Below are 57,514 nucleotides of genomic sequence, written 5' to 3' on the forward strand. Positions count from 1 at the left end.
TCGCGATCCGAGCGGCCTTTTCGCAAGTGTCGCCTACTTCTTCTTGCTCCCGGCGTCCTCAGTGGACAGCGCGGCGACGAAGGCTTCCTGCGGGACCTCGACCCGGCCGACGGTCTTCATTCGCTTCTTGCCTTCCTTCTGCTTTTCCAGCAGCTTGCGCTTACGCGAGATGTCACCGCCGTAACACTTCGCGAGCACGTCCTTGCGGATCGCGCGGATGGTCTCGCGGGCGATGATCCTCGACCCGACGGCCGCCTGGATCGGGACCTCGAACTGCTGCCGCGGGATCAGCTCGCGCAGCCGCGTCGCCATCCGGTTGCCGTAGCCGTACGCGGCGTCCTTGTGCACGATCGCCGAGAACGCGTCGACGGTCTCACCCTGAAGCAGGATGTCGACCTTGACCAGGTCGGCGACCTGGTCGCCGCCCTCTTCGTAGTCAAGGGACGCGTAGCCGCGCGTACGCGACTTCAGCGTGTCGAAGAAGTCGAAGATGATCTCCGCGAGCGGGATGTTGTAGCGCAGTTCGACGCGGTCCTCGGAGAGGTAATCCATCCCCAGCAGCGTGCCGCGCTTGGCCTGGCACAGCTCCATGATCGTGCCGACGAACTCCGACGGCGCCAGGATGCTCACCTTCGAAACCGGCTCGTGGACCTCGGAGATCTTCATCCCGGACGGCCAGTCCGACGGGTTCGTCACCACGACCTCGCTCTTGTCTTCGAGCACGACGTTGTAGATGACGTTCGGCGCGGTGGAAATCAGGTCGAGGCCGAATTCGCGCTCGAGCCGGTCCCGGGTGATCTCCAGGTGTAGCAGGCCGAGGAAGCCGCAGCGGAATCCGAACCCGAGCGCCACGGAGGTTTCCGGCTCGTAGGCGAGCGCGGCGTCGTTGAGCTGGAGCTTGTCCAGTGCTTCACGCAGCTCGGGATAGTCCGAACCGTCGACCGGGTACAGGCCCGAGTAGACCATCGGCTTCGGTTCGCGGTAGCCCGCGAGCGGCTCCTCGGCGCCCTTGCGCTCGGAGGTGACGGTGTCACCGACCTTCGACTGCCGGACGTCCTTCACCCCGGTGATGAGGTAACCCACCTCACCGACGCCCAGCCCCTTGCTGGCCTTGGGCTCCGGCGAGATGATTCCGACCTCGAGGAGTTCGTGGGTGGCGCCGGTGGACATCATCTTGATCCGCTCGCGCGGCGTGATCTTGCCGTCGACGACCCTGATGTAGGTCACGACGCCCCGGTAGGTGTCGTACACCGAGTCGAAGATCATCGCTCGGGCGGGCGCGTCCGCGTCGCCGACCGGCGGCGGGACCTGCTTCACGCACTCGTCGAGCAGTTCGGTCACGCCCATGCCGGTCTTCGCCGACACGCGGAGCACGTCCGAGGGCTCGCAGCCGATGATGTGCGCCAGCTCGGCCGCATACTTGTCCGGATCGGCCGACGGCAGGTCGATCTTGTTCAGCACCGGGATGATGTGCAGGTTCTTCTCGAGCGCCAGGTAGAGGTTCGCCAGCGTCTGCGCCTCGATCCCCTGTGCGGCGTCGACCAGCAGGATCGCTCCTTCACAGGCCTCCAAGGCCCGGGAAACCTCGTAGGTGAAGTCCACGTGACCGGGGGTGTCGATCAGGTGCAGGACATGGTCCTGGCCGTCGACCTTCCAGGGCAGGCGCACGTTCTGCGCCTTGATGGTGATCCCGCGTTCCCGTTCGATGTCCATGCGGTCGAGGTACTGAGCGCGCATGGCCCGCTCCTCGACCACGCCGGTGAGCTGCAGCATCCGGTCGGCCAGGGTCGACTTGCCGTGGTCGATGTGCGCGATGATGCAGAAGTTCCGGATGAGCTCCGGGGGCGTGAAGGTCGTGTCGGCGAACGTCGTCAACGGGTTTCCTCGCGAAGGTCGGGGTGTGCCACCTCTATGTTCCCATGCCGCTCCGGGTGCGAGTGGGGGTCATCCCCGATGCGGCCCGTGATGAGCTGTGGTGCCCTCGAAGCATGAGCACTTCACTGTCCCGGATACTCGACCGAACGTTCGGCCATCCCCGGGGACTGCTCGGCCGGTTCGGCGGCCGAGCGATGGAGCACGGCAACGCCGCCACCGAACTTCGCGTCGTCGAGCTGGCGTCGATCGAGTCGGGCGAAACCGCCCTGGTCGTGGGCCCTGGCCCGGGCGTCGGGCTCCAGGCCACGGCCGAACGCGCGGGCCGCGCGATCGGCGTCGACCCCTCCCCGGAGATGCTCACCCGCTCGCGCCGCCGCTGTGGCGACGAGGTGGAGCTGCGCCACGGCACCGCGGACTCGACAGGTCAGCCGGGCGAGAGCGTCGACGTGGTCCTGAGCGTCAACAACGTGCAGTTGTGGGAAGACCGGGCGGCCGGGTTCGCCGAATTGTTCCGCGTCTTGCGGCCCGGCGGGCGGCTACTGCTGTCGGCGCACGAGAAGTGGCTGCCGGTGTCCCGGCACGAGCTGGCCGACGAAGTGACCGCCGCCGGCTTCACCGACCTGCAGACCTGGACCTGGGAACCGCCGGGTTTCGGTGCCTCGCTCGCCGCTCAGCTGCGCGCGATCAAGCCGCCGGCCTAGCGCGGATCAGTGCGCAACGGGTGCTCACGCGGCACCTCGACCAGCACGATCCTGGTGCCGTCCGGGTCGGCGATCCACGCTTCGTCCAGACCCCAGGGTTCACGCCGCGCCCCGCGGACAGGCTCCAAACCCTTCTCCGCGAGTTCCTCGAGCGCCGCGGGCAGATCCCGTACTTGGAGCCACAACGCGACGTCCGGGGTCGGGCCGGTTTTCCCGGTGCCGACGATCTCGATCGACCCGTTCCCGGCGAAGAACACCGTCCCGCCGGGGAACTCCTTGTCGATGGCCAGGCCCAGGGTGTCCCGATAGAACGCCGTCGACACGTCGAGGTCCTTCGGGTGGATCAGCACCCTGCTGCTCAGCACGTCCATGGCTCAATCCCTACCGGATGGGTTCAGGCCATCGCAATCGCGGTGATCCCCGCCAGCACCACCACCGACCCGGCCAGCCTGCGGACGGCGTTCGCCTCCCCCAGGACCAGCCAGGCGGCGAGGCCACCCAGGACGATGCTCAGCTCCCTCGCCGGTGCGACGAGGCTCACCGGAGCGATCTGGAGGGCGTAGAGCACCAGCAGGTAGGCGGCCGGCGAGAGCACACCGACGACGAACACCTCACGCTTGTGTTCGCGCCAGAGCCACGAGATCTCTTCGCGGTCCCTCAGCGCGTACGGCGTCATGAGGAGGCTCTGCACGATCGCGCCGGTTCCGAAGTAGACGATCGGCGGGACCGCGAGGCCCGTGACCGAATGGGCGTCCCAAAGTGTGTAGGCGGCGATCGTGAGCCCGGTCAGCAGTCCGTAGACCAGGCCTTTGCGGCGAGCGACACGATCGGCGGCGTCGGCATGCGCCGATGCCCGGCCGGTCCCGATCACCAGCACTCCGGCGACCACGAGGAACGCGCCCACCAGGCCGAGCACCCCCGGCCGCTCGCCGAGCAGTACGACGGCCGCGAGCACCGAGATCAGCGGCCCGGTACCGCGGGCGACGGGATAGACGACGGAAAGGTCGCCGACGGCGTAGCCCCGCTGGAGGACGATCCCGTAGGTGACGTGGAACACCGCCGTGACCACCGCGGCGAGCAGCCAGGTCCACTGTGGACGTTGCGGCTCCACGGCCAGCGAGACGGCCATGACGGGGACGAGCAGGATCGCGGAGAGGCTGTAGTAAGCCCAGACGAACCGGGCTCCGCCACGACGGATCCGCTTGGCCGCGAGGTTCCAGCCCGCGTGGATGACTGCGGCGATGACGACGAAGGACAGGGCGGTGGCGTTCACGACGGACCTTTCACGTTTCCGCGCACGCGGAAAACACCGGTCCTCCAGGCTTTTGTCCCGTCAGATGAACGGCGGCGCTTCCGGCCCCGCCGATGGTGCCGCTCGGACCTGTCCCGTCTGCCCTGATTGTGTGTTTCGCTGAACGGGCAGGCGGCGGAACCCTAGGCACTACGCTCCGCACCGTACCGCAAGCACCCGTCCCGAGGTGGCCGCGAGCCACCCCTGGACGGCTGTTAAGCTTGTCTTTCACCGTCGTGCGGCATTCCGTCATGGAGGAAACCCGCGCGCTCTCACGAGCAGCAGGGCCGGTCACAGCGCGGCGGTGAAACCACCGAGAGATTCAAGAGGAGCGCCCCCGTGGCCAACATCAAGTCGCAGATCAAGCGCATCACCACCAACGAGAAGGCGCGTCAGCGCAACCAGGCGATCCGGTCCTCGGTGAAGACCGCGATCCGCAAGTTCCGCGAGGCCGCCGACGCCGGCGACAAGGCCAAGGCCCTGGAGCTGCAGAAGGACGCGGCCAAGAAGCTGGACAAGGCCGTGACCAAGGGCGTTCTCCACGCCAACCAGGCCGCCAACAAGAAGTCCGCGCTGGCGAAGCGCGCGAACTCTCTCTGATCGGCTTTCGAAGGGCCCCGGCGACGCGGGTCGCCTATCTGGGTGACGCCGCCGAGGGCGNCTCCCCGATGGTGCGCTCCAGTTGCCGGTGTACCTGTCCGAGGGTGACGTCACCGGGCCAATGCATGTCGCCGGGGCCCTTCGCCGTGTTCAGCGGCTTGCGCCGTGGGCGGCGACGACCTCCAGGACGGCGCGCTCCAGCGCGTACTCCGGGTTGGCCGCGACCCCTTTGACCTCGGCGTTGAGCCGGGCGACCACCCGCATCGCGGTGGCGAGCCCACCCTGGCCCCAGCCGCGGGCCTGCCCCTGGGCCTTGCGCACCTTCCACGGCGGCATCCCCAGCTCACCCGCCATCTGGTTCGGGTTCCCGCGACCGGCACCGGACACCCGCGCGATCGTCCGGACGGCGTCGGCGAGGGCGTCCGCGACCAGCACATGCGGTACGCCCAGCTGCATCGCCCAGCGCAGCGACTCCAGCGCCGCCGCCTTGTCGCCGGCGACGGCCTTCTCCGCGACGGCGAACCCGTTCACGTCCGCACGGCCCCGGTGGTAGCGCCGGACCGCCTGCTCGTCGACCGTTCCGCCGGCGTCCGCGACCAGCTGGGTCGCCGCCGACGACAGTTCACGCAGATCCGAGCCGACCGCGTCGATCAGCGCGAGTACGGCAGCACCGTCGATCTTCCCGCCGACCCGGCGGACCTCGTTGCGGACAAAGGATTCCCGCTCAGCGGGCTTGGTCAGCTTCGGGCACTCGACAACCTCCGCACCGGCCTTCTTCAGTGCGGCGGGGAGCCCCTTCGCGGCCTTGCTCCGACCACCTCCGCTGTGCACGACGACGAGCACGATGCCGTCGGCGGGGGCCTTGACGTAGGCCATCACCCCGTCGGCTAGCTCCTGCGAAATGTCGTGCGCGGACTCGAGGACGATCACCCGGCCTTCGGCGAACAGGGAGGGGCTGACCATCTCCGCGAGGGCCGGGACTGTGAGGTCCGACACCCGGATCCGGGTGAGATCCGCCGTCGGATCGGCCGCTTTGGCCGCGTCCGAGGCGCTGCGGACCGCGCGTTCGATCAGCAGCTCTTCCTCACCGAGAACCAGGACCAGCGGCGATGGGGTGGAAGCTTGCGTCGTCACGGTGACGATCCTGCCACTCCTCCTCTCGTGTGCTTTGTCCGGTGATGTGTTGCGGGCACGGTGGCCTCAGCCGAGCCTCATGTCGTACGGTGTTGGCGAGGCGACGCGATCATGCGCGTGCCGACAATCGAATACCGCTCATCCAGAGGGGCAGAGGGAACGGCCCGATGAAGCCCCGGCAACCGGCGTCAGCCTGTCATCCCGCGATCGCGGGGTAGCTGACGAACACGGTGCCAATTCCGGCCCGCCCACGGCGGGGCAGATGAGGAAAGGAACCTCGCGATGACCGCAACCCTCGGCACGACCTCCACCACCAAGACCCCGGATCTCGGACCGGCCGTCGAACTGGTGTCGAAGGAAGAGGGACACCGGCAGCCGCTCGCTCCCGAATTCGTTTCCGCCGAGGATTTCTCGCCGCTCGAAGTCGCCTACGACTTCGGCCGCGTGCGCCGCGAGGACATCGAAGCCGGACCGAAGAACATCTGGCGCTACAAGAAACTCCTTCCCGTTCCCTCGAACGTCGAAGAGATCCCCAACACCGAACCCGGCGCCACCCGGCTCATCCAGGCCGACAGGCTCGCGAAAGCCTTGGGTGTCAAGAAGGTCTGGGTCAAGGACGACACCGGCAACCCCACCCACTCCTTCAAGGACCGCGTGGTCGCCGTCGCTTTGGCGGCCGCGCGCGAGTTCGGGTTCGATGTGCTCGCCTGTCCCTCGACCGGCAACCTGGCCAACGCCGTGGCCGCCGCGGCGGCCCGTGCCGGCTGGCGATCGGTCGTGCTGATCCCGAAGACCCTGGAACGCGCCAAGATCCTCACCACCGCCGTGTACGACGGTGACTTGATCGCGGTCGACGGCAACTACGACGACGTGAACCGGCTCGCCACCCAGCTCGCCGCCGAGCAGGAGAGCTGGGCGTTCGTCAACGTGAACGTCCGGCCCTACTACTCGGAAGGCTCCAAGACGCTGGCCTTCGAGGTCGCCGAACAGCTCGGCTGGCGGCTTCCCTCCCAGATCGTGGTGCCGATCGCCTCCGGTTCCCAGCTCACCAAGGTGGACAAGGGTTTCCGCGAGTTCGGGCAGCTCGGCCTCGTCGACGAGACGCCGTACAAGGTGTTCGGCGCGCAGGCCACCGGCTGCTCCCCCGTCTCGGCGGCCTTCCGCGCGGGGCACGACGTCGTCCAACCGGTCAAGCCGGACACGATCGCCCGGTCGCTGGCGATCGGGAATCCGGCCGACGGCCCCTACGTCCTCGATGTGGTCAACCGCACCGGTGGCGCGATCGAAGACGTCACCGACGAAGAGGTCGTCGAGGGCATCCGGCTGCTCGCCCGCACCGAAGGCATCTTCACCGAGACCGCCGGCGGCGTCACCGTGGCGACGGCCAAGAAGCTCATCGAGACCGGCAAGCTCAACCCGGACGAGGAGATCGTCCTGCTGATCACCGGTGACGGCCTCAAGACCCTCGACGCCGTCGAGGACAAGATCGGCCCCAAGGCCACCGTCAGCGCCTCGGCCGACGCGGTGCGCGAGGCTCTGGGCATCTGAGTTCCCGTCGGCCCGCCTCAAGTACGAGGCGGGCCGCGGGGCTCACCCCGGCGTACCAGGGCGAGACCTCGCGCGTCGGCGAGGACCGCGGTGTCGCCGTCCGTGTCCGTCCTGGCGACCGACGCGCCGACGGCGACCAGATTGTCCAAAGTGGACTTGTTCGGATGCCCGTAGGTGTTTCCGGCGCCGACGCTCACCAACGCCGCCCGCGGCGCGACGGCGTTGAGGAAATCCGGTGCCGTGTAACGGCTTCCGTGGTGCGGGACCTTCAGGATCTCGGCACGCAGTTCTGCCCCCTCGGCCATCAGGTCGGCCTGCGCGGCAAGCTCGATGTCGCCCGTCAGGAGCACCCGGCCCGCCGGGGTCCCGGCGCGCAGGACGACGGAACCGTTGTTGATCACTGTGCCGTCCTGTTCGCGAACCGATCGACCGGTGACATACCGCGGCCCCAGTACGTCCAGTGACAACCCCGGCCAGTCCAGCCGTTGCCCGATCTCCAGCTCCAGCAAGGGAATTCCGCGGCGCGCGGTCTCGTCCGCGACCTGCTGCCACGCCCAGGCGGGAGCCCGGCCGGGGCCGACGGCGACTGCCCCGACCGACCTGCCCTCGAAGACGGATTCGAGGCCGCCGATGTGGTCGGCGTGCAGATGACTCAGCACGATCAGCGGAACCCGGTCGACGCCGAGCCTGCTCAGGCATTCGTCGACCGGCCCCGGTTCCGGCCCGGTGTCGACCAGGACCGCCCGCCCTTGCTCGCCGGTGGCGAGGACGACGGCATCGCCCTGCCCGACGTCGCAGGCGACGGCACTCCACGACGCCGGCGGCCACGCCGGAGCCAGCACTCGCACCGGAACGAAGACCAGCAGCCCGGCGGCCAGCGCGACCGCCAGGAGGATCCTGGCGTGCCGCAGCCGGATGGCGACGAGCAGGACGACAAGCAGTCCGGCCGCCAGAAGCCCGCCCCACCAGCCGTCCGGCCAGTCCATGACCGCTCCCGGTGCGCGGGCGCCGTGGCGGGCCACGGTGATGAGCCAGCTCGCCTCGGGTTCGGTCAGGCGGACCAGCAGCCTTCCCGCCGACGGCCACCACGGGCCGACGACGGTGGCGAGCACACCGAACACGGTGGCCGGGGCGACCACCGGCGCGGCGAGCACGTTGGTCACCACCGAGACGAGACTGACCGATCCCGCCATGCCCGCGATGACCGGCGTCGTCACCACGAACGCGGCCAGCGGGATGGTCAGCCCCTCGGCGTAGCCTGCCGGAACACCGCGTCCGACCAGCCATTCCGCCCACCTCGGCGCCAGCAGCACCAGGCCGGCCGTGGCCAGCACCGAAAGCGCGAATCCGAAGTCGGCGGCCATCGCGGGGTCGGCCACTACGAGCCCGGCCACCGCGAACGCCAGCGCGGGCAACGCCGAACCCCGGCGCCCCAGTGCCAGCGCCAGCAGCCCGACCGCCCCCATCACCCCGGCGCGGAGCACGCTGGGCGCGGGCCCGGCGAGGACCACGAACCCGGCGAGCCCCGCGGCGGCCGCGGCGGCGGAGGTCCGCGGCCCGACCCGGAGCATCCTCAGCAGGAGAAGGATCGAGCCGCAGACGATCGCCACGTTCCCACCGCTCACGGCCATCAGGTGGGACATGCCGGAGTCCGTGAACTCGCGTTCGACCCTCGGGGACAGTGTGCTCGTGTCCCCCACGACCAGCCCGGGCACGAGACCGGCCTGCTCCTCCGGGAGGACGGCGCACAGCTCCCGGAGCCCGGCGCGCAGCGATTCCGCGGCTCGCTGCCACCAAGGCGCTGGCCCGAGGGCCGACGGCGGACCTCGCACCGAGAGAACCGCGACCGTCAGTTCAGCCCCCTTCGACGGCGCGAGCCGCCCTGAGGCGGTGACCTGCTGCCCGGGCAACAGGGTCGTCCACCCCTCGGCGGGAGCGAGCAGGAGGATCCGGCCGGCCGAATCCACCACGCGCTCACCCGTCACCGCGGTGTCCACCGTCGCGGCGATGACCACCAGGCGGGTGCCTGCCCGGCGATCGGCGTATCCGGCACCGCGGACCGGACGTGGCCGCTCGGTGACCACCACCCTCGTGGTGACGTCACTCCCCCGTGCGGCGGCGGCACGGAGGTCGTCGTGCTCGGCGGCCCGGATCCGCAGCGCCACCGGACCGGCGGTGAGCACGCCGAGGACCGCCAGGGCACCCAGGCCCGCCACCCACCGGGACGCCGTCCGGCGGGCACGGACACCGGCGGCGATCGCGAGCACCACGGCGGCCGCACCGCAGAGCATCGTGATCCACCAGCCGCCCAACAGCCCGGAAAGAGTGCCGAGCCAGGCAGTCATCGCGGCCGGTATCAACCGCAAGTCCTGCCCTCGCCACGACGCGGTGTCCACTTCGGACGGATCGGCGGACGGGTTCATCCGACGGACACCACTTCCCGGAGCTTTCGATATTTGGATTCGCCGATCCCTTCTACGTCACGGAGTTGCTCGACGCTGGTGAACCCGCCGTGCCCGGACCGCCAGTCGACGATGCGTTTCGCCATCACCTCGCCGACCCCGGGCAGGGTGTCGAGTTGCTCGGCCGTGGCCGAGTTCAGGTCGAGCTTCCCCGGCGGTGCCGCCGTTCCGGCCGCGGCCGGAACGGGGACGCCGACGCCCACCTGCTCGCCGTCGGTGAGCCGCCGGGCCAGATTCACTCCGGTCAGATCCGTTCCGGGCTGTGCCCCACCGGCCGCCGTGAGGGCATCGGCGACCCGTGCGCCCGGAGGGACCGTGACCAGGCCGGGTTTGAGGACCCGGCCGACGACGCTGACCACCAGAGGCGCCTTCCCCGCCGCGGCGGGGACGTCTCCGGCGGCCTTCGCCGACGGCAGGGGAGGCGGGGTCTCCGCCCCCGGCCGGTGTCCGAACAAGGCGATCGCGCCGGTCACGATCACGGCCACCGCGATCAGCACGGCCACCACGACGAACCACCGCCGGTTCACCGGGATCCCGTCCGCCGTGAACCGGGTGGGCACCCAGCGGCGTACGAGCCTGCCCGCGGGCGGGCCCTGGGTGGGCGACGACAGCTGCGCTGCCAGCCACGCCAGCCTGGCGTTGACGGAGGGTCCCGATGGACGGGCGGTTTGGTCGAACACGTGACCGACGCTACGGAGCGGGAGCGGCGGGCGGCAGTGGTGAATCCCGAGGCTGTGGACAAGTGGGGGGTTGTGGACAACCAGGGCACGGCCGAGACCGGATCACCGGTTTCCGTCGGGGTCGTATGCGACGCTGGACGGTTTCCTCAGCCCGCTCGCTGGATCACGACGCCGAGCACGCCGGGGCCGGTGTGGGCCCCGATGACGGCGCCGATCTCCGAGACCACGCACCCGTCCGGGCAGTTGATGGATTCCTCGAGCCGGTTGGCCAGTTCGACGGCGCGCTCGGGCGAAGCGAGATGGTGGACGGCGATGTCGGCGAGCCCGCCTTCGGCCGCTTTCACGGCGAGTTCGACCAGCCGCGCCACCGCGCGATTCATCGTCCGCACTTTCTCCAAGGGCTGGATCCGGCCTTCGGACATGTGAAGCACGGGTTTCACCGCGAGCGCCGTGCCGAGCAGGGCGGCCGCCGGGCCGATCCGCCCGCCGCGGCGCAGGTATTCGAGGGTTTCGACGGCGAACAAGGTCTCCGAGCGGCCCACCGCGTCGACCGCGGCGGCCTCCACCTCGGCGGGTTCCGCCCCGTCCGCGGCGGCACTCGCCGCGCACAGGGCGGCGAAGCCGAGTCCCATCGCCGTGCTGCGCGAATCGACCACGCGCACCTTGTCCGGCCCGACCTCCTGGGCCGCGAGCACCGCGGCCTCCCAGGTCCCGGACAACTCCCGGGACAGGTGCACCGACACGACGGCGTCCGCCCCGTCGGCCAGCGCCGCCCGGAACTCCTTGACGAATTCGGCGGGCGTCGGCCGGGACGTCGTCACCAGGCTGCGTTTGCCGAGTGCCTCGGCCAGAGCGGCGGGGCCCATTTCGACGCCGTCGAGGAAAACGACACCGTCCACGAGGACGTGCAGCGGGACCACCCGGATCCCGTTCCGTTCGGCGAAGCCTTCCGGCAGGTGGGCGGTGGAATCCGTGACTACGGCGACCGACACGGCAGTCAGCCTACGTTGCCGCGGAGCGGAGCACCGGGGCCATCAGGCGGGCCATTTCCGCGCCGACGGCGGCATGTCCCTCCCACCCCCAGTGCATCCCGTCCGGATTGCCCCGCCCGCTCAGCACGTGGTCGCCGACGACGGCTCCGAGATCCAGCAGCGGGACGTCCGCGCGCCGGCCCCAGGCGGCGATGGCCGCGGCGGCACCGGCGCGGGCGGTGTGGACGCGGCCGTACGAGTCGGATCGATGCACGGAGGGCAGCATGCCGAAGACCGGAAGCTCCGGTCGCAGCGTGCGCAAAGCTCCGACAGCGGTGTCGAGATACTGGACGGTGAGCTTCGACGGCAGGACCACCGGACGTCCTCGGAGGGCGATCGCGAGCCGCGGCTGAGCGGCCAGATACGCCTTGCGTACCACGCGCCGCAGCGGGTCGGGCCGAAGGTAGCGGAGGCCGGTGCGAAGGTAGGTGGGAAGCGGCGAGGGCAGGGTATCCATGCTCCCGACGGCCAGTACGACGGCGTCGGCGTGATGGAGATCGGCCCAGACACGCGGATCACCGATCAACGACCACCAGGCGTCACGGGCGGTCCAGCCGAACCCGGCGACGAGGTCCACGCTCCCGCCGCCGAGCGCGTCGGCGGCGATATTCGGCCACAGGCGCGCGTCGTCGGCGGCGAGCGGGCCGTCGGGGCCGTGGAAACTGAGGGAATCGCCGAACACCAGCAGGCGCGGGGCCATGGGATCAGCCGGTGATGCCCGCGTTGTAGGCGGCCAGCCGCCAGTTGCCGTCGCGTCTGGTCAGCTCGACCCAGTGACAGTTCGCGATCCCGCCCAGCGACGGCCAGGAGGCGACCGGCAGGCCGAGCAGTTTCGCGGTCAGCGCGATGATCAGGCCGCCATGCGTGGCCAGCAGTACCGCGTCGCCCGCGCCGGAATTGGGCTGGTCCAGGTCCGCGACGACCTCCAACGCCCGTTCGGCGACGTCGACCCGCGACTCACCGCCGGGTGGTGCCCAGGTCGCGTCGACGCGCCAGCGTGCGCGTTCCCCGGGGTACGTCTCGTCGACCTGCTGGCCGGTGAAGCCCTGCCATTCACCCAGATGGGTTTCCCTGAGACGCTTGTCGATCCGCAGCGGGACGCCGATGGCCTCGGTGAGCACAGTGGCCGTGTCGGTGGCGCGGCGCAGATCCGAGGCGATCACCAGATCCGGAGAGAACCGGGCGAGCGCGGGCACGGCGAACCTGGCCTGGTTCCAGCCGACCGGGGTCAGCGCGGAGTCCAGATGCCCCTGCATCCGGCCCGCCGCGTTGTAGTCGGTCTCGCCGTGGCGCCAGAGCACTAGCCGCCGCGGGCTCACGAGGCGCCTTGCGCGTCGGCGGGGTCCTCCTCGGCGGGTGTCTCCAGACCGGCGACCTCGATCCGCGGGCAGTCCTTCCAGAGCCGCTCGAGACCGTAGAAGGAGCGTTCCTCCTGGTGCTGGACGTGGATGACGACGTCGACGTAGTCCAGCAGGACCCAGCGGCCCTCACGGGCGCCCTCACGGCGGACGGGCTTGTGCCCGCCGAGCCGGAGCTGCTCCTCGACGTTGTCGACGATGGCGCCGACCTGGCGCTCGTTGGGCGCGGAGGCGATGACGAAGGCGTCGGTGATCACCAGCTGGTCGGACACGTCCAGCACGACCACGTCGCTCGCCTTCTTGTCCGCCGCCGCATGGGCGGCCGCTACGGCCAGCTCTCGTGCCTCGGACGTGGCTGTCACAGTTCTCCTCAAACAGATGGTTTTACTCGCGGGTGCGCCCGACGAGGGTACCCGGTCAGGAACCCCGGTCTTTGCGATAGAGGTCCTTTTTGGCGATGTAGCGCACCACACCGTCGGGAACGAGGTACCAGACGGGCTCCCCGCCTTCGACGCGCTCGCGGCACGCGGTGGACGAGATCGCCATCGCGGTCACCTCGACCAGGCTCACCTTCCCGCTCGGCAGATGCTGCGAATTGAGGCGGTAGCCGGGCCTGGTGACGCCGATGAAATGCGCCAGGTCGAACAGCTCGTCGGCGTTGCGCCAGGTGAGGATCTGTTCGAGCGCGTCCGCGCCGGTGATGAAGAACAGCTGGTCGTCCGGGTATTCGGCACGCAGGTCGCGCAGGGTGTCGACGGTGTAGGTCTGCCCGACGCGGTCGATGTCGACGCGGCTGACCGAGAACACGGGGTTGGACGCCGTCGCGATCACCGTCATCAGGTAGCGGTCCTCGGCGCGGGTGACCACCCTGTCGGACTTCTGCCACGGCTGGCCGGTGGGCACGAAGATGACTTCGTCGAGCGCGAACCGCGCCTGGACCTCACTGGCCGCGACGAGGTGCCCGTGGTGAATGGGGTCGAACGTGCCGCCCATGACCCCGATCCTGCGTGGTGACATGGGTCGTGAGCCTATACAGCGCTCGAGGCTCCACGCTCGGGTCGCCGGACCCACCGACCAGGGGTGATCTGGATCACATTACAGTCCGTTCCATGGATGAACGGTCCGTTTCGAAGCCAAGTCGGGCGCGAAGCGCCTCCGTTGAGGGTGGCGGCGGGGGCATGGATGGACATGCCGATCGCGACTTCGTCGGTGGCATGGGGTAGAGGTGGGGACGTGGACACATCGACTCTCCGGGATCGCGCCGAGACCCTCCTCCAGTCGTTGGCGGGCGAGGGCGCCCGCCTGCGTGACGACCAGTGGACGGCCATCGAGGCGCTGGTCGCGCACCGCCGTCGCGCGCTCGTCGTGCAGCGCACCGGCTGGGGGAAGTCCGCGGTGTACTTCCTGGCCACCGCGTTGCTGCGGGAGCGCGGCAACGGTCCGACGGTGATCATCTCGCCGCTGCTCGCGCTGATGCGCAACCAGATCTCCGCGGCGGCGAGGGCGGGTATCCACGCGGCGACGATGAACTCCGCGAACCCGCAGGAGTGGGATCAGGTCCAGGCGGCGATCGCGGCGGGCGAGGTCGACGTCCTCCTGGTCAGCCCGGAGCGGCTGAACAACCCGGACTTCCGCGACACCGTCCTTCCCAAGCTGACCGCGACCGCCGGCCTGCTCGTGGTCGACGAGGCGCACTGCATCTCGGACTGGGGCCACGACTTCCGTCCCGACTACCGGCGGCTGCGGACACTGCTGAAGGACCTGCCCGACGGCGTCCCGGTACTCGCCACCACCGCGACCGCGAACGACCGCGTGGCGACCGACGTCGCCGAGCAGCTCGGCATCGGCAACGGGGGCGACACCCTCGTCCTGCGCGGCAGCCTGGACCGCGAAAGCCTGCATCTGTCGGTGGCCAAGCTGCCGACGTCGCAGGCCCGGCTCGCCTGGCTGGCCGAACACCTGGCGGAGCTGCCGGGGTCCGGGATCATCTACACGCTCACCGTCGCCGCCGCGCACGACGTCGCGGGGTTGCTGACCGAGCGGGGGTACCCGGTCGCCGCCTACACCGGGAAGACCGACCCGGCGGACCGGCAGGCGGCCGAAGACGATCTGCTGAACAACAACGTCAAGGCGCTGGTGGCCACTTCGGCACTGGGCATGGGCTTCGACAAGCCGGACCTGGGCTTCGTGGTCCATCTCGGCGCCCCGTCCTCCCCGATCGCGTACTACCAGCAGGTCGGCCGTGCCGGGCGTGGCGTCGACCGCGCCGAAGTGATCCTGTTGCCGGGCCACGAGGACAAGGACATCTGGGCGTACTTCGGTTCGCTGGCGTTCCCGGACGAACTCCGGGTGACCCAAGTGCTCAACGCGCTGGCGTACGCGGACCGTCCACTGTCGACACCGGCGCTCGAACCGTTCGTGGAGCTCTCCCGTTCCCGGCTGGAGATGGTCCTGAAGGTGCTGGACGTCGACGGCGCCGTCCGCCGGGTGAAAGGCGGCTGGGAAGGCACCGGCGAAGACTGGCGCTACGACAAGGAACGCTACGCGCGAGTAAGCGCGGCGCGGACCAACGAGCAGAACGCCATGCTGGCGTACCTGGAGACCACCGGCTGCCGGATGGAGTTCCTCCGGAAGCAGCTCGACGATCCCGAAGCGACACCCTGCGGGCGCTGTGACAACTGCACCGGAAAGCATTGGGACATCACGATTTCCGACGACGTCGTCGACGCCACCCGGCAACGGTTGCGCCGTCCCGGGGTCGAGGTCGCGCCGCGGAAGATGTGGCCGACCGGGATGGCCGGGCTGGACGTCCCGCTTTCCGGGCGGCTGCCGGCGGGCGAGCAGGCCGAAACCGGCCAGGTCGTCGGCCGGGTGACCGACGTCGGCTGGGGCACGCGGCTGCGCGAACTCGTCGGCCCGGCCGCGGCGGACACCGAACTCCCCGACCCGGTCTTCCAAGCCTGTATCGAAGTGCTCAAGGGCTGGCAGTGGCCGGAGCGCCCGGTGGCAGTGGTGGAAGTGCCTTCGGCCACGCGACCTGAGCTGGTCCACAGCTTGGCGACGAGGCTGGCCTCGATCGGACGCCTGGAGTACCTGGGCGCCGTCGCCTCGGCGGGGCCGCCCCCGCGTCAGGCGAACAGCGCGCAACGGCTGGCCGATCTGTGGAAACGCCTCAGCCTCCCCGAGGACCTGTCGGTGCGAGTGGCCGCGGCCGACGGGCCGATCCTGCTGGTCGACGACCTCATCGACACCGGATGGACAATGACGCTGTCCGCGCGCCTGCTCCGCCAGGCCGGAGCCCGTGCGGTGCTGCCGTTCGCTCTCGCCAGCACCTCGTAACCGAAGAGCCCGATCCCGACATTCGACAGGTTCTTTCCCGCGCGGGGACTTTCTGGCAAGGTTCCGTCCACGCGCGAGTACGGAGGTGCCGATGGCGGACTCAACGACGGAGCGGCTGGGGCATCGGCTCCCGGTGAAGAAGTTGTTCGCCGCCAGTGTCGGCAACGCGCTGGAATGGTTCGACTGGACCATCTACGCGACCTTCAGCATCTACTTCGCCAGTGAGTTCTTCCCGAAGGGCAACGAAGCCCTGGCGTTGATCAACACCTTCGCCACCTACGCGTTGGCGTTCTTCTTCCGCCCGCTCGGCGGGATGTTGCTCGGCCGGTTCGCCGACGTCAGGGGCCGGAAGCCGGCGATGATCCTGACCATCGTGCTGATGGCGGGCGGCTCGGTGGCCATCGGTCTCCTGCCGACGTTCGACCAGGTCGGCTGGCTGGCCCCGATCCTGTTGCTGCTGGCCAGAGTGGCGCAAGGACTGTCGCTCGGCGGTGAGGTCTCCAACGCTTCGGCCTACCTCGGTGAGATCGCGCCGCCCGCCCGCCGCGGCCGGTACTCCGCCTTCTTCTACATCTCGACCGGTTCCGCCGTCCTGCTCGCCTCGATCCTCGGATTCGTGCTCGCGCGGACGATGTCCAAGGCGGACCTGACCGCGTACGGCTGGCGGATCCCGTTCCTGCTCGGCGGTGTCCTCGGCATCGTCGGCCTGTGGCTCAGGCGCAGCCTCGCCGAAACCGAGATCTTCGAGGAGAAGAAGTCGACCGCACGCCGGGTCGAGCGTCCGCTGCGCACCACCCTCCGCGAGCACCCGCGGGCAGTCGTGCAGCTCGTGGGCTTCTCGATGCTGTCGACACTTTGCTATTACACGTTCTTCAGCGCCCTGACCTCCTTCGCGGTCAAGACCCGCAAGGCCGACGACGTCGACGTGTTCCTCGCGTTGTCGATCGCGACGGCGTTGTTCGTCGCGCTTCAATACCCGATGGGCGCCTTGTCGGATCGCTTCGGCCGCAAGCCACAGCTGCTCGTCTGGGCGGCGGCGACCGCGATCCTCATCGTCCCGCTGTCCACTTTGGTCAGGCCGGGGCTGCCGGGCCTGCTGGTCGTGTTCTGCGTGGGGCTCTGCCTGTACACGGCGATGACGTCGATCGCGCCCGCGATCATGAGCGAGCTGTTCCCCACCGAACTGCGCGGTCTTGGCATCGGCGCCTGGTACAACCTGACCGTCGCGTTGTTCGGCGGGACCGCTCCCCTGGTGCTCACCGCACTGTCCGACGCGGGGTTGTCCACGCTGTTCTTCTGGTACGTGGCCGCCGGAGCGGTGATCGCGTTCTTCGTCATCCGCACCTTGCCGGAGACCAAGGGCAGCGACCTGCGCTGAAAACTCCGTCGCCGATGACGTGACGAGGTGGCTACCCTCGCGCTCCTACGACGAGCGCGAAGGAGGGACACCGTGTTGTTCGGCGATGTAAGCGAGGAATTGGCGCGACGCGTGGTGGATGCCCTTCGTCACGTCACCGACGTCGAACCTCCGTCCGCACTGGTGCGGGTCTCCGCGCGGGACGGGATCGACTATCAGTGCGATCTCGCGATGAGCTTGGGCAAGAGACTCGGCAAGCCACCGAGGGAGATCGCCGCCGACATCGTGTCGCGGCTCGACGTCGCCGACCTCGCCGAACCACCCGAGGTCGCGGGGCCGGGCTTCCTGAACTTCACGCTGCGCTCGTCCTGGCTGGCGGAGCGGACGACCGCGCTCAACGGTGACCCACGGCTGGGCGTCGCGGTGACGCCGCGTCCAAGGCGGATCGCCATCGACTACAGCAGTCCGAACGTGGCGAAGGAAATGCACGCCGGACACCTCCGGTCGACCGTCATCGGTGACGCGATCACGCGGCTGGCGCGGTTCGCCGGGCATGAGGTCATCCCGCACAACCACCTCGGCGACTGGGGTACGCCGTTCGGCATGCTGATCGAGCATCTGCTCGACGAGCGCCCCTCGGGTCCTTACACGATCGGGGATCTCAACGGCTTCTACCGGGCCGCCCGGTCGAAGTTCGAAAGCGACGACGACTTCGCGGCCCGGTCACGGAACCGGGTGGTGCTCCTTCAAAGCGGTGACGATGAGACTTTGTCGCTGTGGCGGCGCCTGGTCGGCGAGTCGACACGGCATTTCACTCAGGTCTACGAACTCCTCGGCATCGACCTGACCGGTCGGGACATCTACGGCGAGAGCTTCTACAACCCGTTTCTCGCCGCGGTCGTGGACGACTTGACCGCCGCCGGGCTGACCGAGATCAGCGATGGCGCGGTCTGCGTCTTTCCCGACGGTTTCCGCAACCGGGAAGGCGATCCGCTGCCGCTCATCGTGCGGAAGCGGGACGGTGGCTACGGCTACGCGGCCACCGATCTCGCGACCCTGCGCTACTGGACGGAACAACGTGGTGTCAGCGATCTGCTCTACATCGTCGGTACACCGCAAGCGCAGCACTTCGCGATGGTGTTCGCCGTGTGCCGAGCCGCCGGCTGGCTCCACGATGAACATCGGGCCGAACACGTCGGGTTCGGGTCGGTGCTCGGTGAGGACGGCCGTGCCATGAAGACCCGGGCGGGCGAGTCGGTCCTTCTTTCCGACCTGCTCGCCGAGGCGGTCTCCCACGCCGCCGACGTGATCGACGGCCGGGGCGACCTCTCCCCCGACGCGAGGGAAGAGGTCGCCAAGGCGATCGGGATCGGCGCGCTCAAGTACGCCGATCTTTCCGGCGATCGCGAGCGGGATTACTTCTTTTCCTGGGACCGGATGCTCTCCAGGAACGGGAACACCTCGGTCTACCTGCAGTACGCCAACGCGCGGATTCGTTCCGTGCTGGCGAAGGCCGGTCAGGACCTCACCGGCGCGCGGATCGTGCTCGGCCATCCCGCGGAACGGGCGCTGGCACTCGCGCTGGCCCGCTTCCCCGAGGCGATCGGTGCGGCGACCGCCGGGCATCTCCCCCACAAGCTGTGCACCTACCTGTACGAAACCGCGGTCGTGTTCTCGCGGTTCTACGAACAGTGCCCGGTGCTGGACGCGGAAGGTCCGGGCGTCCGCGACTCGCGTCTGCTGCTGGCCGAGCTCACTTCGAAGACGCTGACACTGGGTTTGTCCCTGCTCGGCATCTCGACCCCTGCCCGGCTATGAGTCGCCGTGGTCGCTGAAGACCTTGCGCTTCAACGGAGGGACCGCCTGGAAGAAACGGAACATTCCTCGCGCCATCGTGCGGCCCGCCCGGTTCTCCGACACGAACTGGCGGGCGCTGCGTTCCGAGTCGCGCACCGCCGCGAAACCGTAGTCCCGCATCCGCTGCTCGTAGTCGGCGACCGCGGAGCGCACCGCGCCGGTCTTCCGTGCTTCGACGAGGTTGCGGCACAACAGCTGCGCGTCCCGGAGGGCGGTGTTCGCCCCGATGCCGCGGAACGGGGTCATGCTGTGGATCGCGTCGCCGATCAGGGTGACATTGCTCGTCGGCCACGGATCGACGGGTTTCGAAGTGAAGATCGGCAGCCGGGACACCGCCCCCTCGGGCGAGCCGGCGACCAGCTCCTTGAACGCGGGGGCCCAGTCGTCGATCAGGTCCAGCACCAGGGACCGCAGTGCGGACCCGGACAATGACGACAGGTCGTCCGGATAGCGTCGGCGGTCCGCGGCGAACGCCCACATGACGTAACTCGAGGTGTTGTCGAACAGGACTGGGTCGTACTCGGCGGTCTCGTCGTCGACAGACAGGGCGCCGCTCAGCTCGTGCGGCGCGCTGAACAGCCCCGCGCCGGTTCGCGGCATCACCATGCTCGGGCCGTCGGTGAGCCGGGAAGGCAAACGCTTGCGGGTCTCGTCGGTCAAGGGGTGTTTGCCCGCGATGGCGATGATCCCGGTGTCCACCCGGTCGGCTTCGGGCAGAAACTGTTTGCGCACCCGGGAATTGGCCCCGTCGGCGCCGATGACCAAGTCGGCCTCGACGGTGCTTCCGTCGGCGAACTCGCAGACGACCACCTCGCCTGCACGACGGTAGCCGACGAACTCCTTGCCGTGGCGTAGAACTCCGTCGAGCCCGTCGGACAGCACCTGATGGAGGCTGATCCGGCTGACCGAGTGGTGGTCCGACGCGGGATCCGCGCTCGACGTGAGTTCGCTGTCGATCACCATCAGGTCCCGCAGCCGCTCGGTGACGAAGGTGAACGGTCCGCTCGTGGTGCCTGTGGTGTCCAGGAAGCGTTGCCAGAGCTCAGACGGAAGGCATTCGTGCAGTGCGGCCGAACCGTGCGGATTGATGTGCACGCGATAGCCCTGCAGGCGTTCGATCCGGGTGCGGCTGCGCTCGTGGACGGACACGTCGATCCCCGCCTTGCGCAATCCCTGCGCCAAACAGAGCCCGCCCGTTCCACCGCCGATGATCGCGATTCTCGTGGTCAAGGTTTCTCCTCTCTCCGCCGACAACTGTCAACCAAGTGGGTAATAAAGTCAACCGTCCGTTTGAAAGAGTCAGCGGTTAAGCTGAACCCCATGTCCGAAGCCGCCCCACGCAGCCCTCGCCGCGCCCCCGTCGAACGCCAGCGCGATCCCGAGCGCACGAAGAAACAGCTCTTGGAGGCGGCGAAGGCCGAGTTCGGCGCGAAGGGCTACGCCGCGGCACGCGTCAGCGAGATCGCCGCGAAAGCGGGCGTGAACAAGCAGCTGATCTCGTACTACTTCGGCGGCAAGGAAGGGCTGTACAACGCGCTGACCGCGACGATGTACGACGACTACGTCGCGGCCGCCGACTACGAGAAACCGTTCGCGGAGGTCGTCCGGTTCTTCGCCCAGTCGGGAGTCCGGGATCACGACCTCGCCAAGCTGTTCCTCTGGGAGAATCTGACCGACGGCGCCCCCGACGCGGTCGGCGTCGAGGGCCAGCGCGGGTTCCTCCAGCGGCAGGTGGAGTACGTACGGGCCCGGCAGGCCGCGGGCGACTTCCCTGCCGACCTCGACCCCGCCTTCCTCCTGGTGATCTTCATGGCCGCGTCCAGTGCCGCGTTGGCGCTGCCTCGCGTCGTACGCGCGGTCTCCGGGCAGGACCCCGCGTCGGCCGAGTTCGCCGAGGCCTACGGCGAACAGCTGGCGCGCCTCGTCGGCCACCTCGCCGATCAGGGGAAGCGGTAGCAAAGGTCCCCCGCTGTCGCTTGAACCTTTCGGGCCCCCGCCGGACTAGAGAGGGCACGAAGAAGAGGGGGTGGCCGGTGGGACAAGCGAGAGACGCCGACTTCAGCGAGTACTTCGCGGCCCGCGTGCAGCGGTTCCGGCGGCTGGCGTTCGGCATGTGCGGCGACTGGCACGGCGCCGAGGACCTGGTGCAGGCCACGTTCGTCCAGTTGTACCGGCGATGGCGGCGGGTGCGGCCGGACACCGTCGACGCCTACGCGCGCCGGATCCTGCTCAACCTCTTCCTCAGCCGGAAGCGAAAACACGGCCGGGAACTGGTGACCTCGACGCCTCCGGACCGGGCCGCCCCCTCGGGCTACGACAGCCACGATCGGATCGATCTCGAGCGGGTGCTCAGCGGCCTGACGCCGCGCCAGCGCGCGATGGTCGTTCTCCGCTTCCTCGAGGACCTCTCGGTCGCCGAAGTGGCTTCGCTGCTCGGAGTCGCCGAAGGCACGGTAAAGAGCCAGACCGCCCGTGGGATCGAAGCACTGCGCGCCGTCCTGCCCTCCCCGACGAGCAAGGAGTAGTCATGGAAGACCAGGACGTCCGCTCCGCGCTGAAGGAGTACGTGACCGAGGCCGAGCCGCCCGTCGGGCTCACCGGCGACGGCGTGCTCGCCGCGGGCCGCCGGTCACGACGGCGCCGTCTGACGACGGTGGTCGCGTCGGTCGCCTTGGCCGCGGCGGGATTTCCGGCTGGAACCGCGATCATCGCGCTTCCCGACCGGAACGAGCCGGCCGCGGCTTCACCCTGCGGCGCGAAGTCGCCTGAGGAAACAACCGAAGCGGCGAAGGCCCGGCTTTCCTGCGTGCTCGAGGCGACGGTCCGGGCCCGGGTCACTCTTGGCTCGGACACCCGGTTCGACCTGCAGGCCATCCCGATCGACAAGGGGAACGGCTACCGCCTGGTGTATCCGGTTCGCGACGGCTCGCTGTCCGTGACCGTGCTGCCCAACAACGGAACGCTGCTCTCCACGGGGGTGGCCTGTCGCAGACTGGATCCAGTCCCGGCCACCTGCTCGGCGAGCCTGATCGACGGCGGGACCCTGATCGAGACGACGACCGGAGAAAAGGACGGTCACCTCTCCTACGGGGCGGCCTATCAAACCGGGACGGCGATCGTGGAGGTCTCCACCGACGGCGGCGACAACACGCGGCCGCCGCTGAGCGAGGCGCAGGTCCGCGAAATCGCCCTGACCCCGGGCCTGGTGCCCTAACGGCGCAGCGGGACGAGGTCGTCCGCGTGGACGACCTCACGGCGCTGTTCCGCGGGGAGGTCGTGGCTGGAGCGGCCGATGAGGTCGGGCAGTTCGCCCGCGTCGAAGGCCACGACCCCGCGCGCCACGGTCCGTTGTCGAAGATCGACCAGGTCGACGACGTCGCCGGCTTGGAAGTCACCGTCGACGCCGGTGATCCCGGCGGCCAGCAACGAGCGGCGGCGGCGGACGACGGCCGCGACCGCGCCGTCGTCGAGGTGCAGTTTCCCGGATGCGCCCGCGGCGTAGCCCAGCCAGAACCGGCGGGCCGACAGCCGGGAGTCCGCAGCGGCGAAAGCCGTGCCGACCTCGGCGGTGGTCAGGGCGCGCGCTGCCTCGGAAGCGGCGGCGAGCAGGACTGGGATTCCAGCGCCGGCGGCGGTACGAGCGGCTGCGAGCTTCGAGACCATGCCGCCGGTGCCGAGCCCGGAGCTCGACATGCCGACGGTGATTCCGTCCACATCGGACTCCCCGGCGACCTCGGCGATCTTGCGAGTCGCTCCGTCACGGGGATCCCCGTCGTACAGACCGTCCACATCGGACAGAAGGATGAGCGCGTCGGCGCCGATCAGGTGAGCCACCAGCGCGGCCAGCCGGTCGTTGTCGCCGAAGCGGATCTCTTCGGTGGCCACGGTGTCGTTCTCGTTGACCACGGGAACCGCACCGAGGGCCAGCAGCCGGGTGAACGTGTTCTGCGCGTTGCGGTAGTGCGCACGGCGAACGACGTCGTCCGAAGTCAGCAGAACCTGGCCCACGGTCAGGGAAAAGCGGCCGAAGGACTCGGCGTAGGCGTGCGCCAGCGCGAGCTGCCCGACACTGGCCGCGGCCTGCTGGGTGGCGAGGTCACGCGGCCGTTTGCCGAGCGAGAGCGGCGCGAGTCCCGCGCCGATCGCGCCCGAGGACACCAGCACGATCTGCGTACCGCGGGAGACCCGGTCGGCGATCGCGTCCACCAGAGCGTCCAGCCTGGTCACGTCGAGACCGTCGCCGGCGGTGGTCAGCGCTGAGGAACCGACCTTGACGACCACCCGCTTCGCGTCGGCGATCGCCACCCGGGTTGAGCTCACTCGTCGTCCATCTCGTCTTCGTCTTCGATGCCGTCCGGACCGTCACGACGGATCCGGCGGGCTTCCTTGCGCTCGGCGGCACCGATCCGGCTGGTGTTCTCCAGCCGCACGTCCGTGCCCCGGCCCGACAGGTGCACCGCGACCCCGGCCGGGGTCGACGGCTCCCACTCGAACTGGACGTCGCCGATGGTGACGGGGCTGCCGGGTACGGCGCCCTTGCGTGCCAGCACTTCCTCGACACCCAGCCGGTTGAGCCGGTCCGCGAGGTACCCCACGGCTTCGTCGTTGCCGAAGTTGGTCTGCCGGATCCACCGTTCCGGTCGGGAGCCGCGGATGATGAACGCGCCTTCCTCCTCCGGGTCGAGTTCGACGGTGAAGCCGGCGTCGTCGACGGCCATCGGCCGGAGCACGACCTTCGCCGGCTCGGGGGCGGGCTGGTCGGCGCGGTACTTCTCGACGACGGCGGCGAGCGCGTAGGTCAGTTCCTTCAGGCCCTGCCGCGACGCCGTGGAGATCTCGAACACGCTGAGCCCGCGGGCTTCCAGTTCCGGGCGCACGAACTCGGCGAGTTCGGCGGCGTCCGGGATGTCGATCTTGTTCAGCACCACCACACGCGGCCGGTCGGCGAGGTCGCCGCCGAGGCTCGGGGTGTAGCGGGCGAGCTCCTCTTCGAGGGCGTCGATGTCGGACAGCGGGTCGCGCCCAGGCTCGAAGGTCGCACAGTCGACGACGTGCACCAGCACCGCGCAGCGTTCGATGTGGCGCAGGAAGTCGAGGCCGAGGCCCTTGCCCTCGCTCGCGCCGGGGATCAGCCCAGGGACGTCGGCCATGGTGAACACGGTCGAGCCTGCGGTGATCACGCCGAGGTTCGGCACCAGCGTGGTGAACGGGTAGTCGGCGATCTTCGGCTTGGCGGCCGACAGCACCGAGATCAGCGACGACTTGCCCGCGGACGGGAAGCCGAGGAGACCGACGTCGGCGACGGAGCGCAGCTCCAGAACGAGGTCGCGGGACTCTCCCGGCTCGCCCAGCAGCGCGAATCCGGGTGCCCGGCGGGCCTTGGAGGCCAGCGCGGCGTTGCCGAGACCGCCACGGCCGCCCTGCGCGGCGACGAAGGTGGTGCCGGGGCCGACCAGGTCGGCCAGGATCTCGCCGTCCTCGGTCATCACGACGGTGCCGGACGGGACGCGCATCTCCAGCGTCTCTCCCGCCGCACCGGCGCGGTTGCCGCCCTGGCCCAGCTTGCCGTTGCCGGCGCGGGCGTGCGGGCGGAAGTGGAAGTCGAGCAGCGTGTGGACGTTCGGGTCGACGACCAGCAGCACGTCGCCGCCGTTGCCACCGTTGCCGCCGTCCGGGCCGCCGAGGGGCTTGAACTTCTCGCGGTGCACCGAGGCGCAGCCGTTCCCACCGTCGCCGGCGGCCAGATGGATCACCGCTCGGTCCACGAACCGGGACGCCATGACTTGCCTCTATTCACTCTCGAGAAAAAGGGGGATACATAAAACAAACGAGGGGTGGGCCCGGATATTCCGGCCCACCCCTCGTCAGAGGTTCTAACTCGAAGCCGGAACTCAGGCTTCGGTCGGCACGATGTTGACCGTCTTGCGGCCACGCTTCTCGCCGAACTGGACCGCACCGGCGGCCAGCGCGAACAGCGTGTCGTCGCCGCCACGGCCGACGTTCACGCCGGGGTGGAACTTGGTGCCACGCTGGCGGATCAAGATCTCGCCCGCGTTGACTTCCTGACCGCCGTAACGCTTGACGCCCAGTCGCTGCGCGTTCGAATCGCGACCGTTGCGGGAGCTGGACGCACCCTTCTTGTGAGCCATGGCTCAATCCTCTTTCTGACGAAGATCCGGAGAAAGTCCTACTTGGAGATGCCGGTGACCTCGACGCGGGTCAGCTTCTGCCGGTGACCCTGGCGCTTGTGGTAGCCGGTCTTGTTCTTGAACTTGTGGATCCGGATCTTCGGACCCTTGGTCTGCTCGACGACCTTGCCGGTGACCGAGACCTTCGCCAGCGCGTCGGCGTCCGTGGTGACGTCGCCACCGTCCACAAAAAGGACTGCGGGGAAGGTGTGCTCGGTACCCGGCTCGCCTTCGAGCTTCTCGACCTCGACGACGTCGCCGACGGCCACCTTGTACTGCTTGCCGCCAGTCTTGACGATCGCGTACGCCGACACGGAAGTCTCCTGCTTACTCGACAACGGGTGGGGGCTTGCGTGACCCGGCCCAACAAGAAGTTCTCGGTGGGCAGATTCTGCGCAAGGTGCCCGCCGCTAAGTGGCGGGCCGCTCTTTAGGTTACGTGGGGCTCCCCGGTGCGATCACACCGGGGTGCCCCTAGGTGTTCACTAGCTCTTTTCCGACGCCTTGACCGGCGGACCGGCCGGTCGTGAGGCCGCCCGTCGCGGACGACGGCGGGTCGTGGAGCGCACGGCCGGGGCCGGGACGTCCACCTCGGGCTCGGTCTCCTCCTGGGCCACCGGGGTTTCGGACGCGGAAACCTCTTCCGTCACAACGGTCTCAGCAGTCACCGGAATCTCGGGTGCTTCGGGCTCCGGGCCGGATTCCGCGACAACGGCGATCTCTTCTTCACGCACGGCCGGAGCCTCGTCGTCCGAAGTCGTCACCGGCTCACCGGCGAGTTCGGACGCGGGCGCCTCGGCGACCGGCTCCCGCACCGGTTCGGAAGCCGCCTCGGCCGCCTGTTCGACGGTCGCGTCGGCAATGGGCTCCGAAGCCGCCGTCACCGGCTCAGCAGGCCGCTCAGCCGCCTGAGGGGCGTGGCCGTTGAGCGCGGCGCTCTCGACGTTCTCGGTGGCCTCGTGCGAGTGCTCGCCCTTGGCCGCCTTGGTGGCGTTGGCCACGGCCTGGACCGCCGAAACCACCGACTCGCGCTGAGCCGGCGCCGTCGGCGCCTCGGTCTTGGCCGCGGCGGGCTCGTTCTGGCCCTGATCCTCGCCCTTGCCCCGGCCGCGGGACCGGCGCGAGCCCTGCTCCTTGCCGCCACCGCCACCACCGCCGCCGTGGTTGTGGCCGTTTCCGCCACCCCCGGTGCGCTGCGGCTCGGTCGAGACGACCACGCCGCGGCCCTTGCAGTGCTCACACGGCGTCGAGAACGCTTCGAGCAGCCCGGTGCCGATCTTCTTGCGGGTCATCTGCACCAGGCCGAGCGAGGTGACCTCGGCGACCTGGTGACGCGTGCGGTCGCGGCCGAGGCATTCGGTCAGCCGTCGCAGCACGAGCTCGCGGTTGGATTCGAGCACCATGTCGATGAAGTCGATGACGATGATGCCGCCGATGTCCCGGAGCCGGAGCTGGCGGACGATCTCCTCCGCCGACTCCAGGTTGTTCCTGGTCACCGTCTCTTCGAGGTTGCCACCCGATCCGGTGAACTTGCCGGTGTTGACGTCGATGACCGTCATCGCTTCGGTGCGGTCGATGACGAGGTAACCACCAGAGGGCAGCCAGACCTTGCGGTCCAGCGCCTTGGTGATCTGCTCGTCGATCCGGTGGTCGGCGAAGGCCGAACCGGTGCCCGTGTACCGCTTGACGCGATCCGCCAGGTCCGGCGCCACGTGCTGCACGTAGTTGTAGATGGTGTCCCAGGCCTTGTCGCCCTGGATCTCCAGCTTGGCGAAGTCCTCGGTGAACAGATCGCGCACGACCTTGACCAGCAGGTCCGGCTCTTCGTAGAGCATGACCGGGGCGCTGTTCTTCTTGCCGCCGTTGCCTGCTTCGGCCTTCTCCTTGATGACGTCCCATTGCGCCTTGAGGCGACGGACGTCGCGGTCCAGCTCCTCCTCGCTGATGCCTTCGGACGCGGTGCGGATGATCACACCGGCGTCCTCGGGGACGATGCGCTTGAGGATGTCCTTCAGGCGACGGCGCTCGTTCTCCGGGAGCTTCCGGGAGATGCCGGTGGCGCCGCCCGCGGGCACGTAGACCAGGAAGCGGCCCGGCAGCGAGATCTGCGTGGTCAGCCGGGCGCCCTTGTGCCCGACCGGGTCCTTGGTGACCTGGACCAGCACGGAGTCGCCGGTGGAGAGCGCCTGCTCGATCTTGCGGGCCTTGCCCTCGAGACCGGCGGCGTCCCAGTCGACCTCACCGGCGTAGAGCACGGCGTTGCGGCCGCGGCCGATGTCGATGAAGGCGGCCTCCATCGACGGCAGCACGTTCTGCACACGGCCGAGGTACACGTTGCCGACGATCGAGCCGGTGCCCGACGAGGTCACGAAGTGCTCGCACAGGACACCGTCCTCGAGCACGCCGATCTGCGTCGAGTCGCCCTTCTCGGCGACGACCATGGTGCGCTCGACCGACTCGCGACGGGCGAGGAACTCGGCCTCGGACAGGATCGGCGCACGACGACGGCCCGCCTCGCGGCCGTCCCGGCGGCGCTGGCGCTTGGCCTCGAGCCGGGTCGAGCCGCGCACGCTGCGGACCTCGTCCCTGGCGGGACGCTCGGTCTCGGCGGCCTTGGCCTGGCGCACGTGGACGACCGTGTTGGGCGGGTCGTCGCTGGTGGCCTCGGCGTTGTCGTCGTCCCCGCCCTTGCGACGGCGGCGGCGACGGCGGCGCTTGCTGCCACCATCCGAATCGCCCTCGGTTTCCGAATCGGCCTCGGCGGACGGCTCTTCGGCGGTTTCGGCGCCGGCCTCTTCGGCCTCGGCGTCCTTGTCCTTCGCGCGCTGCTGACGGTTACGCGGAGCTTCGGGCTGCTCGTCTTCGTTCTCGGACTCGGCCGAACTCTCGTCGCCGCCCTTGCCCCGGCCGCGACCACGACGTCCGCGACGACGGCGGCGACGGCCGTTGGCGTCGTCACCGTCCTCGTCGGGGCCGTGGCCTTCGGCCTGCTCGGTCTGCGTCTCGTCCTCGTCGGAGACGGTTTCCTCGCTCGGGGCGAAGGCGGGCTCCGGCTTGCGGACGGGCTTCGCCGCGACGGGCTCCGGCGGCAGGAACACCGGCGACGGCGCGGCGAACACCGGGACGTGCACGGCGGCCTTCGCGGGCCTGGTCGTCGGCTGCGGCGGCTCCGGCGTCACCGGGGCGGCGAGCGCGGGCGGAACACGCCGCGAAGGGGCCTCCACCTGGGAAGCGGGCTCCGGCTCGGCCTCGGGCCTGGTCTCGGGAGCCGCCGGGGTCTCGGCGACGGGAGCTTCGGCGGCAGGGACCGCCTCGGCGGTTTCGGGCTCGTCTCCACCGGCGAGGGCTTCGGCGAGCTTGTGCGCCACCTCACGGGTGACGCTGGACTGCGCGCTCCGGACGGTTTCGCCGAGCTCACCGAGCTTGGCCATCAGTTCACGGCTGTTGGATCCCAGCAGCTTCGCCAGCGCGTGCACCCGGATCCGGGGAGGCAGTTCGCCCAGCTGGCCTGCGATGGGTGTGGCGGTATTCCCGCCGGTGACGGCGGGTGTGTCCGCGTTCGACATATATCTCCTCCGCCCCCGGGCGCGTCGGCTGGCTCACACCGGCTCGACGCGGCCGCGCAGGGGCCCCTTTCTGTTCGTTCCGCCGTGGTGGTCACCAGCAGCGGGAATCCTTGCCCGGCACCGCGACGGCGCCGGGGTTGTCCGGGCGCCGCGCACGGCTGAAGGTCTGCTCGGCGGAGCGCTGGCCACGTTCGCGACATCGGGCCGCCCGCCACGTCGTCGAGCCGCATACAGCGGCGACGCGTGTGGAGGATGTGCAGCACACCACCGGGCCACGAGACCGCGAGCGCCACCTCTCACGTGTGCCCGTCGGCCAGCGGCCACCGCGAGTATCCCACACCCCGGCCCCACTCCGGTGTACTCGGTGCCACAGAGCAGGCTCCCGGGCGCGCCGCGGCCACCGGCCGAGCGAACTTCGCGGAAGAGCTTGTCGACCCGGCCGAGGGTGGCTAGCGTGCCGCTCGGGGGGTACCGACGTCCAGCCCAGCCCAGGCCGCGGTGCCCTCGTTGTCCGATGTTCTCCGGTGGGAGGTCCGGTGTCCCTGCTGGGGCGGTCCCTGCGAGCGGCCGTGTGCGCCTTGGTGGTGCTCTGCGGCTCGGTCGCCGCTGTGGCGACGGCCGAGGCCGCGCCATCGTGTCATCCCCAGGGACGGGCGCTGCGTTACGTCGTCGCCTTCGACAAGGGCACTTCCGAGGCCGAGGCCAGAGCCGCCATCGACGGCGGCTGTGGCAGCACGACGACCTACTACCCGCAGATCGCGGTGGCCGTGGCGACCTCGGCCGACCGTGCGTTCGCCGAACTGGTCCGGCCAGCCGCCGCGTTCAGCGCGCAGGCGGAACGGCTGGCGGTGCAGCGGGCCAACGGCTCGTCACCGGCCAGGTCCGCGCCCGCTCGCGCCGAACTCCAGCCGACGGATCCGGCGAAGGTCCCCTCCGCCGACCGCACCGGCGAACAGTGGGACATGCGCGCGATCGGCGCCGACAAGGCCCGCGTGATCGAGCCGGGCGACCGGGACGTCGTCGTCGGCGTCCTCGACTCCGGCGTCGACCCCGCCCATCCCGAACTGGCGAGCGCCCTCGACCCCGAGAAGTCCGCGGGCTGTCTGACCGGCGTACCCGACCGCAATTGGGCCGCGACGACGTCGGTGCACGGCACCCACGTCGCGGGGATCATCGCCGCGGCCGACGACGGCAAAGGCGTCACCGGGGTGGCGCCCGGCGTCCGGATCGCCTCGGTGAAGGTGATCGACGATCGCGGGTACGCCGACCCCGAAGCCGCCGTCTGCGGGCTGATGTGGGCCGCCTCACAGGGCATGGCGGTGACGAACAGCAGCTACTTCGTCGACCCGTGGTCGCTCTCGTGCGCCCACAACGACGAACGGGGCGTGGTGAACGAGGTCATGGCCCGTGCCGTCGAGTACGCGACCTCGGCAGGCACCCTCACCATCGCGGCGGCGACCAACGAGGCCGCCGAGCTGGTGCCGTCGCCGCGCTCGGGTGCCCGGCCCGACTCCGAAGGCTGCCAGGCGCTGCCCGCGGGCCTGCGTGACGTCGTCGCGGTGTCGTCCGTGAGCGAGGAGCGGGTCAAGGCCGGCTACAGCTCGTACGGACTGGGCGTGATCGACGTGGCCGCTCCCGGCGGTGAGGCCGGGCGATGCGTGCTTTCGACCGTTCCCGGCGGATACGCGCCGCTGTGCGGGACGTCGATGGCGGCGCCGCACGTCGCCGGTGTCGCGGCGCTGCTCGCGTCGAAGCATCCCGGCTACGGCGCCCGCCAGCTGAGGCGGACGCTGGACGCCCAGGCCACCCCGATCGCGTGTCCCGCCGACTACGACCTGACCGGTGACGGCTCGCAGGACGCGTACTGCACCGGATACGCGGGATTCAACGGCTTCTACGGGCATGGGATGGTCGACGCGCTGGCCGCGGTGGCGCCCCGGCGGACCGGCGCGAACCCGGCCCGGTGACGGGTCAGCGCAGCAGGAGCTTGCCGAACCGCTTCGAGGACGCGTAGATCCCGACCGCCGCCAGTGCCACCAGGTACGCCACGTTCCCGATCATGCCCCACGACAGGACGCCCACCGAGAGCCCGCGCATCAGCTCGATTCCGTGGTACAGCGGGAAGATCTGCACGATCCACTGGATCCCCGCCGGGTACACCGAAAGCGGGTAGAACGTCGTGGAGAACAGGAACAGCGGCATCAGCACGAGGTTGATGTAGTCGAACTGCGACACCGACCGCAGAAAGGTCACCAGCACGATGCCGATGGCCGAGAACGCCATCGCGATCAGCAGCGCCGCCGGGATCATCAGCAGGGCCCACCACGAGCCGGGCAGCCCCATCACGGTCATCACGCCGAGGAACGTCGCCGAGTAGATCCCGCCGCGCAGCACCGACCAGCCGACTTCGCCGAGCGCGATGTCCAGCGGCCCGATCGGGGTGGCGAGCATGGCGTCGTACAGCTTGGCGTACTTCAGCTTGAAGAACAGGTTGTACGTCGAGTCGAGGATCGCGCCGTTCATCGCCGACGCCGCGAGCAGGCCGGGCGCGACGAAGGCGACGTAGCTCATCGCCTGCCCGCCGGGCCCCGCGACCTCGCCGACGAGCTTGCCGAAGCCGAGCTGGAAGGCCATCAAGTAGAACAGCGGCTCGAAGACGCCGGACACGAACAGCATCCAGGCGTGCGAGTACGTCAGGAAGGTGCGCTCCAACACCGCTGTCGACCGGCCGCTGTACAGCGCGGACGGCAGGATGCGCAGCAGCACCCCACGCCGCGGGGCTTCGGTGAGGACCGCCATCAGACCACCAGCCGTCGGTAGAAGTACTTGTGCGCCAGCGCCCAGCCCACCCCGGCCAGCACGACCAGGAAGGCGAGGTGGCCCAGCGTGGCGAGCGGGCCGACGGTGCCGAGACTGACCGCCCTCGCCGCCTCGTTGCCGTGCCACAGCGGGGAGATCCAGGCGATCCACATCAGCGGGGCGGGCAGTTCGGTGATGGGGAAGAACGTGCCGGAGAACAACGTCATCGGGATCAGGATGAACCGGAAGACCAGGCCGAACCGGGTGCCCTCGTCGTAGGTGGTCGCGGCCAGCGCCATCACCGGGGTGCCGCACGCGATACCGGTGAGCGTCCCGATCAGGATGACGGCGAGCACGCCGAAGCTCGTCCAGGATCCGAAGAGCGCCGCGATGACGGCGTAGATCGTGCCGGCCAGGGTCAGCCGCAGGCTCACCCACATGATCTGGCTGCCGAGTACCTGCCCCGGCGTGATCGGGGTGGCGGTGACGGCGATGTAGTCCTGCTGCCACTTGAACCCCGAAAGCACCGGGTAGCTCGACTCCCCCACCGCCAGCTGCGCGGCACCCGCCACGAGCAGCGCGGGTGCGACGTACTCCAGGTACGAGAACCCGCCCGTCGCCGCTCCTGCCTGGACCTGTGAACCGAATCCGAGCCCCATCGCGGCCAGGAAGAGCACCGGTTGCAGGCCCGTCGAGTACAAAGTGGACACCCAATACCGGCGGTACCACATCCAATGGCCCTCGACCCGAAGCCAGGCTCCCGCCCAGCGCGAGACCACGCGGCCCGTCGACGCCTTCGTCTGCGCGGTGGTCATCAGTCCACCAGCGTCCGGCCGGTGAGGCGGAGGAAGACGTCCTCCAGCGAACTGCGGCGGACCAGGCTCGACAGGGGACGCAGCCCGCGCGCGTGCGCCTGCTCGAGGGTGGCCTCGCCGGTCATCGTGTAGAGCAGGACACGGTCCGGCAGTACCTCGACGCGTTCGGCGAGGCCCTCGATCCGCTTCGCGGCCGCCTCCTGCTCGCCGTTCGGGAAGCGCAGCTCCACGACCTCGCGGGTGGAGTACCGGCTGATCAGGTCCGCGGGCGAGCCTTCGGCGGCGATCCGGCCGTTGTCCATCACGACCAGCCTGTCGCAGAGCTGCTCCGCCTCGTCCATGTAGTGCGTGGTGATGATGAGCGTGGTCCCGCCCGCTTTGAGCCGGAACAGCCTGTCCCACAACAGATGGCGGGCCTGCGGGTCGAGCCCCGTCGTCGGCTCGTCGAGCAGGAGCAGCTCCGGGTCGTTGACCAGGGACCGCGCGATGGTCAGCCGCCGCTTCATCCCGCCGGAGAGCGAATCGACCTCCGCGTTCGCCCGGTCGGTGAGCTGGGCGAACTCCATCAGCTCCTCGGCCTTGCTCCGCACGTGCGACCGGGAAAGCCCGAAGTAGCGGCCGTAGATCTGCAGGTTCTGCCGGACGGTGAGCTCGGTGTCCAGGTTGTCCTGCTGCGGCACCACCCCGAGCCGGGCGCGGATCTTCGGCCCCTCGACGTCCGGATCCATACCGAGGACCCGCAGGTCGCCGTCGGTGCGCGGGGAGACGCTCGCGATCATCCGCATGGTGGAGGACTTGCCCGCGCCGTTGGGCCCGAGGAAGCCGAACGCTTCCCCCGGGCGGACCTCGACGTCGATCCCCCGTACGGCCTCGAAATCGCCGAACCGCTTGACCAACGCCTTCGCCTGCACCATCGCCGGTTCGTGCTCTGAGTCACCCACGGTAGGCACCCTAGGACCTGCCACCGACAAAACTCGACCGGTTTATCCAGCCCTTGTTGGACGGTGGCCGCTCGTCGATACTCACCGACCATGAGCCTCAAGCCCAAAATCGCCCTGTTGTCCGTTTTTGTCAGCGCCGGGCTCCTGGTGGCGCCCGCCGCGCGGGCCGAGACCACCGCGGCCACTGTGGACCCGCGGCCGTCCACCGCCAAGCTGGCCTTCGAACTGCACAAGCTGGCGGTGCTCAGCCACGGCAAGATCCGGGTGGACAGGATCGGCCGCAGCAACGAGGGCCGACCGGTGTGGGCGGCGAGGGTCGGCCACGGCAAGACGCGGATCCAGTACGTCACCCAGCAGCACGGCGACGAGCCGCTCGGCACCCCCGCCGCGCTCGAGTTCCTGCGCAAGGTCGGGGTCGAACACAGCCCGTGGGCGCGGAAGCTGCTGGCGAAGGTGACCGTCGACATCGTCGTGCGCGCCAACCCCGACGGGCACGAGCGCGACTGGCGCTACAACTACGAGCCGGACGCCACTCCCGAATACGGTGAGAAGGGCAAGGGGTACGACATCAACCGCTACCACGACCCGGCCGTGGCGCCGAAGGACAATCCGGCCACCGAAGCGGGCCTGATCCAGCGGCGGAACGCGTCGTTCAAGCCGGACATCATGGTCGACTACCACATGCAGGGCCGTTACCGGGACGAAGGCGGCAAGGAGATCACGGCTTCCACGATGTGGCCGACGCATCCGGGCGTGAAACAGTCCGATGTGGACTTCGCGAAGCAGATCGCGGTCGTGGTGCGGCGGTCGATCGACGCGAACGGCGGCCATGTCTCGCAGTATCCCGGCGGTTCGTACCAGGGCATCGCGCGCAACGGGTACGGGCTGCTCGGCGACGGCAGCGTGCTGATCGAACTGAGCCTCATCCCGGAGCGGGAGCAGCAGCAGATCCAGGACGCGCTGGCCTCGATGGTCGCGATCGCGCAGTCCGCGGCCGACGGTTCGGTGCGGAAGGTGGACCCGGCCGACGCCGAAGCGATCCCGCCGCGGGGTCCGGCGCTGCCGGGGACGGTCGAAGAGGCGCACGAAGCCGCCTGAGCCTCGTGAGTGGTAAGGACGGTTAGAACCGTCCTTACCACTCACGAGGTGGTTCAGCGGACGGTGACCGACAGGCTCCGCGTGACCCCGTTGACGGTGACCGAAAGGCTCGCCGTCCCGGGCCTCAGCGCGGCCAGCACCCCGGTCGCGGGATCGAACGACGCGACGTCCCACGGCATCGCGGGCAGGAACCCGCCGGCGACATGCGTGCCCCAGCCGCCCTTCCAGTCCGCGCTGACCGGGTACGAAACCGGCACCTGACGCGCTCCCTGCGTCACCACGGCCCGGATGTCCGCCTTCTCCCCGCGTGCCAGGGACGAGGGGCCGGACAGCGTCAGCGCGTCGACGTTCGGCCGCGTCTCGAACCGCACCGGCTGCGCCTTGTCCCCCGGTTCGAACCGGACCATCGTCCAGCCGACGAACCCGCCGTCACCCGGCGCCGCGGCGGGCGACTTCCCGGAGTTGCCGTTCACCAGGTACGGCACGCCGTCGACCCGTGAAAGGTTGAAAACGCCCGCGTGCGAAGCGATCGCGGCCGCCTGCTTCCCGGATTCGCGTTCGAAGGCGGTCAACCAGCCGGTCAGCATGGCGGCCTCCTTGCGGTCGGCCAGCTGCGAATTCCCGGCGGGGCTCGGATCCTTGACCGGATGGTGCATCGCGACGACCACGCCGCGGATCCGCCGGTCCGGCTTCGCCCCGTCCAGCGCCTCGCGCAGCATCCGGATCTGGTCGAACCCGCCCGCGCGCAGCGAACCGCGCGAGGAATCCATCAGCACCAGCCGGATCCCGGCGACGTCGGCGACGCGATGGGTCGCCCCGAACGCCGCCTGGAACTCCGCGAGCCCGTGCCCGCCGTCGGCTTCGTGGTTGCCCGGCACGTAGTACCACGGCGCCTTGCCGACGAGTTCCTCGTCGATGACCGACTTCGCCAGCACGAAATCGGCGGCCGTACCGCGGTCGACGAAGTCGCCGTTGATCAGCACGAGATCCGGTTTCGCCGCCACGGCCTCGCGCAGCGCGCGCCGGGCCTGGGCGACCAGCGGGCCGTCGGGCTGGTCGGCGGTGAACTGCGCGTCGCTGACCACGGCGATCCGCAGGCCACCGGTCGCCGCGCCGTCGGTGATCAGCGCCGGGTCACGCGGCGCCGGATCGGCGGGGACGGCGGCCGCGGGCGCGACCTCGAAGGTGAGGTCGTCGAAGACCAGCCGTCCTTCGTACTGCTGGGCAGGGACGTTCTCGACGGCGTAGAACTTCGTCAGCCGCTGCCCGTCGGGAAGGCCTGCCGGGATGGTCGCGCGCACGTAGCGCCAGCCCGTCCAGTCGACGCTCAGCGACAGGTCCACGACGGACGGGACGTTGGCGGCGTCACGGAGTTCCGCCCGCAGCCAAGCGCCCTTCGCGTCGCCGTTGACCCATAGGCCGACACGCTGGGTGCCGGGCGGCAACGCGATCGGCGCCGCCGAGTTGACGTAGGCCGCGCGCGTGGCGTTGGTCCCGTTCAGCCGGTAGTCCAGCGCGAGACCGCGTCCGCCGTCACGGCCGGGAGCCTCGGAAAGCGCGGCGCCGACGACGGCCGGGAACACGCTGGCGGTCCAGCCCGCCGGGCCGTCCAGCGGCGCAGCCACCCGGGATTCCGTGCCGACGGACGCCGCCAGATGCGTCACCTTCCCGCCCGCGGTGGCGGTGATCGCCGAAGCGCCCGCGGCCTTCAACGCGGTGATCGCGAACCCGCCGCCGGACGGTTCGATCTTCACCACCGCGGGGTCGTAATCGAGTTTGACGTCGTCAGGCTCGATCCACGTGCCGTAACCGTCGGCGTCGTAGCCGAACACCTTGAACGTGCTCTTCGCGCCTTCGCCGGACAACGCGACCTGTTCGGTGCTCGTGCCAAGGCGTGCCGGTGAACCGAGGACGTTCAGCGTGGTCTTGCCCCTGACGCCGCCGCGTTTCGCGTAGACGTCGACGTCCGCGGGCGCGTCCGGCCGGAGCCGGTCGGCGTGCGCGGTGAACACGCCGTCGGTCACGGTGCCGCGGAAGGGATTCGTACTGAGCCACTGGACACTGCCGTCGACGGCGGCGCCGGTCTCGTCGTGACCGCCGGCGGCGAGTTTCCGCGTCAGCCCGGAAAGCACACGCGTCGCGTCGGCGGTGTCCTGCGCGGGACGGGGCGCGAATCCGGTCAGGCGTCCGCTTCCCGGCGTGGTCGCGACACCGATCCCGTTGGGCACCAGGCGTTCCCCGCCGTCCGACGGTGAGTTGCGGATCAGCGGTGCCTTCTCGCCCTCCTCGCGGGCGAGCATGGTCGACGAGCCGCCGCCGTCGAGGTTGAGGGCGTCGTCCGCGCCGAGCGACTTCATGTGCCGGGCGAGTTCCAGTTCGGTCATGCCGCGGCTGTCCGCCTGGCGGCCGTCGACCGTCGCCAGCCACATCTTCGTGCCGTCGGCGGAGAACCCGACCGCCGTCCGCGGGTGCATGGCGACGTTGTCGACCGGCTGGACCGCGCCGTCACGCAGCAGGATCTTGTTCCCGCCGACCGAGACGGACAGCTTGCCCGCGTCACTCTTCGGCGCGTACGCGACGCCCACCTTCTCACCGGGCTTCAAGCCGGACAACGAGTCCACACCGCCGTCACGGGCGAGCAGGATCGTCGCTCCCGCGGCGATCGGGCCGTCGGCGGGTTGCGGCCGCACCTGCGTGACGACGCCGTCGGAGACCTCGACCTCGACGACGCGCTGGGCGCCCGCGACCGAGGTCCGCCGCGAGGACGCGCCCCACAGCGGGGTGTAGACGCCGATCGCGGCGCCGCTCAGCACGGGGCTGTTGAAGTTCGACGCGGGCACGACCTTGCCGTCGGGCAGGGTGATCGACGCGTCGAGGAACACCTCCGCGAGCCGTGCCTTGCCTTCCTCCGTGATCGACGCGGTCAGGTTGTGGCCGCGCGCGGGCGCCGTCTGGAGTTTCCCGGCGTCGATGCCGACGCCGATGGGCGCGCCGGAAGCGTTGATGTCGAAGAAGTCCCCGTTGACCCCGGCGACCGCGCCGGCCCTGGACACCTGCTGCGAAAGCGGTGTCCGCGCCGAAACCGTGCCAGGGCTGAGGTACGTCGGCTTGAGGGTCTTGCTGGTGAGATCGACGGCGAGGGTGTCGCCGCGGATCCAGCCCGCCGGGTCGTACCGGTCGAACTCGGTGAGACTCAGGCCCGGCGCCACGCGCGAAGTCGCGCTGGTGGTGACGAGACCGTCGTCGGGCGCGGCCACGGCGTACGCGGACGGCCCCTCCTTCGCCGACGAGGCCGCTGGGGCGGCTTCGACGGGCGCCGGACCGAGCGGAGCGGCCAAGGGATCGGCGTGCGCCGGTGCGGCGACGAACAATCCGGGCAGCAGGGCAGCGAGCAGCAACAAGCGTGAATTTCTCACGAATTACCCCACGATCGAGTGACAGGCAGCATCGCTCAGCACAGCGGACGCGAACCGCTAGGAGAAGACCTCGGGGTGAACGAGAACCGAACGGCGTAGGGCGCGAAGGTCAGGGCGTGACCGGCCCGGCGAGGAAGGTCTTCGCCGCCGTGGCGTCACCGGTGATTTCGAGGCCCGCCCCGTCGAGCTCGATCCGTTGCCACAGCAGCAGATCCAGCCCTTCCGCGGGCCCTTCGACGACGGCGCCCGCCGCTTCGGCGGGGTCTGCCCGCCGCGAGCCGGGGACGTCGGTTTCGCCCGGCGGTGTGATCAACCAGGCGTGTCCGGTGTCGGAGGTCTTCAGCAGCAACGGAACGGTGACCGCCGGCGGGGTGTGCCACCGCTTGACCTTCGGCAGCATGCCGAGGAGGACCTCGTCCACGCCGTCGGCGGCGAGGGACGGGTCCAGGGTGTATTCGGTCCCTGCCGCGCGGTGCGCGTCGAGCAGGTGCACCGCGGTCTCGTGGACCTGGCGGCGGAACCAGAAGGCCTTGGTCTTGGCGGCGGCGGTGAAGTTCCAGGCGCCGTCCTCGGGAGATGCCTCGCGCAGTGCCTCGATGAGGTCTGCCGCACTTTCGCGGTACCAGGCGGCGAGGTCCATGCCGGGTTCGTCCTCGAAGCTCTGCGGGCCGAGTTCGCCGGTGCGCACGATCCCGGCCGCCCAGCGATGGACGTTGCCGAGGTGCACGACCAGGTCACGCAGGCGCCAGTCGCCGCAGCACGGCACGGGCGCGGCGTGGTCCCCGGTGCTCGCCACGTGCGCGAAACCGGTGGTGAGCTCCCGCAGGCGCTCCAGGTACTCGTCCGGTGTCATCGAAACTCCCCGCTTCGTGGACGGCACGGTGATACCGCGCCGTCCACGAGTGTGTCAGACCTCGGGGAACCAGAGCTTGAGCTCGCGCTCGGCCGACTCCGGGGAGTCCGAACCGTGCACCAGGTTGTACTGGGTCTCCAGCGCGAAGTCGCCGCGCAGAGTGCCGGGGGTGGCCTTCTCGACCGGGTCGGTGCCGCCGGCGAGCTGACGGAAGGCGGCGATGGCGCGGGGGCCCTCGACGGCGATCGCGACCAGCGGGCCCGAGGTGATGAACTCGAGGAGGTCGCCGAAGAACGGGCGCTCCTTGTGCTCGGCGTAGTGCTCCTCGGCGACCGACCGCTCGACGGTGCGCAGTTCGAGGGCGGCGAGCTTCAGGCCCTTGCGCTCGATGCGAGCGATGACCTCGCCGACGAGGCCGCGCGCGACGCCATCGGGCTTGACGAGGACCAGCGTGCGTTCAGTCACGGCGGTATTTCTCCTTGGGTGGGATTCGTGCTATTCGCCCGGAGCCTACTGGGTGCTTCGCCGCTCACTTCACGTCGGACCAGGGAATGGCCTCGATGCGTTCGAGGTGCTCCTCGCCCCACTCCCCGAGTGCGGCCATAGCGCTGTTGAGGGAATCCCCGAATCCGGTCAGCGAGTACTCCACCTTCGGCGGAACCTGGTGGTAAACCTCGCGATGCAGCAGTCCGGTGGTCTCCATCTCGCGCAGTTGCAGGATCAGGACCCGCTCGCTGATGCCGGGCACCGCGCGCCTCAGCTCCCCGAAGCGCAGCGGACCGTCCTGGAGCGCGAACAGGATGAGCCCTTTCCATTTGCCGCCCATGACGGCGATCGCGGCGTCGAGGCCGCAGGTGAACGTCCGATTCTTGGTCATCGCTTCACATACCTTTTTGTCAGTACCCGGCAAAATAGTAGGTACTTGATCGAATTTACGCGACCGCCCAGCATGGAGTCATCCCGAAGATTTCCTTTGACTGGAGCGAAAAATGCCGAAGACGCCGGTGACCGTCGTGGGCCTCGGCTCGATGGGCTCGGCCCTGGCGGACGCCTTTCTGGCGGCCGGGCATCCGACCACCGTGTGGAACAGGACGGCTTCGAAGGCCGATCACCTCGTCGCGCGCGGAGCGATCCTGGCCGCGACGGCCGGGGACGCGGTGCGGGCGAGCCAGTTGACCATCGCCTGCCTGACCACCTACGAAGACACGCGCGCGGCTTTGGAGCCCGCTTCCCTGACCGGACGCGCCTTGGTGACTTTGAACAGCGGCTCACCGGCGGGAGCGCGCCGGATGGCCGAATGGGCGAAGGAGCACGGCGCGCGATACCTCGACGGCGCGATCAAGAACGTGCCGTCTGCCGTCGGAGCGCCGGACACGCTGCTGTACTACGGCGGCGACAAGACCGTCTTCGACGAACACCTGGACACGTTGCGGGTGCTGGGCGGCGACACCGTCCACCTCGGCGAGGAGACCGACCTCGCGGCGCTGTACGAAACGGCCGTCGGCGGCACCCTGCTGCCCGCGCTGGTCGGGTTCTTCCAGGGTGCCGCCGCGCTGCGGTCGCGCGGGCTCGAAGCCGCCACGCTCCTGCCCTACGCCACCAAATGGTTCGAGATGATCATCTCGGTGCTTCCGATGTACGCCAAGGAAATCGACAGCGGCGACTACTCGGATCCCGCGGCCTCGGTGGACATCTTCCACGCCGGCGCCGCCGCCGACCTCGAACTGGCCGAGGAAGGCGTCGACGTCGGCTGGCAGTCGCCGATGCACGACCTCGTGCGGCGGGCCGCCGAGGCCGGGCACGGCGACCGCAGCATCGCGGTCCTGACGGAACTGCTCAGCGTTGGGGCCGCAGGGTCTTCGACCACAGCGAAGCGCCCGTAGCGTCCCTCAGGTCGACCGTGAGCACGCCGCTCCGCCCGTCGATGTTCACTTCGCCGAAGTGCTGGAAACCGTCTGCGGGCGAGGTGTTCGCGGCGGGCGGGGCGTGCACGAACACCGCTTCCGGCCCGAAGGTCGGGTCGAGGGTGTTCGGGCCGAACGCGCCGGCGTTGAGCGGGCCGGACACGAACTCCCAGAACGGATCGAAGTCAGAAAACGACGCGCGATCCGGCGAGTAGTGGTGCGCCGCGGTGTAGTGCACGTCGGCGGTCAGCCAGACGACGTTGCGCACCCGGCGTCGCGAGATCTCCCGCAGCACCCAGGCGAGTTCGGTCTCGCGGCCGCCGGGGGCGCCGGGCAGGCCGTTGGCGACGCCCTCGATGGCCTTGCCGTCCGGGACGGTGAGACCGATCGGGAGGTCGGCCTGGATGATCTTCCAGGTGGCGGTGCTGCGGTCGAGCGCGTCGACGAGCCATCGGGCCTGGCGGTCGCCGAGGACGCGGCCGGGTTTGGTCTGGTCCGAGGTGTTGGCGTCCTTGTAGGTCCGCATGTCCAGCACGAAGACCTCGGCACGCGAGCCGTGCCGGAAGTTGCGGTGGACGCGGCCGTCGACGGCCTGGTGCCGGTCGATCGGGTGCCACTCGTGGAACGCCTGGAACGCGCGGGCGGCGAGCACGTCGACGCGTTTCTCGGTGTATTCGGGGCGGTCGTTGAGGATCTCCCCTGGGTACCAGTTGTTCACGACTTCGTGGTCGTCCCACTGGACATAGGCGGGCACGTTCGCGGTGAAGCGCTTGAGGTTCTCGTCGAGCAGGTTGTAGGCGAACTGGCCGCGGTACTCGTCGAGCGTCTCGGCGACCTTCGCCTTCTCCGGGGTGACGATGTTGCGCCACACACGCCCGCCGGGCAGCGCGACGGTCTCGGTGAGCGGCCCGTCGGCGTAAACCGTGTCTCCACAGTGGAGGAACAGATCGGGGCGGCGATCGGCCATCGCGCGGTAGATCGTCATACCGCCGAGTTCGGGGTTGATGCCCCAGTTCTGCCCGGCGACGTCGCCGGACCACAGCAGCCGGACGTCCGAGCGGCCGACCGGAGCGGTGGCGAAGCGGCCGGTGACGGCCTCGCTGCGAGTGCGGCCGTCGAGGTCTTCGGCGGTGACGCGGTAGTGGACCTCGGTCCCCGGCAGGAGGCCCGCGATGCGGACCTTGCCGGTGCCGCCGGTCTCCGGGCTCATCACCGGGCCGAGCACGCGGCGCGCGTGCCGGAACGACGGATCCCTGGAGACCTCCACGATCAGCCGCGAAGGCCGGTCGGCGCGTGACCAGACGATGCCGGAACCGGTGGTGACGTCGCCGGACTGGACACCGTGGGTGAGCACCGGACGGTCGCGGCGGAGCAGCGGGACGGGATTCGCGGTCGCGGTTCCGGGGAGGAGCAGGCCGCCCGCGACGGCTCCGGCGCCGGTGAGACCGGCTTTGAGCAGCGTGCGGCGGTTGTGGTGGGAAGCGGTCATGGCGCGGTTCTATCCGGCGGCCACGGCCGGTGGGCCAACGGCGGTTGACCTGGTGATGAACGAACGGAAGGTAGCTGTTCCGGTGGTCTCCGCGACTCTATTCGGCTTGTCACCGAATGACGTCCTTCGCGCGGCAGCCGCTCCTTCAAAACCGGCCGTCTCCGGACGGCGACGCCGTTACTGCGGTTGCTGCTGCTGGCTGGGCAGGGTCCCGGCCGCCATCCGCCGCGCCACGTCCCGCCGCAGCCACAGCAGCCACAGCCAGATCCCGAGGAAGATCACCCCGAGGATCGCCACGGCGGGCAGCGCGACGAAGAAGGCGATCAGCGCGACCTGCAACACCAGCACCGCGGGCACCGCCCAGGGCTTCTTCAGGAAACCGCACAGCACTATCAGCGCGACCGCGATGACGATCACCGACCAGCCGGTGAGCGAGCCGACGCCGCCGCCGAGTTTCGCCACCACCGGCAGCGCGAGCGCGACGGTGATGCCCTCCATGATCAGGGAACCGGCCATCACGCCGCGGAAGGACTTCATCGGGTCCTTGGCGGGCGGCTTCGGGGTTTCGTCGGTCACGCCGGCTCCTTACCGAACAGGGTCCTGGCCTCGCCCGCGGTGACGACCGAGCCGGTGACCAGCACGCCGCCGCCCGCCAGAGGCTCCTCGGGGTCGTCGCTCTGCTCGACGAGGCCGATGGCGGTCTCGATCGCGGCGTCCAGGCTGGGCTCGGCCACGACACGGTCTTCGCCGAAGATCGAGATGGCGATGTCGTTGAGCTCGTCGAGCGGCATCGCGCGCGGGGACGAGTTCTTGGTGACGACGATCTCGGACACCACGGGTTCGAGGGCGTCCAGGATGCCGCGGGCGTCCTTCTCCGCCATCACGCCGACCACGGCCGCGAGACGGCGGAAGGCGAACTCCTCGGCGACGGTGGTCGCGAGTGCCTTGGCACCGTGCGGGTTGTGGGCGGCGTCGAGCAGCACGGTCGGCGCGGCGCGGACGCGCTCCAGCCTGCCGGGGGTCTCGACCTCGGCGAAGGCCTCGCGGACGGCCTCGATGACCAGTTGCTTGTCCTTGCCCGCGCCGAAGAACGCTTCGACTGCGGCCAGCGCGAGCGCGGCGTTGGCCGCCTGGTGCGCGCCGTGCAGCGGCAGGAAGATCTCGTCGTACACCCCGCCGAGGCCCTGCAGTTTCAGCATCTGCCCGCCGACGGCGACCTCGCGCTCCAGCACGCCGAACTCGCTGCCCGCACGGGCGACGCTCGCGTCGACCTCGACGGCGCGTTCCAGCAGGATCTTCTGCACTTCGGGGTCCTGCTCGGCGATGACCGCGACGCTGCCGGGTTTGATGATCCCGGCCTTCTCCACCGCGGCTTTGGCCGGAGAGCCGCCGAAGTACTCGACGTGGTCGACACCGATCGGGGTGATGACGGCGACGTCGCCGTCCACGACGTTGGTGGCGTCCCAGGAGCCGCCGAGGCCGGTCTCGATGACCGCCGCTTCGACGGGCGCGTCGGCGAAGGCCGCGAACGCCATCCCGGTGAGCACCTCGAACTTGCTCATCGGCACCGCGTCCTGGCCGCCGGCGTTGTCCACCATGTTCACGTACGGCGCGACGTCGCGGTACAGGTCGACGTACGCGGCGGCGGAGATGGGGGCGCCGTCGAGCGCGATCCGCTCGGTGACCAACTGCAGATGCGGGCTCGTGTACCGGCCGACGCGCAGGCCCATGCGGGTCAGCAGCGCGTCGATCATCCGGGTGGTCGAGCCCTTGCCGTTGGTCCCGGCGACGTGCAGCACCGGGTAACCGCGGTGCGGCTCACCCATCAGGTTGACCAGGGCCGCGATCCGGGCGAGGGACGGCTCGATCTTCGTCTCGGGCCAGCGCTGGTTCAGCTCGGCCTCGACGGCGAGCAGTTCACGGCGCGCCTGCTGCCCGTTGGGGTCGGACGGGGCGAACTCGTCGCCCTGGTCGTCCAGTTCGTGCAGTTCCACGTCCTCCGGGGCGACGAGGTCCGGCACGGGGCCGAGCGCGAGGTTGTCCCCCAGCTGCCCGATCCCGCCGATGCCGCCTCGTGAACCGCCGCCCGCCTGGTACGCGGCGTCGGGTGCGTCCAGATCCGGGTCGGTGTCGTCGGACGGATCGTGGGCGCGTGCCCCCAATTCGTCGACACCGGCGAAACTGTCCAGATCTGCCAGGTCCGGGGATTCCCTGAAATCTTCGGAATCCCGGCCGTCACCTCGCGGCACGAACTCTCCTCTTACCCTTGCTGCCTGTCGGGCCGAGTCTACGTGCGGCTTTTCCTGGCACTCTCGACGCATGGGGTTCAACCACAACGACCACTACCACCCGCTGCTGCTCGACCAGCTGCCTCCCGGCCCCGGCGTGGCGCTGGACGTGGGCTGCGGCGGCGGGCGGTTCGCGCGACGGCTCGCGGCGACCGGGATGCACGTCGAGGCGATCGACCGGTCCGGCCCGATGATCGAACTCGCCAGTGCCGCCGGTTCCCCGGGGCCCGGCACGATCTCCTACCGGCAGGCCGACGTGGTCGCCGAAAAGCTGCCGGAGGCGGCGTACGACTTCATCTCCTGCCTCGCGTCGCTCCACCATGTGCCGTTCGACACGGTCACCAAGCTGCGTGACGCGCTGGTCCCGGGCGGTGTGCTGGCCGTGCTCGGCCTCGGCAGGCCCAGCACGTTCGCCGACTACGCGCGGGCCCTCGTGGCCTCCCCGGTGAACGCCGTGGCCAGGGTGATCGTGTACGCGGGCGACCGGCTGAACGGCGGGGTCGATCCGCTGCCGACGGCGCCGATCGCGGAGACCTTCCCGCCGATGAACCGGATCCGGCGCGACGCGGCCCGGCTGCTGCCGGGGAGCAAGGTCCGGAACCTGCTCTTCTACCGCTATCTCCTCGTCTACCGCAGGCCCGAAGACGATCACCCGATGTGACACCCCAAGCGGGTGAAACCGGCGCCCGACCACCCGATCGGCGGCGCCGAGCAGGCCGGATCCCGTTCATTTTTGAGAGGCCATCCAGTCCGGAGATCGGGGTCCTCATGCGCTTCAGACGCGTCCTGTTCGCGGCCGTCTCGACCGTCGTCCTGCTGATCGCCTCCACCACGGCGGCCACCGCCGCCACGCGGTCCTACCGGAATTACGTCGCGCTGGGTGATTCCTACACCTCCGGACCGCTCATTCCGCTCCCCCGCCTCGACCCGCTCTTCTGCGGCAAGTCGACGCAGAACTATCCGTCGATCCTCGCCTCGGCACTGCGGGTCCGCTCCTTCACCGACATCAGCTGCGGTGGCGCCGACACCACCAACATGACACAGCGGCAGAGCGTGACCCTCGGCAGCAACCCGCCCCAGTTCAGCGCCCTGAGCGCGAGCACCGACCTGGTCACGGTCGGGATCGGCGGCAACGACTACGGCGTCTTCGGCACGCTGGTCGGCACTTGCCCCACTCTGCGCGCGAGCGATCCCGCGGGGACCCCGTGCCAGGACAGGTTCACCGTCGGCGGTGTCGACACCATCAAGGCCAAGATCGCCGACACCGGCAAGAACGTCGAGAAGGTGCTGGCCGGGATCCACGCCCGCTCGCCGCACGCCGACGTGCTCGTCGTCGGCTACCCGCGGATCGCGCCGGAACGCGGCTACTGCCCGAAGATCCTGCCCTTCGCCGAGGGCGACTACGCCTGGCTCAACGACGTCGAGAAGGCGTTGAACTCAGCGATCGAGAAGGCCGTCGCGGCCGACGGCAAGGCGACCTTCGTGGACACGTTCGGTCCGTCCACCGGGCACGACGCCTGCGCGCCGAACGGCGCGGCGTGGATCAACGGGCAGCACACGAAGCTGCTCGCCGCGGCGGCTTACCACCCGTATCGCACCGGGATGGCGGGGGTGGCCGGAGTGGTCCTCCGTCACCTCCGCTGAGCCACCCCACGCGCAATGAAGGGGCCTTTCATCGCAAAATTTGCGATGAAGGGCCCCTTCATTGCAGTCGTCAGGAGGCGGGCAGCGTCGCCAACCGGGCGTTGATGCGCTCGATGTCCGCGACCGCGGTCTCCCTGCGGGCCCGGATCTTGCCGATCACCGGCTCCGGCGCCTTGTCGATGAAGGCCTGGTTGCCGAGCTTGGCCTCGGCCTGCGCCAGTTCCTTCTCCGCCGCGCCGAGGTCCTTCTGCAGGCGCTTGCGCTCGGCGGCGACGTCGATCGTGCCGGACAGGTCCAGTTCGACGGTGACGACACCGGCCGACAGCCCGACCTCGAGCGACGCGCTCGGCGCGAAGCCGTCTTCGGGCCGCGTGAGCCGGACCAGCGAGCGGATGGGCTCGTCGTGCCCGGTGATCTCGGCGAACCCGTCGCCGGACAGCCGCGCGGCCACCTTCTGGCTGGGCTTGAGGCCCTGGTCCGCGCGGAAGCGGCGGACCTCGGTGACCAGCTTCCGCACGTCCGCGATCCGCTTGTCCGCCAAGGGATCGGCGTACGAGGCGTCGGCCACCGGCCACGGGGCGACCACCAGCGACTCGCGGCCGGTCAGCGCCGTCCACAGCTTCTCGGTGATGAACGGGATGAACGGGTGCAGCAGCTTCAGCACCGTGTCGAACACGTGCCCCAGCACCGCGCGCGTCGCCGTCACGCGGGCCTCGTCGCCCTGGAAGACCTGGACCTTCGACAGCTCCAGGTACCAGTCGCACAGCTCCGTCCAGGTGAACTGGTAGAGCGTGTCGGTGGCCTTCGCGAACTGGTAGTCCGCCAGGTACCCGGTGACCTCGTCGACGACGTTGCCGAGCCTGCCGAGGATCCAGCGGTCGGCCTCGGTGAGCTCGGTGGCCGGGGGCAGCGGGGCGTTCGCGTCCGCGCCGTTCATCATCGCGAACTTGGTGGCGTTCCAGAGCTTCGTGGTGAAGTTCCGGGAGCCCGCGACCCACTCCTCGCCGATCGGCACGTCGGTGCCCGGGTTGGCGCCCCGCGTGAGGGTGAAGCGCAGCGCGTCGGTGCCGTACTTGTCCATCCATTCGATGGGGTCGACACCGTTGCCCGCGGTCTTCGACATCTTCTTGCCGAACTGGTCGCGGACCATGCCGTGCAGCGCGATGGTCTTGAACGGCGCCTCGCCGGTGGCGTAGAGGCCGAACATCATCATCCGGACGACCCAGAAGAACAGGATGTCGTAGCCGGTGACCAGCACCGACGTCGGATAGAACTTGTTCAGGTCCGGGGTCTTCTCCGGCCAGCCGAGAGTGGAGAACGGCCACAGGCCCGACGAGAACCAGGTGTCGAGGACGTCCGGGTCCTGGGTCCAGCCCTCACCCGAAGGCGGCTCCTCGTCCGGTCCGACGCAGACGACCTCGTCGTTCGGGCCGTACCAGACCGGGATGCGGTGGCCCCACCACAGCTGGCGCGAGATGCACCAGTCGTGCAGGTTGTCGACCCAGTCGAAGTAGCGCTTCTCCATCTCCGGCGGGTGGACGTTCACCCGGCCGTCGCGCACCGCGTCGCCGGCGGCCTTGGCGAGCGGGCCGACCTTGACGAACCACTGCAGCGAAAGCCGCGGCTCGATCGGCTCCTTCGACCGCTCGGAGTGCCCGACGCTGTGCAGGTACGGACGCTTCTCCGCGACGATGCGGCCCTGCTCGCGCAGCTTCTCCCGCACCGCGACACGGGCTTCGAAGCGGTCCATGCCGTCGAACTCGGTGCCGGTGCCGTCGATGCGGCCCTGCTCGTCCATGATCGTGATCATCGGCAGGTCGTGCCGCTGGCCGATCTCGAAGTCGTTCGGGTCGTGCGCGGGGGTCACCTTGACCGCGCCGGTGCCGAACTCCGGGTCGACGTGCTTGTCCGCGACGATCGGGATCTTGCGCCCGGTCAGCGGCAGCTCGACCTCGGTGCCGATGAGGTGCGTGTAGCGCTCGTCGTCCGGGTGGACCGCGACGGCGGTGTCACCGAGCATCGTCTCCATCCGGGTGGTGGCCACGACGATCGCGTTCTCGCCGTCGCCGTAGCGCATCGAGACGAGTTCGCCCTCGACCTCTTCGTGCTTCACCTCGGCGTCGGACAGCACCGACCGCAGCTCCGGCGACCAGTTGACCAGCCGCTCGGCGCGGTAGATCAGGCCGTCGTCGTAGAGCTTCTTGAAGATCGTGTTGACGGCCTTGGACAGGCCGTCGTCCATGGTGAACCGCTCACGGGTCCAGTCCACGCCCTCGCCGAGGCGCTTCATCTGGGCGAGGATCTTGCCGCCGTGCTCGTTCTTCCACTGCCAGACGCGCTCCACGAAGGCCTCACGGCCGAGCTCGCGGCGGCTGGTGCCCTCGGCGCGGAGCTGCTTCTCGACCAGCGCGTGGACCGCGATGCTCGCGTGGTCCATGCCCGGCAGGTACAGCGTCTCGTCGCCGAGCATGCGGTGGTAGCGGGTGATGGCGTCGATCAGGGTGTGCTCGAACGCGTGCCCGATGTGCAGCGAACCGGTCACGTTCGGGGGCGGGATGACTACCGTGAACGGCGGCTTGTCCGACGTGGGGTCGGCCGTGAAATAGCCGGCGTCTACCCAACGCTGGTAGAGCGAGGCTTCTTCGTCGGCCGGGTTCCAGGTACCCGGAAGGTCGGTCTGCTGCTGCTGGGCGTTCTCGGTCACAGTTGACAAGTCTACGAACCCCCTCTAACGAGTTCCTCACCGGCCGTAACGCCCGCCGCTCCCAGCCGATGAGGGGATGTCGTGACGCACTGGGGAGGGGCGGGCTCTTGGAAGACCGGCGGCTGGAGACGCATCCGGATCTGATGGATCCGGATTGGCGCGAGCACGCGGAAGTGGACGCCTGGCTCGGCGCGAAGAAGGACCTCAAGAAGCGGCGGAAACAGTCGTCGCGCCGCGGTTTCCGGGTGTCCGGCGGTCCGGTCCTCGTCCTGGCGCTGATCGCGCTCGTAGTCGCGGCGGTCGTCGTGCACCGGGTACAGGGCCGCGGCGTCAACGACGTCCCCGGCTTCGGGCAGCCTCCGAAGGCTGTCCCGGTGTCCGGCGGGGTCGACCTGAACCGGCCTTATGACCGCACCCCCGCCGCGAACTGGCGCGAAGGCATCGACGGGGTCATCGTGCCGCCGGGGCAGGCCGTCGGCGATTTCACCGCCGAGGAGGTCGACGCGGCGTACCGGACCGTGACGGAGGCCATCGCGGCCGCCCGGCTGGGTTCCAGGGCGCTGCAGTACGCGGACGGTTCGGAGCTGCTCCGCTTGCTGGCGCCGAACGAACGCGTCCGGCTCGAACCGGCGCTCACCAGCGCGCTCACCGTCGAAAAGGGCAAGTACCTCACCCTCATCGGCCCGAACCGCCTGCTGCAGGTGAGCCCGCGCATGACCGGCTTCCTGACGGCGAAGCCCGGCGAAAAGGGCGAACTGGTCGTTCACGCGAGCTACACGACCGCGTACGCCTTCGACGCGCATCCGGGCGAGGCCCGGTCGCCGTCGGATATCGTCCCGTTCGTCCGCGACGAACAGGACTACGTGATCCGCAAGGCGCCGCCGTTCGCCCAAGCCGACGCCGGGCTCAGCTTCGGCGAAGGCGCGCGCTATCACTCGAACATGGCGTGCGACGCGTCCAAGGCCGGCCTCCTCGCACCCCAGTACGCTGACAAGAGCAAACCCGTCGACGGAGCGCCCGTGGTCGACGAAGTGGACACCTATGACCCGACGAAACCCCTCCCATCGACGGGTAACTGCGGGTAGCCGGCCGACACGGGGGAAGAGGACGAGATGGGGGAATGAGGACGAGATGGACGAAGAGGACCGGCGGATCGAGACCCACCCGGACCTGGTCGACCCGAACTGGCAGAAGCACGCCGAGCTGGACGCCTGGCTGGGTGCGAAGAAGGAGCTCAAGAAGAAGCGCCGCAAGCAGCGCAAGGCGGCCGCGGCCTCCGGTGGCGGCTACTCCGCGCCGGGGACGAGCCGGTGGCCGGGCATCGCCGCGATCGTCGGCCTGATCGTGCTGGTCGTGGCCGCGGTGACGGTGAACGCGGTGCAGGAGCGCGGCGTCAACGAGACACCGTGGTTCCCGCTGGACGAATCACAGATCACCCGGCTCGTCACCGACGCCTGACCCCTCGGTCGCGCGCGGGAGCGGCAAGGCGCACGATGGGGGCATGACCCGCGAAGCACCCGCGAACGACGTTGACGAGACACAGCTCGAGGTCGGGAAACCGAAGAGCTGGGCGGCCGGGATCCCCGGGGTCGCAGTCTCCCTGATGCGCGGCATGGAACAGATGGGCGCCGCGCGCACGGTGAAGACGCTGCGCCTGCTGAACCAGCGCGACGGCTTCGACTGCCCCGGTTGCGCCTGGCCGGAGCCGCGCGAGGTCGACGGCGAGCACCGCAAGCTCGCGGAGTTCTGCGAGAACGGTGCGAAGGCCGTCGCCGAGGAGGCGACGAAGCGCCGCGTCGGCCGCGAGTTCTTCGCCGCGCACTCCATTCAGGAACTGGCCGGGAAGACGGACTACTGGCTCGGCCAGCAGGGCCGCATCACCGAGCCGTTCGTGCTGCGCGAAGGCGCGACGCATTACGAGCCGATCTCCTGGGACGACGCGTTCACGCTGGTCGCGGACGAGCTTCGCGCGCTGCAGGACCCGAACGAGGCGATCTTCTACACCTCCGGCCGCACCAGCAACGAGGCCGCGTTCCTCTACCAGCTGCTCGTGCGCTCCTACGGCACCAACAACCTCCCCGACTGCTCCAACATGTGCCACGAGTCCTCCGGCGCGGCGCTCGCCGCCACGACCGGGATCGGCAAGGGTTCGGTGTCGCTCGCCGACATCCACAAGGCGGACCTGATCGTGGTGGTCGGCCAGAACCCGGGCACCAACCATCCGCGCATGCTGTCCGCGCTGGAGGAGGCCAAGGGCAACGGCGCGAAGATCATGGCGGTCAACCCGCTGCCCGAAGCCGGGCTGATGCGGTTCAAGAACCCGCAGAACGTTCGCGGCGTGGTCGGCAAGGGCACCCCGCTCGCCGACGAGTTCGCGCAGATCCGGCTCGGCGGCGACCTCGCGCTGTTCCAGGCGATCGGTCATCTGCTGCTGAAGTGGGAAGCGGAGACTCCCGGCACGATCGTCGACCGCGCGTTCGTCGAGTCGTCCACCGAGGGCTTCGAGGACTACGCGAAGCATCTGCGGGAGGTCGACTGGACCGAGGTCGGCGCCGCGACCGGGCTGCCGCGGGAGCAGATCGAGCGGCTGGCGCGGATGATCGCGACGTCGAAGCGGACCATCTACTGCTGGGCGATGGGCCTGACCCAGCACAAGCACGCGGTGCAGACGATCTCCGAGATCGCGAACCTGGCGCTGGTGCGCGGCATGATCGGCGAACCGGGCGCGGGCCTGTGCCCGGTTCGCGGGCACTCCAACGTGCAGGGCGACCGGACGATGGGTATCTGGGAGAAGATGCCGGAGTCCTTTATGGACAGTCTCGACGCCGAGTTCGGCATCAAGGTGCCGCGGGAGCACGGCCACGACACCGTCGCCGCGATCCGCGCGATGCGGGACGGCAAGGGCAAGGTCTTCTTCGCCGTCGGCGGCAACTTCGCGTCCGCCACCCCGGACACGGAGCTGACCGAGAAGGCGCTCAAGTCGTGCTCCCTGACCGCGCACGTGTCGACGAAGCTCAATCGCTCGCATGTCGTCCCGGGCAAGACCGCGTTGATCTTGCCCACCCTCGGCCGCACGGAACGCGACGTCCAGGCCGGCGGCGAGCAGTTCGTCACCGTCGAGGACTCGATGTCGCAGGTGCACACCTCACGCGGCAGGCTGGCCCCGGCCAGTGAGTACCTGCTCTCCGAAGTCGCGATCATCTGTCATCTCGCGGAAGCCCTGCTCGGTGCCGGGCACGCGGTGCCGTGGCGAGACTTCCACGCCGACTACGACCTCATCCGCGACCGGATCGCCCGCGTCGTCCCCGGCTGCCATGACTACAACGCCCGGGTGCGCGAGCCCGACGGGTTCGTCCTCCCGCACGCGCCGCGCGATTCCCGGCAGTTCAACGGAACCGCGAACGGCAAGGCGAACTTCACCGTCTCCGAACTCGAATACCCCGAGGTGCCCGAAGGCAGGCTGCTGCTGCAGACGATGCGCAGCCACGACCAGTACAACACCACCATCTACGGCCTTTCCGACCGTTACCGCGGCATCGAGGACGCGCGGCGCGTGGTGCTCGTGAACCCCGAGGACCTGGTCTCGCTCGGGCTCGCCGACGGCGCGATGGTCGACCTGGTCTCGGAATGGCGGGACGGCGACCGCCGGGCCCCGCGGTTCCGGGTGGTCTCCTATCCGACGGCGAAGGGCTGCGCGGCGGCGTACTTCCCCGAGGCGAACGCGTTGGTGCCGCTGGATTCGGTGGCGGACAAGTCGAACACCCCGGTGTCGAAGGCGATCGTGGTGCGGCTGGAGCCGGTCGCCTGAGCGGTGCTGAAGGGGACTTTCCCCGCATGCGATGCGGGGAAAGCGCCCTTCACCGCGTGAGACGAGGGGAAAGTCCCCTTCAGCACCGGCTCGCTCAGTTGATGCACCCGGTGTCGTCGGAGGTGATGGGCTCTTCGGTCCGGACCCCGGCCGCCCCGCCACCCGAAGACACGCCCGGTCCCTTGTAGACCTGGCCGAGGACGACCTGGACATGGCCCTCCGGAACGGAATCGGCCTTCTGGGTTTCCAGCCCGCCGAGCAGCTTCGCGATCTCCGTGGCGGGCCCGGACGCGTCGCTGAACCGGACGACGGAGGTCCGTCGTCCGGTGTCGGCCGTCGCCTCGCCCTTGCCGAATCCCTTCTCCGCCAGGAGATCCGAGACGCGAGCGGCCAGGCCGTCCTTGCCGCTCGCGTTGACGACGTCGACCTTGGGGCCGGCGGGCGCCTGCGGCGTCGTGGGCTGGGCACCGATCAGGGACGCGGCGAAGGCCCGCACCTGGGCGGGGTCCACCTGCACGGCGGTCGCGGTCGGTTGCCTGGGGTTGTAGCGGTAGTCGGGGTTGACCACGGGGATCGTGTCGAAGGCGATGCCGCCGCCGGTGACGCCTCGCATCTGCCGGACGAAGTCGAGCAGGTCCCACGAGCCGTCGAGCACGACCGAACGTTTCACCGCGTCGATCAGTTCGGAGAGACGGGCCGGGTTGGCGAGCGTCCCGGCGGAGAGCACCTGCTTCGCCAGCCCGGCGAGGAACACCTGCTGACGGCGGACGCGGTCGAGGTCGCTGCGGGGCAGATCCTCGCGCTGGCGGACGAAGGCGAGCGCGTCGGCGCCCTGGATCGTCTGCTTGCCCGCCTTGAAGTTCGCACCGGACTTGATGTCCTTCGTGTCCCGCTTCAGGCACACCTCGACGCCGCCGACGGCCTTGCTGATGTCGTAGAAACTCTGCAGGTTGACCTCGGCGAAGTGATCGATCTTGACGCCGGTGAGGTCCTCGACCGCCTTCAAGGTCGCCTTCCGCGCGGCCGTGATCGCCACCTTGTCGATCTCCGCCTTGTCGGTCTTGCCCGCCTCGCGCTGCGCACTCGCCGAGGCGAACTTGGCGTGACCGAAGATCCCGTTGATCTTGGTCTTGTCCTTCGTCCCCGGCTCCGCGACCCAAGAGTCGCGCGGGATGGAGAAGGCCTTCACCGCCTTCTGGCCATTGGGGATGCGGAGCACGATGAGCGTGTCGGTCAGGTCGTCGCCGTTCGCACCCACGCGCAGTTCACGCAGCATCTCCGGGGACAGCGGGTTGCCGTGCTCGTCGGTCCGCGAATCGCGCCCGACCAGCAGGATGTCCAGCGAACCGTCGGCGGGCTGTTCCCCCGGGTCCGGCGCTTCGATCACGTCTTCGCGGGTCACGCCGTCCAGCGACTTCATGGTCGAGTATCCGTACGCGGTCCCCCCGAACACCGTCACCGCCAGCGCGGCGACCAGGACCTTCCCCAGCTTGTGCACGTTCCTTGGACGCGCGGGAGGCCGTCAGTGCTGCATGGGTGATCCAGTTCACATCCGCAGATGCGACGCGCCGTTCAGGTCGAGGATCGCGCCGGACGCCCACGTGGCCTCGGCGGAAGCGAGATAGACCACCGCCGCCGCGACCTCCTCCGGCATGCCGACCCGGCCGAACGGGCTCTCACCGCGCGCGCCTTCGACCTTCGCCGCGACCCGGTCCGTCGCGGTGAAACCGGGCGCGACCGAGGTCACCGCGATCCCATGCGGGGCGAGGGCGACGGCGAGCGACTGCCCGAGCGAGTGCAGCGCGGCCTTGCTCGCGCCGTACGCCGGGAACTCGGGCTCGCCCTTGAAGGCGCCCCGCGAGCCGATGTTGACCACCCTGCCTGCCACCGCGCGATCGATCATGTGCCGGGTCACGCAGTAGGTCACGTTCGCGGTGCCGAGCACGTTGACGTCGAGCATCCGCCGCCAGGCCCGCTGCCAGTCCTCATAGGACACTTCCGCGAGGGAATGGGCGACCGCCGCGGACGGCGCGAAGGCGGCGTTGTTCACCAGGACATCGACACCGTCCACCAGCGCCTCCGCCTCGTCGGCGACCCGCTGCGCCACTTCGGGATCCGAGAGGTCGCCCTGGACGAGCCCGTGGCCGGAACCGCGCAGCTCGCCGAGGGTCCGCTCGGCGTCCTCCCGCTTCGAGGCGTAGTGGACGGCGACTCGGTCGCCCTTTTCCGCGAAGGCCCGCGCGATCGCCCGGCCGATACCGCGCGACGCCCCGGTCACCAGAACTCCCACGAGCAGACCTTAGCCGCCGAAGAGCTGGACGACCTTCCGGAACAGTTCGTAGACGCCGTAGGCGAACGGAACCGCGACCCACAGCCAGGCGAAGACCATCAGTCCGGTGCGGCGGCGTTCGGGGGCCTGTCCGGTCATCGGGCCTCACTCCTCGCGGGCTCGCCGGACGACGCCGGCTCGTGGTACTTCGCCTTGACCGGGCGCACCAGTTCGTTGGCCACGAAGCCGACGATCAGCAGGCCGATCATGATGAACAGCGACGTCGTGTAGAGGTCGGGGCCGACCTTGCCCGCCGCCTTCTGGCTGTCGGAGATGGCGTTGACGATGAGCGGCCCGAGCACCCCCGCCATCGACCACGCGGTCAGCAGCCTGCCGTGGATCGCGCCCACCTGGTAGGTGCCGAAGAGGTCCTTCAGGTACGCGGGCACGGTCGCGAAGCCGCCGCCGTAGAACGACAGGATCAGCATGGCGCACAGGACGAACACGAGCTTCGACGCGTTGGTGGTCAGCGCGATCACCAGGTACAGCAGCGCGCCGGCACCGAGGTAGAGCCGGTAGATGTTCTTGCGCCCCACCAGATCCGAAGTGGACGACCAGACGAACCGGCCGAGCATGTTGGTCAGCGAGAGCAACGCGACGAACCCGGCCGCGGCGGCGGTGCCGACCGGTGTCGAGGTCTCGCGGAAGAAGTCCGCGATCATCGGCGACGCCTTCTCCAGGATGCCGATGCCCGCGGTCACGTTGAAGCACAGGACCACCCAGAGCAGCCAGAACTGCGGCGTCCTGAGGGCGTTGCGCGCCGACACGTTCGCGGTGGTGATCATCGCGTTGCCGTGGTCGGTCTTCGGTTCCCAGCCGGACGGCTTCCAGCCGTCGGCGGGAACCCGGACCAGCAGGATGCCGAGGGTCATGAAGACCGCGTAGACCAGGCCGTGCACGAGGAAGGCCGTCGCGACGGTTCCGACCGACCACGGCGCCGCGCCCAGCATCTGCGAGGACCACGGGGAGGCGATCAGCGCACCACCGCCGAAGCCCATGATCGCGATCCCGGTCGCCATCCCCGGCCGGTCCGGGAACCATTTGATCAGCGTCGACACCGGCGAGATGTAGCCGATGCCGAGCCCGATGCCGCCGATCCCGCCCCAGCCGAGGACGACGAGCCAGTACTGCGACGTCGCCACGCCGAGCGCGGAAAGCAGGAAGCCCGAGCTGAAACAGACCATCGAGACGAACATCGCCCAGCGCGGCCCGTTGCGTTCGACCAGCGTCCCGCCGAACGCGGCCGACAGCCCGAGCATCACGATGCCGAGCTGGAACGGCAGCGCGCTTTCCGTGCCGCTGAGCCCGAGGGTCTTCTCCAGCGGCGGTTTGAAGACGCTCCACGCGTACGCCTGCCCGATCGACAAGTGGACGGCCAGCGCGGCGGGCGGCACCAGCCAGCGGCTCCAGCCCGGCGATGCGACGATGCGGGAACGGTCCAGGAAGCCGACAGCCATCCGGCGCCTCCGTACTCTGAGGATGTGCACTGGGAATGTATTACTTAATTCCCGACGTTGCAGTACTCAAGTGTCGAACAATCGGTCAGAAGGGTGGACAAGTGGGCAGGGTGACGGTGCGGCGTCCGGTGCGGAAGATCTCCGCGGCGAAGGACGTACGGCGGCCCGACGCGCTCGCGGCCGAAGAACCGCTGGAGATCCGCGTCTGCGGCAAGGCACTCGCGGTCACCATGCGGACACCCGGCAACGACGTGGAACTGGCGCACGGGTTCCTGCTGTCGGAGGGCGTGCTCACCTCGCGCGAGGACGTCGCGGTCGCGCGGTACTGCGACGGCGTCGACGACCAGGGCCGCAACACCTACAACGTCCTGGACATCGCGCTGGCCGATGGGGTGGCTCCGCCGGAGACGGGCGTCGAGCGGAACTTCTACACCACGTCCTCGTGCGGCGTCTGCGGCAAGGCCGCGCTCGACGCGGTGAAGCTGAAGAGCCGGTTTTCGCCGGAGAAGTCCGAGTTCGCGGTGAGCACCGGAGCGCTGTCGAAACTCCCGGACACGCTTCGCGCACACCAGAAGGTCTTCTCCAGCACCGGCGGGCTGCACGCGGCCGCCCTGTTCGACGGCGACGGGAACCTCGCCGTCGTCCGCGAGGACGTCGGCAGGCACAACGCCGTCGACAAGGTCCTCGGCTGGGCGCTGCAGGAGGGCCGGATCCCCGCGTCGGACGTCGGACTGCTGGTCTCCGGCCGCGCCTCGTTCGAACTGGTGCAGAAGGCCGCCATGGCCGGGATCGGCCTGCTGGCGGCGGTTTCCGCGCCGTCGTCGCTGGCCGCGGAACTGGCCGACGAGAACGGCATGACCCTCATCGGTTTCCTGCGTGGCGACAGCATGAACCTCTACAGCGGCGAACAGCGGGTGCTCGGCCTCGTGAGTGGTAAGGACGGTTAGAACCGTCCTTACCACTCACGAGACTGATAAATCCTG

General features: G+C 69.6%; 50 protein-coding genes and 1 riboswitch. Of the genes, 18 read left to right on the plus strand and 32 right to left on the minus strand.

Annotation, left to right across the window (positions count from 1 at the left end):
* Positions 1-33 precede the first annotated feature (33 nt).
* Positions 34-1,875, minus strand: a complete 1,842-nt coding sequence (lepA, locus tag LCL61_RS03480; RefSeq protein WP_126729564.1) for a translation elongation factor 4 — start codon at positions 1,873-1,875, stop codon at positions 34-36.
* A gap of 113 nt (positions 1,876-1,988) precedes the next feature.
* Between lepA and LCL61_RS03485 the strand changes: the two genes are divergently transcribed.
* Positions 1,989-2,576: a class I SAM-dependent methyltransferase gene (locus tag LCL61_RS03485; RefSeq protein WP_340685481.1), complete on the plus strand. Its 588-nt coding sequence runs from the start codon at positions 1,989-1,991 to the stop codon at positions 2,574-2,576.
* Here the strand turns inward: LCL61_RS03485 and LCL61_RS03490 are convergent.
* Both LCL61_RS03490 and LCL61_RS03495 read right to left on the minus strand, forming a co-directional pair.
* The gene (locus tag LCL61_RS03490) at positions 2,573-2,947 is read right to left on the minus strand and encodes a VOC family protein (RefSeq protein ID WP_007034800.1); all 375 of its coding nucleotides are present in this window, start codon (positions 2,945-2,947) and stop codon (positions 2,573-2,575) included. The two genes, LCL61_RS03485 and LCL61_RS03490, sit on opposite strands and share 4 nt — an antisense overlap.
* A gap of 23 nt (positions 2,948-2,970) precedes the next feature.
* Positions 2,971-3,849, minus strand: a complete 879-nt coding sequence (locus LCL61_RS03495) for an EamA family transporter (protein WP_340685482.1) — start codon at positions 3,847-3,849, stop codon at positions 2,971-2,973.
* Positions 3,850-4,206: 357 nt separating this feature from the next.
* Between LCL61_RS03495 and rpsT the strand changes: the two genes are divergently transcribed.
* Positions 4,207-4,467 carry a 30S ribosomal protein S20 gene (gene rpsT / locus LCL61_RS03500; RefSeq protein ID WP_007034798.1) on the plus strand — a complete coding sequence of 87 codons (261 nt, stop codon included), beginning with the start codon at positions 4,207-4,209 and terminating at the stop codon, positions 4,465-4,467.
* 150 nt (positions 4,468-4,617) lie between these two features.
* Here the strand turns inward: rpsT and holA are convergent, their stop codons facing one another.
* On the minus strand, positions 4,618-5,601 hold the full coding sequence (gene holA / locus LCL61_RS03505) for a DNA polymerase III subunit delta (RefSeq protein WP_340685483.1): 984 nt from the start codon (positions 5,599-5,601) through the stop codon (positions 4,618-4,620).
* A gap of 135 nt (positions 5,602-5,736) precedes the next feature.
* A riboswitch (SAM riboswitch) is annotated at positions 5,737-5,870 on the plus strand.
* Positions 5,871-5,883: 13 nt separating this feature from the next.
* Here holA and thrC point away from each other — a divergent pair.
* Positions 5,884-7,149, plus strand: a complete 1,266-nt coding sequence (gene thrC / locus LCL61_RS03510) for a threonine synthase (protein ID WP_005158594.1) — start codon at positions 5,884-5,886, stop codon at positions 7,147-7,149.
* A 17-nt stretch (positions 7,150-7,166) separates the two neighbouring features.
* Here thrC and LCL61_RS03515 read toward each other — a convergent pair whose 3' ends face one another.
* From LCL61_RS03515 to nadD, 7 genes are all read right to left on the minus strand, one after another.
* On the minus strand, positions 7,167-9,572 hold the full coding sequence (locus tag LCL61_RS03515) for a ComEC/Rec2 family competence protein (RefSeq protein ID WP_340685484.1): 2,406 nt from the start codon (positions 9,570-9,572) through the stop codon (positions 7,167-7,169).
* Positions 9,569-10,291 carry a ComEA family DNA-binding protein gene (locus LCL61_RS03520; RefSeq protein ID WP_340685485.1) on the minus strand — a complete coding sequence of 241 codons (723 nt, stop codon included), beginning with the start codon at positions 10,289-10,291 and terminating at the stop codon, positions 9,569-9,571. Before LCL61_RS03520 ends, LCL61_RS03515 begins: the two co-directional genes overlap by 4 nt.
* A 146-nt stretch (positions 10,292-10,437) precedes the next feature.
* Positions 10,438-11,283 (minus strand): DegV family protein, encoded by an 846-nt coding sequence (locus LCL61_RS03525; protein WP_340685486.1) that lies wholly within the window; start codon positions 11,281-11,283, stop codon positions 10,438-10,440.
* A gap of 10 nt (positions 11,284-11,293) precedes the next feature.
* Positions 11,294-12,022, minus strand: coding sequence for a diglucosylglycerate octanoyltransferase (gene octT, locus LCL61_RS03530; protein WP_340685487.1), 729 nt, complete (start codon positions 12,020-12,022; stop codon positions 11,294-11,296).
* Between the two features lie 4 nt (positions 12,023-12,026).
* Positions 12,027-12,641: a histidine phosphatase family protein gene (locus LCL61_RS03535; RefSeq protein ID WP_340685488.1), complete on the minus strand. Its 615-nt coding sequence runs from the start codon at positions 12,639-12,641 to the stop codon at positions 12,027-12,029.
* Positions 12,638-13,042 (minus strand): ribosome silencing factor, encoded by a 405-nt coding sequence (gene rsfS, locus LCL61_RS03540; RefSeq protein WP_016332398.1) that lies wholly within the window; start codon positions 13,040-13,042, stop codon positions 12,638-12,640. Before rsfS ends, LCL61_RS03535 begins: the two co-directional genes overlap by 4 nt.
* Positions 13,043-13,097: 55 nt before the next feature.
* Positions 13,098-13,673: a nicotinate-nucleotide adenylyltransferase gene (gene nadD, locus LCL61_RS03545; protein WP_340688481.1), complete on the minus strand. Its 576-nt coding sequence runs from the start codon at positions 13,671-13,673 to the stop codon at positions 13,098-13,100.
* A 240-nt stretch (positions 13,674-13,913) separates the two neighbouring features.
* Between nadD and LCL61_RS03550 the strand changes: the two genes are divergently transcribed.
* From LCL61_RS03550 to argS, 3 genes are all read left to right on the plus strand, one after another.
* Positions 13,914-16,019: a RecQ family ATP-dependent DNA helicase gene (locus LCL61_RS03550; protein WP_340685489.1), complete on the plus strand. Its 2,106-nt coding sequence runs from the start codon at positions 13,914-13,916 to the stop codon at positions 16,017-16,019.
* 91 nt (positions 16,020-16,110) lie between these two features.
* Positions 16,111-17,397, plus strand: coding sequence for an MFS transporter (locus LCL61_RS03555; protein ID WP_340685490.1), 1,287 nt, complete (start codon positions 16,111-16,113; stop codon positions 17,395-17,397).
* A gap of 72 nt (positions 17,398-17,469) precedes the next feature.
* Positions 17,470-19,194, plus strand: a complete 1,725-nt coding sequence (argS, locus tag LCL61_RS03560) for an arginine--tRNA ligase (protein ID WP_340685491.1) — start codon at positions 17,470-17,472, stop codon at positions 19,192-19,194.
* On the opposite strand, the gene LCL61_RS03565 is transcribed toward argS, so the two are convergent.
* Positions 19,189-20,463, minus strand: a complete 1,275-nt coding sequence (locus tag LCL61_RS03565; RefSeq protein ID WP_340685492.1) for an NAD(P)/FAD-dependent oxidoreductase — start codon at positions 20,461-20,463, stop codon at positions 19,189-19,191. The genes argS and LCL61_RS03565 overlap by 6 nt on opposite strands.
* A gap of 90 nt (positions 20,464-20,553) precedes the next feature.
* Here LCL61_RS03565 and LCL61_RS03570 point away from each other — a divergent pair, with 90 nt between their 5' ends.
* The 3 genes from LCL61_RS03570 to LCL61_RS03580 all read left to right on the plus strand — a co-directional run bounded on the left by LCL61_RS03570 (position 20,554) and on the right by LCL61_RS03580 (position 22,447).
* Positions 20,554-21,189, plus strand: coding sequence for a TetR/AcrR family transcriptional regulator (locus tag LCL61_RS03570; RefSeq protein WP_340685493.1), 636 nt, complete (start codon positions 20,554-20,556; stop codon positions 21,187-21,189).
* Positions 21,190-21,266: 77 nt separating this feature from the next.
* Positions 21,267-21,758, plus strand: coding sequence for a SigE family RNA polymerase sigma factor (locus tag LCL61_RS03575; protein ID WP_340685494.1), 492 nt, complete (start codon positions 21,267-21,269; stop codon positions 21,756-21,758).
* 2 nt (positions 21,759-21,760) lie between these two features.
* The gene (locus tag LCL61_RS03580) at positions 21,761-22,447 is read left to right on the plus strand and encodes a hypothetical protein (RefSeq protein ID WP_340685495.1); all 687 of its coding nucleotides are present in this window, start codon (positions 21,761-21,763) and stop codon (positions 22,445-22,447) included.
* Here the strand turns inward: LCL61_RS03580 and proB are convergent.
* From proB to LCL61_RS03605, 5 genes are all read right to left on the minus strand, one after another.
* Entirely contained in the window at positions 22,444-23,553 is a 1,110-nt protein-coding gene (gene proB / locus LCL61_RS03585) for a glutamate 5-kinase (protein ID WP_340685496.1), read from the minus strand. The two genes, LCL61_RS03580 and proB, sit on opposite strands and share 4 nt — an antisense overlap.
* A complete protein-coding gene (obgE, locus tag LCL61_RS03590; RefSeq protein ID WP_340685497.1) occupies positions 23,550-25,013 on the minus strand; it encodes a GTPase ObgE in 1,464 nt (487 codons plus the stop codon). Before obgE ends, proB begins: the two co-directional genes overlap by 4 nt.
* Before the next feature lie 111 nt (positions 25,014-25,124).
* The gene (rpmA, locus tag LCL61_RS03595; RefSeq protein ID WP_007034782.1) at positions 25,125-25,382 is read right to left on the minus strand and encodes a 50S ribosomal protein L27; all 258 of its coding nucleotides are present in this window, start codon (positions 25,380-25,382) and stop codon (positions 25,125-25,127) included.
* Positions 25,383-25,420: 38 nt separating this feature from the next.
* Positions 25,421-25,735 carry a 50S ribosomal protein L21 gene (rplU, locus tag LCL61_RS03600; RefSeq protein ID WP_005158538.1) on the minus strand — a complete coding sequence of 105 codons (315 nt, stop codon included), beginning with the start codon at positions 25,733-25,735 and terminating at the stop codon, positions 25,421-25,423.
* Positions 25,736-25,905: 170 nt separating this feature from the next.
* Positions 25,906-28,986, minus strand: a complete 3,081-nt coding sequence (locus LCL61_RS03605) for a translation initiation factor IF-2 N-terminal domain-containing protein (RefSeq protein WP_340685498.1) — start codon at positions 28,984-28,986, stop codon at positions 25,906-25,908.
* Between the two features lie 536 nt (positions 28,987-29,522).
* On the opposite strand from LCL61_RS03605, the gene LCL61_RS03610 reads away from it, so the two are divergent.
* Entirely contained in the window at positions 29,523-30,953 is a 1,431-nt protein-coding gene (locus LCL61_RS03610; protein ID WP_340685499.1) for a S8 family peptidase, read from the plus strand.
* 4 nt (positions 30,954-30,957) lie between these two features.
* Here LCL61_RS03610 and LCL61_RS03615 read toward each other — a convergent pair whose 3' ends face one another.
* From LCL61_RS03615 to LCL61_RS03625, 3 genes are read right to left on the minus strand one after another with little or no spacing between them, the layout of a single operon-like run.
* Positions 30,958-31,785, minus strand: coding sequence for an ABC transporter permease (locus tag LCL61_RS03615; RefSeq protein ID WP_340685500.1), 828 nt, complete (start codon positions 31,783-31,785; stop codon positions 30,958-30,960).
* The gene (locus LCL61_RS03620; RefSeq protein ID WP_340685501.1) at positions 31,785-32,600 is read right to left on the minus strand and encodes an ABC transporter permease; all 816 of its coding nucleotides are present in this window, start codon (positions 32,598-32,600) and stop codon (positions 31,785-31,787) included. Before LCL61_RS03620 ends, LCL61_RS03615 begins: the two co-directional genes overlap by 1 nt.
* Positions 32,600-33,514, minus strand: a complete 915-nt coding sequence (locus tag LCL61_RS03625) for an ABC transporter ATP-binding protein (protein ID WP_046199923.1) — start codon at positions 33,512-33,514, stop codon at positions 32,600-32,602. The genes LCL61_RS03620 and LCL61_RS03625 overlap by 1 nt, the downstream gene beginning before the upstream one ends.
* Before the next feature lie 117 nt (positions 33,515-33,631).
* On the opposite strand from LCL61_RS03625, the gene LCL61_RS03630 reads away from it, so the two are divergent.
* The gene (locus LCL61_RS03630; protein ID WP_340685502.1) at positions 33,632-34,639 is read left to right on the plus strand and encodes a M14 family zinc carboxypeptidase; all 1,008 of its coding nucleotides are present in this window, start codon (positions 33,632-33,634) and stop codon (positions 34,637-34,639) included.
* Positions 34,640-34,692: 53 nt separating this feature from the next.
* On the opposite strand, the gene LCL61_RS03635 is transcribed toward LCL61_RS03630, so the two are convergent.
* The 4 genes from LCL61_RS03635 to LCL61_RS03650 form a co-directional block, all read right to left on the minus strand.
* A complete protein-coding gene (locus tag LCL61_RS03635; RefSeq protein ID WP_340688482.1) occupies positions 34,693-38,037 on the minus strand; it encodes a phosphodiester glycosidase family protein in 3,345 nt (1,114 codons plus the stop codon).
* A gap of 127 nt (positions 38,038-38,164) precedes the next feature.
* Positions 38,165-38,908: a maleylpyruvate isomerase family mycothiol-dependent enzyme gene (locus tag LCL61_RS03640; protein WP_340685503.1), complete on the minus strand. Its 744-nt coding sequence runs from the start codon at positions 38,906-38,908 to the stop codon at positions 38,165-38,167.
* Between the two features lie 54 nt (positions 38,909-38,962).
* On the minus strand, positions 38,963-39,373 hold the full coding sequence (gene ndk, locus LCL61_RS03645) for a nucleoside-diphosphate kinase (RefSeq protein WP_005158515.1): 411 nt from the start codon (positions 39,371-39,373) through the stop codon (positions 38,963-38,965).
* Between the two features lie 64 nt (positions 39,374-39,437).
* A complete protein-coding gene (locus LCL61_RS03650; protein WP_340685504.1) occupies positions 39,438-39,785 on the minus strand; it encodes a helix-turn-helix domain-containing protein in 348 nt (115 codons plus the stop codon).
* A gap of 112 nt (positions 39,786-39,897) precedes the next feature.
* On the opposite strand from LCL61_RS03650, the gene LCL61_RS03655 reads away from it, so the two are divergent.
* On the plus strand, positions 39,898-40,791 hold the full coding sequence (locus tag LCL61_RS03655) for an NAD(P)-dependent oxidoreductase (protein ID WP_340685505.1): 894 nt from the start codon (positions 39,898-39,900) through the stop codon (positions 40,789-40,791).
* On the opposite strand, the gene LCL61_RS03660 is transcribed toward LCL61_RS03655, so the two are convergent.
* From LCL61_RS03660 to folC, 3 genes are all read right to left on the minus strand, one after another.
* Positions 40,745-42,301 (minus strand): alkaline phosphatase D family protein, encoded by a 1,557-nt coding sequence (locus LCL61_RS03660; RefSeq protein WP_340685506.1) that lies wholly within the window; start codon positions 42,299-42,301, stop codon positions 40,745-40,747. The genes LCL61_RS03655 and LCL61_RS03660 overlap by 47 nt on opposite strands.
* Positions 42,302-42,478: 177 nt before the next feature.
* Positions 42,479-42,877, minus strand: a complete 399-nt coding sequence (locus LCL61_RS03665; protein ID WP_034316250.1) for a DUF4233 domain-containing protein — start codon at positions 42,875-42,877, stop codon at positions 42,479-42,481.
* The gene (gene folC / locus LCL61_RS03670) at positions 42,874-44,550 is read right to left on the minus strand and encodes a bifunctional tetrahydrofolate synthase/dihydrofolate synthase (protein ID WP_340685507.1); all 1,677 of its coding nucleotides are present in this window, start codon (positions 44,548-44,550) and stop codon (positions 42,874-42,876) included. The genes LCL61_RS03665 and folC overlap by 4 nt, the downstream gene beginning before the upstream one ends.
* A 70-nt stretch (positions 44,551-44,620) precedes the next feature.
* Here folC and LCL61_RS03675 point away from each other — a divergent pair, with 70 nt between their 5' ends.
* On the plus strand, positions 44,621-45,250 hold the full coding sequence (locus LCL61_RS03675) for a class I SAM-dependent methyltransferase (protein WP_340685508.1): 630 nt from the start codon (positions 44,621-44,623) through the stop codon (positions 45,248-45,250).
* 107 nt (positions 45,251-45,357) lie between these two features.
* Positions 45,358-46,233 carry an SGNH/GDSL hydrolase family protein gene (locus LCL61_RS03680; RefSeq protein ID WP_340685509.1) on the plus strand — a complete coding sequence of 292 codons (876 nt, stop codon included), beginning with the start codon at positions 45,358-45,360 and terminating at the stop codon, positions 46,231-46,233.
* 70 nt (positions 46,234-46,303) lie between these two features.
* On the opposite strand, the gene LCL61_RS03685 is transcribed toward LCL61_RS03680, so the two are convergent.
* Positions 46,304-48,937 (minus strand): valine--tRNA ligase, encoded by a 2,634-nt coding sequence (locus LCL61_RS03685; RefSeq protein WP_340685510.1) that lies wholly within the window; start codon positions 48,935-48,937, stop codon positions 46,304-46,306.
* A 107-nt stretch (positions 48,938-49,044) separates the two neighbouring features.
* Between LCL61_RS03685 and LCL61_RS03690 the strand changes: the two genes are divergently transcribed.
* The 3 genes from LCL61_RS03690 to LCL61_RS03700 are packed head-to-tail and all read left to right on the plus strand — an operon-like array spanning position 49,045 to position 52,745.
* Positions 49,045-50,022 (plus strand): hypothetical protein, encoded by a 978-nt coding sequence (locus LCL61_RS03690; RefSeq protein WP_340685511.1) that lies wholly within the window; start codon positions 49,045-49,047, stop codon positions 50,020-50,022.
* A gap of 46 nt (positions 50,023-50,068) precedes the next feature.
* Positions 50,069-50,395 carry a hypothetical protein gene (locus LCL61_RS03695; RefSeq protein WP_340685512.1) on the plus strand — a complete coding sequence of 109 codons (327 nt, stop codon included), beginning with the start codon at positions 50,069-50,071 and terminating at the stop codon, positions 50,393-50,395.
* 43 nt (positions 50,396-50,438) lie between these two features.
* Positions 50,439-52,745 (plus strand): FdhF/YdeP family oxidoreductase, encoded by a 2,307-nt coding sequence (locus tag LCL61_RS03700; protein WP_340685513.1) that lies wholly within the window; start codon positions 50,439-50,441, stop codon positions 52,743-52,745.
* Positions 52,746-52,839: 94 nt separating this feature from the next.
* On the opposite strand, the gene LCL61_RS03705 is transcribed toward LCL61_RS03700, so the two are convergent.
* The 4 genes from LCL61_RS03705 to LCL61_RS03720 are packed head-to-tail and all read right to left on the minus strand — an operon-like array spanning position 52,840 to position 56,531.
* The gene (locus LCL61_RS03705) at positions 52,840-54,243 is read right to left on the minus strand and encodes an LCP family protein (protein ID WP_340685514.1); all 1,404 of its coding nucleotides are present in this window, start codon (positions 54,241-54,243) and stop codon (positions 52,840-52,842) included.
* A gap of 48 nt (positions 54,244-54,291) precedes the next feature.
* Positions 54,292-55,035: an SDR family NAD(P)-dependent oxidoreductase gene (locus LCL61_RS03710; RefSeq protein ID WP_340685515.1), complete on the minus strand. Its 744-nt coding sequence runs from the start codon at positions 55,033-55,035 to the stop codon at positions 54,292-54,294.
* A gap of 9 nt (positions 55,036-55,044) precedes the next feature.
* Positions 55,045-55,173, minus strand: coding sequence for an MFS transporter small subunit (locus LCL61_RS03715; RefSeq protein WP_340685516.1), 129 nt, complete (start codon positions 55,171-55,173; stop codon positions 55,045-55,047).
* Positions 55,170-56,531: an L-lactate MFS transporter gene (locus tag LCL61_RS03720; RefSeq protein ID WP_340685517.1), complete on the minus strand. Its 1,362-nt coding sequence runs from the start codon at positions 56,529-56,531 to the stop codon at positions 55,170-55,172. Before LCL61_RS03720 ends, LCL61_RS03715 begins: the two co-directional genes overlap by 4 nt.
* Positions 56,532-56,632: 101 nt before the next feature.
* Between LCL61_RS03720 and fdhD the strand changes: the two genes are divergently transcribed.
* Positions 56,633-57,478 carry a formate dehydrogenase accessory sulfurtransferase FdhD gene (gene fdhD, locus LCL61_RS03725; protein WP_340685518.1) on the plus strand — a complete coding sequence of 282 codons (846 nt, stop codon included), beginning with the start codon at positions 56,633-56,635 and terminating at the stop codon, positions 57,476-57,478.
* The last annotated feature ends 36 nt before the right edge of the window (positions 57,479-57,514 follow it).

The sequence above is a fragment of the Amycolatopsis coloradensis genome (assembly GCF_037997115.1).
GTDB lineage: Bacteria > Actinomycetota > Actinomycetes > Mycobacteriales > Pseudonocardiaceae > Amycolatopsis > Amycolatopsis coloradensis_A.

What these genes read in the sequence shown, in the direction of transcription:
- LCL61_RS03485 (WP_340685481.1), top strand. Translation starts at nt 1,989, where the DNA reads ATGAGCACTTCACTGTCCCGGATACTCGACCGAACGTTCGGCCATCCC.
- LCL61_RS03490 (WP_007034800.1), bottom strand. Translation starts at nt 2,947, where the DNA reads ATGGACGTGCTGAGCAGCAGGGTGCTGATCCACCCGAAGGACCTCGAC.
- thrC (WP_005158594.1), top strand. Translation starts at nt 5,884, where the DNA reads ATGACCGCAACCCTCGGCACGACCTCCACCACCAAGACCCCGGATCTC.
- LCL61_RS03515 (WP_340685484.1), bottom strand. Translation starts at nt 9,572, where the DNA reads ATGAACCCGTCCGCCGATCCGTCCGAAGTGGACACCGCGTCGTGGCGA.
- octT (WP_340685487.1), bottom strand. Translation starts at nt 12,022, where the DNA reads ATGGCCCCGCGCCTGCTGGTGTTCGGCGATTCCCTCAGTTTCCACGGC.
- nadD (WP_340688481.1), bottom strand. Translation starts at nt 13,673, where the DNA reads ATGGGCGGCACGTTCGACCCCATTCACCACGGGCACCTCGTCGCGGCC.
- LCL61_RS03555 (WP_340685490.1), top strand. Translation starts at nt 16,111, where the DNA reads ATGGCGGACTCAACGACGGAGCGGCTGGGGCATCGGCTCCCGGTGAAG.
- LCL61_RS03570 (WP_340685493.1), top strand. Translation starts at nt 20,554, where the DNA reads ATGTCCGAAGCCGCCCCACGCAGCCCTCGCCGCGCCCCCGTCGAACGC.
- LCL61_RS03580 (WP_340685495.1), top strand. Translation starts at nt 21,761, where the DNA reads ATGGAAGACCAGGACGTCCGCTCCGCGCTGAAGGAGTACGTGACCGAG.
- obgE (WP_340685497.1), bottom strand. Translation starts at nt 25,013, where the DNA reads ATGGCGTCCCGGTTCGTGGACCGAGCGGTGATCCATCTGGCCGCCGGC.
- rpmA (WP_007034782.1), bottom strand. Translation starts at nt 25,382, where the DNA reads ATGGCTCACAAGAAGGGTGCGTCCAGCTCCCGCAACGGTCGCGATTCG.
- LCL61_RS03605 (WP_340685498.1), bottom strand. Translation starts at nt 28,986, where the DNA reads ATGTCGAACGCGGACACACCCGCCGTCACCGGCGGGAATACCGCCACA.
- LCL61_RS03615 (WP_340685500.1), bottom strand. Translation starts at nt 31,785, where the DNA reads ATGGCGGTCCTCACCGAAGCCCCGCGGCGTGGGGTGCTGCTGCGCATC.
- LCL61_RS03620 (WP_340685501.1), bottom strand. Translation starts at nt 32,600, where the DNA reads ATGACCACCGCGCAGACGAAGGCGTCGACGGGCCGCGTGGTCTCGCGC.
- LCL61_RS03625 (WP_046199923.1), bottom strand. Translation starts at nt 33,514, where the DNA reads ATGGTGCAGGCGAAGGCGTTGGTCAAGCGGTTCGGCGATTTCGAGGCC.
- LCL61_RS03630 (WP_340685502.1), top strand. Translation starts at nt 33,632, where the DNA reads ATGAGCCTCAAGCCCAAAATCGCCCTGTTGTCCGTTTTTGTCAGCGCC.
- LCL61_RS03640 (WP_340685503.1), bottom strand. Translation starts at nt 38,908, where the DNA reads ATGACACCGGACGAGTACCTGGAGCGCCTGCGGGAGCTCACCACCGGT.
- LCL61_RS03650 (WP_340685504.1), bottom strand. Translation starts at nt 39,785, where the DNA reads ATGACCAAGAATCGGACGTTCACCTGCGGCCTCGACGCCGCGATCGCC.
- LCL61_RS03655 (WP_340685505.1), top strand. Translation starts at nt 39,898, where the DNA reads ATGCCGAAGACGCCGGTGACCGTCGTGGGCCTCGGCTCGATGGGCTCG.
- LCL61_RS03660 (WP_340685506.1), bottom strand. Translation starts at nt 42,301, where the DNA reads ATGACCGCTTCCCACCACAACCGCCGCACGCTGCTCAAAGCCGGTCTC.
- LCL61_RS03675 (WP_340685508.1), top strand. Translation starts at nt 44,621, where the DNA reads ATGGGGTTCAACCACAACGACCACTACCACCCGCTGCTGCTCGACCAG.
- LCL61_RS03680 (WP_340685509.1), top strand. Translation starts at nt 45,358, where the DNA reads ATGCGCTTCAGACGCGTCCTGTTCGCGGCCGTCTCGACCGTCGTCCTG.
- LCL61_RS03695 (WP_340685512.1), top strand. Translation starts at nt 50,069, where the DNA reads ATGGACGAAGAGGACCGGCGGATCGAGACCCACCCGGACCTGGTCGAC.
- LCL61_RS03700 (WP_340685513.1), top strand. Translation starts at nt 50,439, where the DNA reads ATGACCCGCGAAGCACCCGCGAACGACGTTGACGAGACACAGCTCGAG.
- LCL61_RS03715 (WP_340685516.1), bottom strand. Translation starts at nt 55,173, where the DNA reads ATGACCGGACAGGCCCCCGAACGCCGCCGCACCGGACTGATGGTCTTC.
- LCL61_RS03720 (WP_340685517.1), bottom strand. Translation starts at nt 56,531, where the DNA reads ATGGCTGTCGGCTTCCTGGACCGTTCCCGCATCGTCGCATCGCCGGGC.